Annotated in this window: 46 protein-coding genes and 1 pseudogene (1 of these 47 only partly in view); 22 read left to right on the top strand and 25 right to left on the bottom strand. The window is 59.3% G+C overall.

The window, feature by feature from the left end; translation table 11 throughout:
• Window positions 1-206: 206 nt before the first annotated feature.
• The gene (locus KGB23_RS15350; RefSeq protein ID WP_033054220.1) at window positions 207-1,127 is read right to left on the bottom strand and encodes a histone deacetylase; all 921 of its coding nucleotides are present in this window, start codon (window positions 1,125-1,127) and stop codon (window positions 207-209) included.
• Between the two features lie 85 nt (window positions 1,128-1,212).
• Here KGB23_RS15350 and KGB23_RS15345 point away from each other — a divergent pair, with 85 nt between their 5' ends.
• The 3 genes from KGB23_RS15345 (at window position 1,213) to KGB23_RS15335 (ending at window position 3,345) form a co-directional block, all read left to right on the top strand.
• Complete coding sequence (locus KGB23_RS15345) at window positions 1,213-1,782, top strand: GNAT family N-acetyltransferase (protein WP_223431690.1); 570 nt, start codon at window positions 1,213-1,215, stop codon at window positions 1,780-1,782.
• 103 nt (window positions 1,783-1,885) lie between these two features.
• Entirely contained in the window at window positions 1,886-2,755 is an 870-nt protein-coding gene (tesB, locus tag KGB23_RS15340) for an acyl-CoA thioesterase II (RefSeq protein ID WP_129441008.1), read from the top strand.
• Window positions 2,752-3,345, top strand: coding sequence for an HAD family hydrolase (locus KGB23_RS15335; protein WP_223431688.1), 594 nt, complete (start codon window positions 2,752-2,754; stop codon window positions 3,343-3,345). Before tesB ends, KGB23_RS15335 begins: the two co-directional genes overlap by 4 nt.
• Before the next feature lie 130 nt (window positions 3,346-3,475).
• On the opposite strand, the gene KGB23_RS15330 is transcribed toward KGB23_RS15335, so the two are convergent.
• The 4 genes from KGB23_RS15330 to KGB23_RS15315 all read right to left on the bottom strand — a co-directional run bounded on the left by KGB23_RS15330 (window position 3,476) and on the right by KGB23_RS15315 (window position 8,114).
• Entirely contained in the window at window positions 3,476-4,435 is a 960-nt protein-coding gene (locus tag KGB23_RS15330; RefSeq protein ID WP_223431687.1) for an alpha/beta fold hydrolase, read from the bottom strand.
• Entirely contained in the window at window positions 4,436-5,332 is an 897-nt protein-coding gene (locus tag KGB23_RS15325) for a neutral zinc metallopeptidase (protein ID WP_223431686.1), read from the bottom strand.
• A gap of 216 nt (window positions 5,333-5,548) precedes the next feature.
• Window positions 5,549-6,382 carry an aldo/keto reductase gene (locus tag KGB23_RS15320; RefSeq protein ID WP_223431685.1) on the bottom strand — a complete coding sequence of 278 codons (834 nt, stop codon included), beginning with the start codon at window positions 6,380-6,382 and terminating at the stop codon, window positions 5,549-5,551.
• Entirely contained in the window at window positions 6,366-8,114 is a 1,749-nt protein-coding gene (locus tag KGB23_RS15315; RefSeq protein WP_223431684.1) for an FAD-dependent oxidoreductase, read from the bottom strand. Before KGB23_RS15315 ends, KGB23_RS15320 begins: the two co-directional genes overlap by 17 nt.
• Before the next feature lie 177 nt (window positions 8,115-8,291).
• On the opposite strand from KGB23_RS15315, the gene KGB23_RS15310 reads away from it, so the two are divergent.
• The 4 genes from KGB23_RS15310 to KGB23_RS15295 all read left to right on the top strand — a co-directional run bounded on the left by KGB23_RS15310 (window position 8,292) and on the right by KGB23_RS15295 (window position 11,983).
• Entirely contained in the window at window positions 8,292-9,068 is a 777-nt protein-coding gene (locus KGB23_RS15310; RefSeq protein WP_223431683.1) for an IclR family transcriptional regulator, read from the top strand.
• 113 nt (window positions 9,069-9,181) lie between these two features.
• The gene (locus tag KGB23_RS15305) at window positions 9,182-10,237 is read left to right on the top strand and encodes a Gfo/Idh/MocA family protein (RefSeq protein ID WP_223431682.1); all 1,056 of its coding nucleotides are present in this window, start codon (window positions 9,182-9,184) and stop codon (window positions 10,235-10,237) included.
• Window positions 10,238-10,239: 2 nt separating this feature from the next.
• Window positions 10,240-11,061 carry a sugar phosphate isomerase/epimerase family protein gene (locus tag KGB23_RS15300; protein WP_223431681.1) on the top strand — a complete coding sequence of 274 codons (822 nt, stop codon included), beginning with the start codon at window positions 10,240-10,242 and terminating at the stop codon, window positions 11,059-11,061.
• Window positions 11,062-11,104: 43 nt separating this feature from the next.
• On the top strand, window positions 11,105-11,983 hold the full coding sequence (locus KGB23_RS15295) for a DMT family transporter (protein WP_223431680.1): 879 nt from the start codon (window positions 11,105-11,107) through the stop codon (window positions 11,981-11,983).
• A 6-nt stretch (window positions 11,984-11,989) separates the two neighbouring features.
• On the opposite strand, the gene KGB23_RS30445 is transcribed toward KGB23_RS15295, so the two are convergent.
• From KGB23_RS30445 to KGB23_RS15285, 3 genes and pseudogenes are all read right to left on the bottom strand, one after another.
• Window positions 11,990-12,778 carry a methyl-accepting chemotaxis protein gene (locus KGB23_RS30445; protein WP_411741502.1) on the bottom strand — a complete coding sequence of 263 codons (789 nt, stop codon included), beginning with the start codon at window positions 12,776-12,778 and terminating at the stop codon, window positions 11,990-11,992.
• A 66-nt stretch (window positions 12,779-12,844) separates the two neighbouring features.
• Window positions 12,845-13,612: pseudogene (locus KGB23_RS30440) on the bottom strand (MCP four helix bundle domain-containing protein); the annotation flags it as partial.
• Between the two features lie 98 nt (window positions 13,613-13,710).
• Window positions 13,711-15,012 (bottom strand): MFS transporter, encoded by a 1,302-nt coding sequence (locus KGB23_RS15285; RefSeq protein WP_223431678.1) that lies wholly within the window; start codon window positions 15,010-15,012, stop codon window positions 13,711-13,713.
• Window positions 15,013-15,441: 429 nt separating this feature from the next.
• Between KGB23_RS15285 and quiC the strand changes: the two genes are divergently transcribed.
• Both quiC and KGB23_RS15275 read left to right on the top strand, forming a co-directional pair.
• Window positions 15,442-17,343 (top strand): 3-dehydroshikimate dehydratase QuiC, encoded by a 1,902-nt coding sequence (quiC, locus tag KGB23_RS15280; protein WP_223431677.1) that lies wholly within the window; start codon window positions 15,442-15,444, stop codon window positions 17,341-17,343.
• A 102-nt stretch (window positions 17,344-17,445) separates the two neighbouring features.
• Window positions 17,446-18,123: a TetR/AcrR family transcriptional regulator gene (locus tag KGB23_RS15275; protein ID WP_223431676.1), complete on the top strand. Its 678-nt coding sequence runs from the start codon at window positions 17,446-17,448 to the stop codon at window positions 18,121-18,123.
• 36 nt (window positions 18,124-18,159) lie between these two features.
• On the opposite strand, the gene KGB23_RS15270 is transcribed toward KGB23_RS15275, so the two are convergent.
• The 3 genes from KGB23_RS15270 to KGB23_RS15260 all read right to left on the bottom strand — a co-directional run bounded on the left by KGB23_RS15270 (window position 18,160) and on the right by KGB23_RS15260 (window position 20,513).
• Window positions 18,160-19,014, bottom strand: coding sequence for a shikimate dehydrogenase (locus KGB23_RS15270; protein ID WP_223431675.1), 855 nt, complete (start codon window positions 19,012-19,014; stop codon window positions 18,160-18,162).
• Between the two features lie 5 nt (window positions 19,015-19,019).
• Window positions 19,020-19,460: a type II 3-dehydroquinate dehydratase gene (gene aroQ, locus KGB23_RS15265; protein WP_008084592.1), complete on the bottom strand. Its 441-nt coding sequence runs from the start codon at window positions 19,458-19,460 to the stop codon at window positions 19,020-19,022.
• 141 nt (window positions 19,461-19,601) lie between these two features.
• Window positions 19,602-20,513: a LysR family transcriptional regulator gene (locus KGB23_RS15260; protein ID WP_223431674.1), complete on the bottom strand. Its 912-nt coding sequence runs from the start codon at window positions 20,511-20,513 to the stop codon at window positions 19,602-19,604.
• Window positions 20,514-20,735: 222 nt separating this feature from the next.
• Between KGB23_RS15260 and KGB23_RS15255 the strand changes: the two genes are divergently transcribed.
• Both KGB23_RS15255 and KGB23_RS15250 read left to right on the top strand, forming a co-directional pair.
• Window positions 20,736-21,164 carry a DUF4160 domain-containing protein gene (locus KGB23_RS15255; protein WP_223431673.1) on the top strand — a complete coding sequence of 143 codons (429 nt, stop codon included), beginning with the start codon at window positions 20,736-20,738 and terminating at the stop codon, window positions 21,162-21,164.
• Window positions 21,161-21,607: a DUF2442 domain-containing protein gene (locus tag KGB23_RS15250; protein WP_223431672.1), complete on the top strand. Its 447-nt coding sequence runs from the start codon at window positions 21,161-21,163 to the stop codon at window positions 21,605-21,607. Before KGB23_RS15255 ends, KGB23_RS15250 begins: the two co-directional genes overlap by 4 nt.
• Window positions 21,608-21,661: 54 nt before the next feature.
• Here KGB23_RS15250 and trmA read toward each other — a convergent pair whose 3' ends face one another.
• Together trmA and KGB23_RS15240 are read right to left on the bottom strand one after the other, a co-directional pair.
• On the bottom strand, window positions 21,662-22,741 hold the full coding sequence (gene trmA, locus KGB23_RS15245; RefSeq protein ID WP_046048756.1) for a tRNA (uridine(54)-C5)-methyltransferase TrmA: 1,080 nt from the start codon (window positions 22,739-22,741) through the stop codon (window positions 21,662-21,664).
• Complete coding sequence (locus KGB23_RS15240) at window positions 22,738-24,033, bottom strand: NCS2 family permease (RefSeq protein ID WP_150658226.1); 1,296 nt, start codon at window positions 24,031-24,033, stop codon at window positions 22,738-22,740. Before KGB23_RS15240 ends, trmA begins: the two co-directional genes overlap by 4 nt.
• A gap of 214 nt (window positions 24,034-24,247) precedes the next feature.
• Between KGB23_RS15240 and KGB23_RS15235 the strand changes: the two genes are divergently transcribed.
• Both KGB23_RS15235 and KGB23_RS15230 read left to right on the top strand, forming a co-directional pair.
• Window positions 24,248-24,703, top strand: a complete 456-nt coding sequence (locus KGB23_RS15235; protein ID WP_223431689.1) for a DUF4879 domain-containing protein — start codon at window positions 24,248-24,250, stop codon at window positions 24,701-24,703.
• Window positions 24,704-24,769: 66 nt separating this feature from the next.
• Window positions 24,770-25,321 (top strand): DJ-1 family glyoxalase III, encoded by a 552-nt coding sequence (locus KGB23_RS15230; protein WP_223431671.1) that lies wholly within the window; start codon window positions 24,770-24,772, stop codon window positions 25,319-25,321.
• Window positions 25,322-25,327: 6 nt separating this feature from the next.
• Here the strand turns inward: KGB23_RS15230 and KGB23_RS15225 are convergent, their stop codons facing one another.
• The 3 genes from KGB23_RS15225 to KGB23_RS15215 all read right to left on the bottom strand — a co-directional run bounded on the left by KGB23_RS15225 (window position 25,328) and on the right by KGB23_RS15215 (window position 27,230).
• A complete protein-coding gene (locus KGB23_RS15225; protein ID WP_223431670.1) occupies window positions 25,328-25,615 on the bottom strand; it encodes a HigA family addiction module antitoxin in 288 nt (95 codons plus the stop codon).
• A 13-nt stretch (window positions 25,616-25,628) separates the two neighbouring features.
• The gene (locus tag KGB23_RS15220) at window positions 25,629-25,907 is read right to left on the bottom strand and encodes a type II toxin-antitoxin system RelE/ParE family toxin (RefSeq protein WP_046054192.1); all 279 of its coding nucleotides are present in this window, start codon (window positions 25,905-25,907) and stop codon (window positions 25,629-25,631) included.
• A gap of 84 nt (window positions 25,908-25,991) precedes the next feature.
• Window positions 25,992-27,230: an MFS transporter gene (locus KGB23_RS15215; RefSeq protein WP_223431669.1), complete on the bottom strand. Its 1,239-nt coding sequence runs from the start codon at window positions 27,228-27,230 to the stop codon at window positions 25,992-25,994.
• Window positions 27,231-27,715: 485 nt separating this feature from the next.
• Between KGB23_RS15215 and KGB23_RS15210 the strand changes: the two genes are divergently transcribed.
• From KGB23_RS15210 to KGB23_RS15200, 3 genes are read left to right on the top strand one after another with little or no spacing between them, the layout of a single operon-like run.
• Window positions 27,716-29,155: a cytochrome ubiquinol oxidase subunit I gene (locus tag KGB23_RS15210; protein ID WP_223431668.1), complete on the top strand. Its 1,440-nt coding sequence runs from the start codon at window positions 27,716-27,718 to the stop codon at window positions 29,153-29,155.
• Between the two features lie 3 nt (window positions 29,156-29,158).
• Window positions 29,159-30,166: a cytochrome d ubiquinol oxidase subunit II gene (gene cydB, locus KGB23_RS15205; RefSeq protein WP_046048761.1), complete on the top strand. Its 1,008-nt coding sequence runs from the start codon at window positions 29,159-29,161 to the stop codon at window positions 30,164-30,166.
• Between the two features lie 57 nt (window positions 30,167-30,223).
• Complete coding sequence (locus KGB23_RS15200) at window positions 30,224-30,394, top strand: DUF2474 domain-containing protein (RefSeq protein ID WP_082555883.1); 171 nt, start codon at window positions 30,224-30,226, stop codon at window positions 30,392-30,394.
• Window positions 30,395-30,476: 82 nt separating this feature from the next.
• On the opposite strand, the gene KGB23_RS15195 is transcribed toward KGB23_RS15200, so the two are convergent.
• Window positions 30,477-31,601: a methyltransferase gene (locus KGB23_RS15195; RefSeq protein WP_046048762.1), complete on the bottom strand. Its 1,125-nt coding sequence runs from the start codon at window positions 31,599-31,601 to the stop codon at window positions 30,477-30,479.
• 175 nt (window positions 31,602-31,776) lie between these two features.
• Entirely contained in the window at window positions 31,777-32,508 is a 732-nt protein-coding gene (locus KGB23_RS15190; RefSeq protein ID WP_223431667.1) for a helix-turn-helix transcriptional regulator, read from the bottom strand.
• 345 nt (window positions 32,509-32,853) lie between these two features.
• Between KGB23_RS15190 and KGB23_RS15185 the strand changes: the two genes are divergently transcribed.
• Window positions 32,854-33,630 (top strand): ferredoxin--NADP reductase, encoded by a 777-nt coding sequence (locus tag KGB23_RS15185; protein WP_223431666.1) that lies wholly within the window; start codon window positions 32,854-32,856, stop codon window positions 33,628-33,630.
• A 45-nt stretch (window positions 33,631-33,675) separates the two neighbouring features.
• Here KGB23_RS15185 and mscL read toward each other — a convergent pair whose 3' ends face one another.
• Window positions 33,676-34,089, bottom strand: coding sequence for a large-conductance mechanosensitive channel protein MscL (gene mscL / locus KGB23_RS15180; RefSeq protein ID WP_150658220.1), 414 nt, complete (start codon window positions 34,087-34,089; stop codon window positions 33,676-33,678).
• Between the two features lie 657 nt (window positions 34,090-34,746).
• Here mscL and radA point away from each other — a divergent pair.
• The gene (gene radA / locus KGB23_RS15175; protein WP_008149143.1) at window positions 34,747-36,114 is read left to right on the top strand and encodes a DNA repair protein RadA; all 1,368 of its coding nucleotides are present in this window, start codon (window positions 34,747-34,749) and stop codon (window positions 36,112-36,114) included.
• 63 nt (window positions 36,115-36,177) lie between these two features.
• Here radA and KGB23_RS15170 read toward each other — a convergent pair whose 3' ends face one another.
• Entirely contained in the window at window positions 36,178-36,546 is a 369-nt protein-coding gene (locus KGB23_RS15170) for a PilZ domain-containing protein (protein ID WP_223431665.1), read from the bottom strand.
• A 158-nt stretch (window positions 36,547-36,704) separates the two neighbouring features.
• On the opposite strand from KGB23_RS15170, the gene KGB23_RS15165 reads away from it, so the two are divergent.
• The 3 genes from KGB23_RS15165 to yjiA all read left to right on the top strand — a co-directional run bounded on the left by KGB23_RS15165 (window position 36,705) and on the right by yjiA (window position 40,131).
• Window positions 36,705-38,771: a carbon starvation CstA family protein gene (locus KGB23_RS15165; protein ID WP_223431664.1), complete on the top strand. Its 2,067-nt coding sequence runs from the start codon at window positions 36,705-36,707 to the stop codon at window positions 38,769-38,771.
• A 14-nt stretch (window positions 38,772-38,785) separates the two neighbouring features.
• Window positions 38,786-38,983, top strand: coding sequence for a YbdD/YjiX family protein (locus KGB23_RS15160; RefSeq protein ID WP_007895266.1), 198 nt, complete (start codon window positions 38,786-38,788; stop codon window positions 38,981-38,983).
• Window positions 38,984-39,159: 176 nt separating this feature from the next.
• Entirely contained in the window at window positions 39,160-40,131 is a 972-nt protein-coding gene (gene yjiA, locus KGB23_RS15155; protein ID WP_008154234.1) for a GTPase, read from the top strand.
• Between the two features lie 121 nt (window positions 40,132-40,252).
• On the opposite strand, the gene KGB23_RS15150 is transcribed toward yjiA, so the two are convergent.
• The 5 genes from KGB23_RS15150 to KGB23_RS15130 all read right to left on the bottom strand — a co-directional run bounded on the left by KGB23_RS15150 (window position 40,253) and on the right by KGB23_RS15130 (window position 48,683).
• Complete coding sequence (locus KGB23_RS15150) at window positions 40,253-40,969, bottom strand: GntR family transcriptional regulator (protein WP_223431663.1); 717 nt, start codon at window positions 40,967-40,969, stop codon at window positions 40,253-40,255.
• A 25-nt stretch (window positions 40,970-40,994) separates the two neighbouring features.
• Window positions 40,995-41,699 (bottom strand): FadR/GntR family transcriptional regulator, encoded by a 705-nt coding sequence (locus KGB23_RS15145; protein WP_223431662.1) that lies wholly within the window; start codon window positions 41,697-41,699, stop codon window positions 40,995-40,997.
• 67 nt (window positions 41,700-41,766) lie between these two features.
• Window positions 41,767-43,080, bottom strand: coding sequence for a C4-dicarboxylate transporter DctA (locus KGB23_RS15140; protein WP_046048772.1), 1,314 nt, complete (start codon window positions 43,078-43,080; stop codon window positions 41,767-41,769).
• A gap of 277 nt (window positions 43,081-43,357) precedes the next feature.
• Complete coding sequence (gene glyA, locus KGB23_RS15135; RefSeq protein WP_223431661.1) at window positions 43,358-44,611, bottom strand: serine hydroxymethyltransferase; 1,254 nt, start codon at window positions 44,609-44,611, stop codon at window positions 43,358-43,360.
• Window positions 44,612-44,834: 223 nt separating this feature from the next.
• Window positions 44,835-48,683, bottom strand: coding sequence for a bifunctional diguanylate cyclase/phosphodiesterase (locus KGB23_RS15130; protein WP_223431660.1), 3,849 nt, complete (start codon window positions 48,681-48,683; stop codon window positions 44,835-44,837).
• A gap of 285 nt (window positions 48,684-48,968) precedes the next feature.
• Between KGB23_RS15130 and ettA the strand changes: the two genes are divergently transcribed.
• On the top strand, window positions 48,969-48,985 hold the 5' end (the start) of the coding sequence (ettA, locus tag KGB23_RS15125; RefSeq protein ID WP_056742850.1) for an energy-dependent translational throttle protein EttA. The gene runs 1,648 nt beyond the window's last position; 17 of the gene's 1,665 nt are visible here — the first part of the coding sequence; the start codon lies at window positions 48,969-48,971; its stop codon lies beyond the right edge, outside the window.

Genomic DNA, 48,985 nt, shown 5'->3' with positions numbered 1-48,985 from the left:
GTGTATCAGTCGACATCAATGTTGAATGTTGAATGTTAAATCGCTTTCGCGAGCAAGCCCGCTCCCACATTGGAACTGTGTCGTTTCAAATGGCTGATCAAAAAACAACCACCACTTTGCAGGCTATATGCAGCATGGCCTGTAGGACCTTTCACTCAGGTTATCCACAGGCAGTTCCACAGGCATTGTGGGTAAAGACTCACACCTCAATGACAACCTGATGACTGCCAGACCCGTTGCGCACTGTGATGCAGGATTCCATGACGGCGTGCCAACGCCTTGCGGTCCTTGCTGTAACCGCCGCCTATCACGCCGACCACCGGAATATCCCGGCCCAGGCAATGGCGCATCACGCTTTCATCGCGAGCGGCGACGCCTTCGTCTGTCAGCTTCAGGTAGCCGAGCGCGTCATCTTTATGCACATCGACGCCGGCGTCGTACAACACCAGGTCAGGTTGGTAGAGCGGCAGCAAATAATTGAGCGCATCGTCCACCACCTTCAGGTAATCGGCATCGCCCATGCCTTTGGGCAGTGGAATGTCCCAGTCACTTTCGGCTTTGCGTGCAGGAAAGTTCTTCTCGCAGTGCAGGGAAACGGTCACCGCTTCCGGGGTGTTGTGCAGAATCCGTGCAGTCCCGTCGCCCTGATGCACATCGCAGTCGAAGATCAGCACCCGATTCACCCGACCACTTTCCAGCAGAAAATGGCTGATCACCGCCAGGTCATTGAAGATGCAGAACCCGGCAGGATGGTCGTAATGCGCGTGATGGGTGCCGCCGGCCAAGTGACAGGCCAAACCATGCTCCAGCGCCTGCTCGGCCGCCAGCAGCGAGCCGCCAACCGCACGTACTGTACGCCGGGCCAGGGCTTCGCTCCACGGCAGGCCGAGGCGCCGTTGGTCTTCGCGGGACAACTCGCCGCCCATGTAGCGTTCGATATACGCAGGGTCATGTGCGAGCGCGAGAATCTCTGGCGGGCAGAGGTCGGGGCGCAGCAGGTCAGCGTCCCGGGTCAGTCCGCTGTCCACCAGGTGATCGCGCAGCAGGCGAAACTTGTCCATGGGGAAGCGGTGATCCGCCGGGAACTCGGGACTGTAGTCTTCGTGGTAGATCAGGGGCAGGGGCATGGCTGATTTATACAGGACGGTAGGTAGGGATGAGTGAAGGATCCTACCAGCGATGTAGACTTGCGGCATGGGAACGGGGGGCATGATGGAACCGATACTGGAACTCGAGAGCGCGCGACTGCTGTTGCGGCAGTGGCGCGATGAGGATTTGCCGGAGTTTGCGGCGATGTGCGCCGATCCACAGGTGATGCGATATTTCCCGGCGCCTTTAAGTCGTCTGGAAAGTGCCTCGCTGATCGGACGGATTCGTGGCCATTTCGCCGAGCATGGCTTCGGTCTCTGGGCGCTGGAACGCAAGGACACCGGGGCATTTATCGGTTTTACCGGGCTCCTAGTGGTCGGCTTCGAAGCGCGTTTTACCCCGGCCACCGAAATCGGCTGGCGTCTGGCCCGAGAGCACTGGGGCCTTGGCTACGCCAGTGAAGCGGCGTGGACCGCTCTGCGCTGCGGGTTTGACCGGTTGGCGCTGAAAGAGGTCGTGTCCTTCACCACCGAAACCAACACGCCGTCACAGAAAGTCATGCAGGCAATCGGCATGCACCATGATTCAGCCGATGATTTCGACCACCCGATGCTCGCGACCGATCATCCCCTGCGTCACCATGCGCTGTACCGCATCACCCGTGAACAATGGCTGCAAACCTTGCATGGATAAGCCGGCACGGACGTTTACAATGGCTCCCATGGGCCCTGGCCAGAAATTGAATCGACCGTCGCAGCCAAGACTGCGCGGCATGCGTTGTGTGAGGAGAGTCTGAATGAGCCAAGTGTTGGATGATCTGGTTGACCTGCTGACCCTGGAACCGATTGAAGAAAACCTGTTCCGTGGCCGCAGCCAGGACCTGGGTTTTCGTCAGCTGTTCGGTGGTCAGGTGATCGGTCAGTCCCTGTCGGCGGCCAGTCAGACCGTCGAAGAGGCGCGCCATGTGCATTCGATGCACGGCTATTTCCTGCGTCCCGGCGATTCCGCGTTGCCTGTGGTTTATCAGGTTGACCGGGTGCGCGACGGTGGCAGTTTCAGCACGCGGCGGGTGACGGCGATCCAGAAGGGCAACCCGATTTTCACCTGCAGTGCGTCGTTCCAGTACGACGAAGAAGGCTTCCAGCATCAGTCCGAGATGCCAACCGTGGTCGGCCCGGAAAACCTGCCCTCGGAGCTGGAGCTTGCTCAGCAGCGTGCGCACCTGATTCCTGAGCACATGCGCGAAAAACTGCTGTGCCCGAAACCGATCGAGTTCCGCCCGATCACCGAGAAAGATCCCTACAACCCGCAGCCGTCCGATCCGATCAAGTACGTCTGGTTTCGCGCCGACGGTGCCTTGGCCGATTCGCCGGCGCTGCATAAATACCTGCTGGCCTACGCCTCGGATTTCGGTCTGTTGACCACGTCGATGCAGCCCCATGGCAAATCGGTCTGGCAGAAAGACATGCAGGTCGCCAGCCTCGATCACGCGCTGTGGTTCCATCAGGATCTACGTGCCGATGATTGGTTGCTGTATGCGATGGACAGTCCTTGGGCGGGTAATTCCCGTGGTTTCTCCCGTGGTAGCGTGTTCAATCGTGCCGGGCAACTGGTGGCTTCGGTCACTCAGGAAGGTTTGATTCGTCACCGCAAGGATTGGGCATGAGCCTGGCCGAGGTGCGGCACTGGGTGTTCGACATGGACGGCACCCTGACGGTGGCCGTGCATGACTTCGCGGCGATCCGCGTGGCGTTGGCGATTCCTGCCGAAGACGACATCCTGACCCACCTCGCCGCGCTGCCGGCCGATGAAGCCGCCGCCAAACATGCGTGGTTGCTGGAACATGAACGAGACCTGGCGCTCGGTTCGAAAGCGGCACCGGGCGCCGTAGAACTGGTGCGTGAGCTGGCCGGGCGCGGTTATCGCCTGGGCATTCTCACGCGCAATGCTCGCGAACTGGCGCACGTCACGCTGGAGGCGATCGGCCTGGCCGACTGCTTCGCGGTGGAGGATGTGTTGGGCCGTGATGAAGCACCGCCAAAACCGCATCCCGGTGGGTTGTTGAAGTTGGCCCAGGCCTGGAATGTCCCGGCCAGTGAGATGGTGATGGTCGGTGATTACCGTTTTGATCTGGATTGCGGTCGGGCGGCAGGGGCGCGGACGGTGTTGGTGAACCTGCCGGATAATCCCTGGCCGGAGCTGGCGGATTGGCATGCGGCGGATTGCGTGGCGTTGCGGGAAATGTTGTCGGCTTGAGGGGTTGGTTGTCTGGTTAATCGCTTTCGCGAGCAAGCCCGCTCCCACATTGGAATACGGTCAAATGTGGGAGCGGCGGTGCGACGATTCGACTTGCTCGCGAAGGGGCCTTGCTAGCCACCACAAAAACTCACTGACCGAACAACGCCTTCTGCCCCTGCGGCGAGTTAAACATCCCATCCCCGTCATGCCCGACCCCGGGCACTTCAATCAGTTGCTGACTCAATCCTTGAGGATGCAGCCGCTTCAGATAAGCAAAATAATTGCGCCCTCGAGCCAATCGATTGGCTCCCTGGGCTTGGGCCTCACAGCTTTTATCCAACGCCGGCTGCTTCGGGTCGCTGTCCTGCTGCCCGAGCAGATAAACGACATCGCGTTTGACGTAGTTTTCCTCCAACTGCTTGGCTGTTTGCCCTCCTGCGTAGGCGGGTAAATCCTTCAGCCCATATTTCCAGCGATTGAAATTCGGGCAACCGGCGTGGCTGAACGCCACTGGCCGTCGTTCATCGAAGTACGCATAAGACGACGGGTTGGCAATGACGTAACGCACCTGTATGTCGGCCGCCTTGAGCGCTGGCTGATCGTGGCCCAGCAACGCGTATCGCTGCACCACCTGAGCGCCCCCGGAGTGACCGGCGATGACAATTTGCTTCACGTCTGGAAACTGTTTTCGATCACCGATTCGGGCGATGATTTCGTCGAGCGCCGCGTAGGAGCTCAGGGAAAACGGAGCGGTAGATAAACCGCCCGCCATCCAGTCATTGCCCTGCCAGCGCAATACGCTGTCAGCCACGGGATGGGCCGCGACGTCGGTGTCATTGAGGAATTGCGGGGCGAGCACCAAGGTGCTCGCGCTTTGCCCGGCCTGTTCGGCCGCATGCACGGCGCTCTGGCGATAGGTGTCGGCATTGCGCAATCGACCATGGACGATGATCAGCACACGTTCGATTTTTTTCGGCGCCGGGCCGATGCCCACCGCGATTTCACCTGCAGTCAGCAGCAGGCGTCCGGGGCTGACTTCCTTGACCGCATGCTCGGCAGCCTGGGCGTTTGCGCAGGTGATCAGTAGAGCTAACAGCCACTTGTTCATTTATAGGTTTTTCGCTGCAAAGGTATCGCACTGGCCGACCTGGCCTTGCGCGAATCCGGTTTTGAACCAGCGCACCCTTTGCGCCGACGTACCATGAGTAAACGAATCCGGGACCACGCGCCCCTGACCTTGCTGTTGCAAGCGGTCATCGCCGATGGCATTGGCGGCGTTCAAGGCTTCTTCGATGTCACCGGGTTCCAGCCAGTTCAGCCGTTTCTGCGCATTGTTGGCCCAGACTCCGGCCAGGCAATCGGCCTGCAGTTCCTGGCGTACCAGCAAACCACCGTCGCCTTCCATCTGCCGGCCCTGTTGGCGGGCGGTCTGAATCTTCGCCGAAACACCGAGCAAGGTCTGCACATGGTGTCCGATTTCGTGAGCGATCACGTAGGCCTGAGCGAAGTCGCCAGCGGCGGAAAAACGTTGGGACATTTCCTGGAAGAAACTCATGTCCAGGTAGACCTTCTGGTCTGCCGGGCAATAGAACGGGCCGGTCGCCGATGTCGCCAGGCCACAGGCCGAATTGACGCGGTTGCTGAACAGCACCAAGGTCGGCTCCTTATATTGACGACCAGCCTGCTGGAAAATTTGACCCCAGGTGTCTTCGGTATCGCCGAGGATCGAACGCACGAACTCGGCTCCTTCGTCAGTGGCCGGCGGTGCCTTGCGGGTTTGAGTCGGCGCCGGTGCCGATTGCTCGGTCATCTGCCCGGTCAGTTGTCCGAGGATTTGCAGCGGGTCCTGGCCGGTGATCCAGCCGATCCCGACGATCAAGATAATCGCCGTCAGGCTCAGACCTTTGCCGCCACCAAAGCGCATCCCGCCACCACCGCCGCCGCCGACATCATCTCCACGGGCATCGACCACGTTGTCGCTGCGTCGGCCTTTTTTCCATAGCATGTGGGAATCCTCTGATTGTCCGTGGGGATGAGTGTTGCTGCTGAGTGGGAGCGGCGCCAGTCCGGTCGTCCATCTTTTGTTGCGCACAGCAGCCTTCCCGGCAACCTGTGGTGGGTGGCCGGGAGTCTTCCAGACTCGTATTGAACACGGACAACCCATCTAATTCCTTCAGACGACGGGTTTTTATCGAGCAGGCGACCGACTGCTTCGAGGGAATCACTGGTCGAACGCATCCCACACTGGCGCAAAGTCCGGATTGACCTGGCGTTCGCGTTTGGACAAACCAGCGATCAACGCACGGTCTTCGTCATCCAGATTCACCTCGAGCGCCGCCAGGTTGGCCAGTTGATTGGCCTGGCTGCTGGCTTTTGGAATGGCGGCCACGTTCGGTTGATCAAGCAACCACTTGAGTGCCACTTGCGTTGGCAGGACTCCGTGTTTGGCGGCGATCTGCTGAATGTGCGGGATGTCCGAGACCTTGTTGCGGGCCAGTGGCGTGTAGGCCGTCAGCGCCAGGTCATGTTGACGGGCGTAGTCCAGCAGAGCGTTTTGTCCGAGCAGTACGTGGTACTCGACCTGGATGGCTGACAGCGGCGTACCCAGTTCCTCGACGACATTGCGCAACAACGGCAGTGGAAAATTCGCCACACCGATGTTGCGCGCCAGTCCTTGTTCCTTGAACGACACCAGGGTCTCGATCATGCGCGGCAGGTCCCAATCGGTGGTCGGCCAGTGGATCATGAACAGGTCAACGTAATCGCTGTGCAAGGCCTTGAGGCTGCGGTCCATGGAATGGCGCATGGCATCGGGTTGAAGCTGATCCCACCAGACTTTGGTGGTGACGTGGATGTGATTGCGAGGGGTAGGACTGTTCATCAGCGCTTGGCCGACGGCGTCTTCATTGTTGTAGGCCGCGGCGGTGTCAATGTGCCGATAACCCAATGCCAAGGCCTGTTCCACGGCGCGTGTGCATTCTTCGCCGAGCATCGGCCAGGTGCCGAGGCCGAGTTTGGGCATGTTCAAACCCTGTGCATTAACGATGCGCTGCATAGTCGATCTCCTGTTCGTAATCGGTAATTCCTGCGATATGTCGCGCGGCGATGTAGCCGAAGGTCAACGCCGGGCCCAGATTGATGCCGCCGGCGGGGTAGTGGCCGCCCATGATGCTGGCCATGTCGCCGCCCGCCGTGTACAGCCCGGCGATGGCCTCGCCCGATTCGCCGAGAACCTGGGCGTGTTCATTGACCTTGAGGCCGGCGAAGGTGCCGAAGCAGCCGGGCTGAACCTTCACGGCATAGAACGGACCTTGTTCGATCGGGGCGACGCAAGGGTTGGGTTGCTGCAACGCATCACCCTGTTTGCGGTTGTAAGGCGTCAAACCGCGACCGAACAGCGGGTCTTCACCATTGCGCGCGTGCCGGTTGTATTCGGACACAGTGCTGCGCAAACCGTTCGGGTCGATGCCACAGGCCTCGGCCAATTCCTCGATCGTGTTACCGGTTTTCAGATAGCCGCTGCGGATAAAGGATGACAGCGGCAGCGGAAACGGCCGAGAGATACCCAAGCCATAACGCCGCTGAAAGCCATGCGTGCAGACCAGCCAGGAGGCGACCGCTTCGCCCTTCGGAGCGGCGGCGACCATGGCAGTCACATAGTCGTAGTAGCCGTTGGCTTCGTTGACGAAGCGCTGGCCGTTGCTCAACACGCCGATGATCCCCGGTTTGCCGCGCTCGATGATGTGCGGGAAGTGGCCGATGCTGCCGTCCTTATGTGGCACTTGCGAAACCGGCGCCCAGGCCACGGGGGAGGTCATGTCGGTGTTGACTCGGGCGCCAGCGCTTTCGCCCAGTCGCAGGCCATCGCCGCAGACGCCGAGGGGTGGCAACGCCAAGTGTTCGTGCCCGGTTGGCGTACGGGGAAACAATGCCTTGCGCCGCTCGATGTCATTGGCAAAACCGCCGGCCGCCAGCACCACGGCCTTGCGTGTACGGATGCGGATTTTGCCTTTGGCGGTGCTGACCACCGCGCCTCGAACCTGATCGTTTTCGCGCAGCAGCTCGGTAACGCGCGCCGACTCCCAGAGCAATACGCCGAGGTCTTCGGCGGATTTTGCCAACCGAGCCACCAGCGCGACACCGTTGACCAGTTGCATCGCCCGACCATGCACCGCGAGGTCAAGCAAGTGTCGCGAAAAGCGCCGGGTCACATGCCAGGCCGCCGACAGCGAGTGCGTCAGATTGAGAAATGCCGAGAGGTCCGCGCCTGCCATGATGGGCATGCCCATGAACGACGTTTCCCGCAGGGTCTTGCGAAGACGCTTAAGCAGCTTGCCGACTTTTCGCCCGTCATAAGGCGCCGCGATGACCGAGCGCCCACCGGTGCCGGCGCCCGGTGTATCGCCATGAATATCGGCAATGGCGTTGCCGTCGGCAAACTGCAGCGAGGTGTGCTGCTCAAAGAACGCCACCATCCGCGGCCCGGCTTCGAGGAAAGCGTCGATCATGGCCGGCTCGTAACGCTCGCCCAATTCGTGTTTCAGGTAAGTGCGCGGTTGCTCAACGTCTTCGACGATCCCGGCGCGCCGGGCCAAGGGGTTGCACGGCACCCAGGCCCAGCCACCGGACCATGCCGTGGCGCCGCCGAACACCGGATCTTTTTCGACCACGATGACTTTCAAGCCGTGCCACGCCGCGGTGACTGCAGTCGATAGCCCGGCCGCACCGGAGCCGACGATCAGCACGTCGCAATCGATATCCGGGAGATTTTTTGATTCGGCAGGCATCGTCTGAAGCTCCGGCGGTTTGTATTTTTTAGAATTTGATTCCAGAAAATATAGGAGCGTAATCGAGCTCGGCAACCGTTCAACGGGTAAAGCGGGCGGTAATCGGACAGTGGGTTCCAGATTTCGCATTCGGCCGGTTGTCTTCTAGAATCGGACAAATTTTGTGTGGAACCTCCCATGGCCGGCAGTCAGATCGAACGTGTTTTCAGCGTGCTTGAAAGCCTCACCAGTGACCCTCGTGGGCTGCCGATGCAGACACTGGCGGAGCAACTGGATATTCCCAAAAGTGCGACTCACCGGTTGCTTGCCGAGCTGATTCGGCTGGGTTATGTGCGGCAGAATCCGGAGAACCTGCGGTATCACCTGTCGACCAAACTGGTGGCCATGGGTTTCCGTTACCTGTCGGGCAGCGGCGCCGATATTGTTCAGCCGGTGCTTGATCGCCTCGCCCAGGAAACCGGCGAACTGGTGCGGCTTGGGGTGATTGAAGGTGAGCGGCAGATCTGGATCGCCAAATCCCAGGGCGCCCGTTCCGGCTTGCGCTACGACCCGGACATGGGCCGCGATGCGCCCTTGTTTTACACCGCGTCGGGGCATGCGTGGCTGGCGTGTATGAGCGATGCCGAGGCGCTGTCTCTGGTCGAACGGCAGGGTGGCGAGCGGCCGAGGGACCTTGGGCCAAATGCTCCGCGTTCCAACATCGAGCTGCTGGAACGCCTGCGTATGGCGCGGGAGCAGGGTTATGCCTGGGTCGAGGAAAGTTCGGCGGTGGGCACCTCGGCGATTGCTGCGGTGGTGCGACATCCGAGTGATGGTCGAGTCATCGGTGTGCTGAGCATCGCCGGGCCCAGCGCGCGGATGCCGGGAGCGCGACTGCATGAGTTGGCGCCGCTGTTGTTGAAGTTTACCGAGGAGCTGTCCGCTGCGAGCCTGGCTTCAGAGTTGTTCAGCTGATTGATGTGTGCGTTGTTCGCACACTTTTTCGGTTTGCTTGTGTAAGAATCTGGAACCAGGTTCTAAATTATTGGAATTCGCTCTTCCAACAATAATCACAAGAGGACCGCACCATGAGTTCACCCCTGCATATTGCCCTGATCGGGGCTGGCAACATGGGCCAGCAGCACTACCAGCATCTGAAGTCGCTGACGGAAGCGACCTTGTGCGCAGTGGCCGATCCGGGTCCGCAAACAGCGGGCCTGGCGGCGGAATGGGGCGTGGCGTATTTCGCGGATCACCGTCAGATGTTGGAGCATGTGAAGCCAGACGCGGTGATCGTCGCCAACCCGAATACGCTGCATGTCAGCACCGCCCTCGATTGCCTCGCTGTCGGCGTGCCGGTCCTGCTGGAAAAACCGGTGGGCGTGCACAGGGATGAAGTCCGCGAGCTGGTCGCCGCTTCGAAAGCCACGGGCGTTCCCGTGCTGGTCGGTCATCATCGCCGGTACAATCCGTTGATCGTTCGCGCCCATGAACTGGTGCAAAGCGGCGCACTGGGCCGGCTGACGACGGTGACGGCGCTCTGGCAATTGCGCAAACCCGACAGCTATTTCGAGACGCCCTGGCGCCGCGAACCCGGCGCGGGAATGTTGCTGACCAACCTGATTCACGACCTCGATCTGCTTCGGCATTTGTGCGGCGAAGTGCGGCAGGTTCAGGCGATCACCAGCAATGCGGTGCGCGGGTTCGCCAACGAAGATTGCGCGGCGGTGTTGCTGCAATTCGACAGCGGCGCGCTGGGTAGCCTGACCGGTTCGGATGCGGTCGCGGCGCCCTGGAGCTGGGAGCTGGATTCCGGCGAGAACCCGGTGTACCCACATCAGGCCGATCAGCCGTGTTATCTGCTGGCCGGGACTGGCGGTGCGTTGAGCATTCCGCAACTCAAGCGTTGGCACTACGCCGACACCGATGGGGGATGGCATCAACCGTTGCTGTCGGTGCAGGAACACTTCAGCGCCGATGAAGCGCTGCGTTTGCAGTTGCAGCATTTCGTGCGCGTGGTGCGTCGGGAAGTCGAGCCGATGGTGAGCGTCGCCGATGCCGCCCGTACCTTGGCGCTGATTGAAGCGATTCGTGAGGCTGCCGAAACCGGCCGTGCCTGCGCCCCGACCTTGATCGAGGGTTGAACATGAACAGGAACGATCGGATCTTTTCCCTGGCCAGCCTGACAGTGCTGGAATTGTCACCGCCCGAGATGGTCGAAGTGGCAGCACAGGCTGGTTACAGTCATGTCGGATTACGGTTAGAGCCTGCGACGCCTGAAGAACACCACTTTGCGCTGGTCGCCGATGTCGGGTTACGGCGCAGGACGTTGGCGCGACTGCGCGATACTGGCATTCGTGTGTTGGATGTCGAAATCCTGCGTCTTAAACCGGAAACCATCGTCGCCGATTTCGAGAAGATTCTGGCGGTCGGTGCCGAATTCGGTGCCAGCGAATTGCTGGTGGCCGGTAACGATTCTGACGAACAGCGGCTCACCGATAACTTCGCTCGGCTGTGTGATCTGGCGGCATCGTACGGGCTTCATCCGCATCTGGAGTTCATGCCGTGGACCGATGCGCGCAATCTTGAGCAAGCGGTGCGCATCGTCGAAAACGCGGGGCGTGAAAACGGCGCGGTGTTGGTGGATGCCTTTCACTTCGACCGTTCGGGTTCACGGCTGGAAGCTCTGGCCACAGTTGCCCCGTCACGGTTACGGTATGCCCAGCTGTGCGACGTTGGCGGGCCACGGCCAAAGGACATGGCCGAGATTCTGCGCCAGGCCCGTAACGAGCGACGTTTCCCGGGTGATGGCGATTGTGATCTGGCGGGGTTGTTGCAGTGTTTACCGGCCGATATTCCGTTGAGCCTGGAGATCCCCACCGTGAAATTGCTTGAGCAGGGCGTGAGTGGATTGCAGCGGGCGCGGATGGCGTTGAGTAAAACCCATGAGTTGTTAGCTCGGCTGTAAGGGATGCTTTTAAATAGTTGCTGCAAAACACAAGGGATATCGAATGACCGTCAGCACTCCGCTCTCCGGCGTAAACCAACCCTTCAAAGGGATTCTGCTGATCGTCGTTGCGACCTTCCTGTTTTCCAGTCACGACGCCTTGTCGAAATACCTCTCGGGCTTCTACCCGATCGTCATGGTGGTCTGGGCCCGTTATCTGGTTCACACCTTACTGATGGCCGGGATTTTTCTGCCGCAATCCGGGCTGGGTGTCCTACGAACCAAACGGCCGTTACTTCAGCTGTTGCGGGCGTTGTGCTTGTTGGGCACCAGTCTGTTTTTCACCACCGGCTTGCAGTACATCCCCTTGGCCGAAGCCACGGCGGTCAACTTTCTTGCACCGGTTCTGGTGACTGCGCTGTCGGTGCCACTGCTGCGCGAACACGTCACGCGTGGCCAGTGGATTGCGGTGATTTGCGGATTCATCGGCGTGTTGATCATCGTCCATCCCGGCGGAGAACTCTTTACCCCGGCGGTGTTGCTGCCGCTCTGCTCGGCGCTGTTTTTCTGCTTCTATCAGTTGCTCACCCGCAAGCTCAGTGAAATCGACAGCCCGACCACCAGCAACTTTTTCGCTGGGCTATGCAACACATTGGTGATGAGTGCGCTGGTGCCATTCTTCTGGCAAGTTCCCAGCCTGGGGCATGGATTCATGATGGTGGCGCTGGGCGCCTGCGGGATGACGGCTCACCTGTTTCTGACACAAGCCTTCCGCCACGCCGCCCCTGCGTTGTTGGCGCCGTTCGGTTATTGCCAGATTGTCTTTGCCGGTTTGCTGGGCTGGTTGCTGTTTGCTCACACGCCGACCCTGACCACGGTGGTCGGGATCGCGGTGATTTGTTGCAGCGGGTTGGCAGCAGCCTGGCAGCAGAGTCGTCGGTGAGGCCGTTCAAAACCTGAAGCGCACGACCAGGTTTTGCAGGCCTGCCGCCAGTTGCGATAACGCCTGGCTGGTGGCGCGGGTCCGGGTCGAGGCATCGGCGCTTTCAAGCGACAAGTCGCGAATGTTCAGCAGATTGCGATCCACCTCTCGAGCCACTTGCGCCTGTTCTTCCGAGGCACTGGCGATCACCAGATTGCGTTCGTGTATCTGCTCCATCGCTTGGGTAATCTGCGCCAGCGCCAGGCCCGCCTGTTCGGCAATCGACAGGGTTTGGGCCACGCGCTGACTGTTACCGTGCATCGACAGCACCACGCTGTCGGTATCGCCCTGAACCCGGCCGATCATCTGTTCGATTTCCCGGGTCGATTGCTGGGTGCGATGGGCCAGCGCCCGGACTTCATCGGCCACCACCGCAAAGCCGCGCCCGGCTTCTCCGGCACGGGCGGCTTCGATTGCGGCATTGAGTGCCAACAGATTGGTCTGTTCGGCGATGGCGCGGATCACGTCCAGCACCTTGCCGATTTCCCGGGATTGCTCGGCCAAGGTCTGAACCTGTTGCAGTGCGATGCCGGCATCGGCACTCATCGCCTGAATCGAGTTCAGTGTTTCGATCACCCGCGCCTGGCCCTGGCTGGCTTGCTGAGTGGACTGGCGCGTGCTGTCGGAGGTCGAGACTGCATTGCGTGCGACTTCTTCCACCGCGACGGTCATTTCATTGACTGCCGTGGCGGCTTGCTCGATTTCATTGTGTTGCTGCTGCAGGCGACTGGAATCCTGCTGAGTGCTCTGATTCATCTGCCCGGCGGCTGCGGCCAGTTGGGTCGAGGTGGCGCTAATCAGTTGCAGGGTTTCGCGCAGGCTGGTTTGCATGACCGACAAGGCCTTGAGCAAGCGCGCCGTTTCATCGGAACCGTGGCTCTGGATCGGTGTGCTCAGGTCACCGGTGGCCACTTGCTCGGCCACTTTCACCGCCTGACGGATCGGCACAACGATGCTGTGAATCAACAGCCAGGCCAGGCACAGGGTCAGGACCGAGACAGCAATAAGGGCCCCGATCACGGTGGTCTTGACCTGGCTGTATAGCGAATCGGCGTGCTGGCTCGACTGGCTGACTTCGTTGGCGGTGAGAGCCATCAGTTCGGCGAACTGGTCGCCAGTCCGGGTCGAGTAATCCTGGATTTTGCCATTGAGCAACGCAGTCATTTCTTCGCTGCGGTTTTCCCGCGACAACGTTTCGTATTGCGTCAGTGCCTGGCGGTAAAGGGTGACGGTGGCGACGAACTTTTCGAACGGGCCCCGGTTGTAGTCGCCGACCAGGGGCGTGAATTTGTCCAGGCTCTGCTCAAGCCAACCCTGCACCTGATGCAGACGGGCGACGGTTGCGTCGAGCACCTTGGGCTCGCGGTTGAGCGCCATGCGCAGGCTGAGCACGCGAATACTCAGTATGTAATCACGGGTTTCACCCAGGTAGCGGGTGCTGGGCAGGGAGATGTTTTCAGTGTGCTGACCGGTGGCGCGCACTTCGGCGACCTGCTTGAGGGCAAACAACCCCTGCAACAAGACCAGCAGGGCAATGACGCCGAAGCTGATCGCGGCGCGTTTGGCGATGCTCAGGTGACCTGGCGACATGGGTTGACCTCTGTGGAATCGAGAGAGAAAAACGTGAATGCAGGAACGGCGGGCATAAAAAAGCGCAGGCCTGAAATCAGGCCTGCGCCGAGGGAGCATCAGACTTCTACGGTCGGAATCTTGCGCGGTGCCATGAAGTACATCCAGATCAGCGCGATGAAGTACATCGCCGGAATCATGGTGAACAGCACGGTGTAGTTGTTGTTGGTGATCGTCAGAATGTGGCCGACCAACTGGGTCATGAACATCCCGCCGATGGCCGCGCACATGCCACCGAAGCCGAACACCGTACTCATCATGTGTTTAGGCGTGTAGTCCATTACCAGGCTCCAGATGTTCGCGGTCCAGGCCTGGTGCGCACCGATGGCCAGGGAGATGGCGAACACGGCGACCCACAGACTGCTCGACCCCGCCGCCATGATCACGCCGATGATGCAGCAGGCGAACAGGAACATCGACATCAGGCGCGCCTTGATCGGGTTGACCCCGCGGCCGATCAGGAACGAGGAGAGGATCCCGCCGCCGACGCTGCCGAAATCGGCAGTGAGGTAGATGATGATCAGCGGGATACCCATCTGGGTCACGTTGATCCCCAGGTTGTATTGCTGATTGAGGAACGGCGGCAGCCAGTAGAGGTAGAACCAGAACACCGGCGCGGTGATCGCGTAAGCCAGGGCGAAGGCCCAGGTGCCACGCATGCGCAGGATTTTCGAGAACGGTACGCGGGATTGTTCCGGCTCTACTTCCTTCTGGATGTAATCCAGTTCCGATTGTTTAACGCTTGGGTGATCTTCCGGGTTGAAGTACTTCAAGCCCCAGAACAGCAACCAGATCCCGCCCAGTGACGACATGCACAGGAACGCGGCCTGCCAGCCCCAGACATGCAGGATCAGCGGCAACAACATGGGGGTGAACATCGCACCGACGTTGGTCCCGGCGTTGAAGATGCCGGTGGCCACGGCGCGTTCGCCGGCCGGGAACCACAACCGGGTGGTCTTCACGCACGCCGGGTAGTTGGCGGCTTCCGTCAGACCCAGAATGAATCGGCAGACCATGAAGCCGACGGCCGACGTGGCCAGGCCATGGGCGCCGGTCGCCAGGCTCCAGAGCAGCACGGCGAAGAAGAACACGCGCTTGACGCCGACCCGATCGATCAACCGGCCTTGCAGCACGAAACCGATGGCGTAGCCGACCTGGAACCAGAAGTTGATGTTGGCGTAGTCCATCGCCGTCCAGCTCATTTCCTTGGCGAGGATTGGCTGCATCACGCCCAGTGCGGCGCGGTCAATGTAGTTCAGGGTGGTGGCGAAGAACACCAGCGCCAGCATGCCCCAACGGGTTTTGCCGACCGCCATGGCGCCGCGGATTTTATCGCCGATGCCGCCAGTGGCAGGAGTCATGGAGGAACGCTCCACGGGAGAGCTTTGAGAAGGAGTCATGTAGGCCACCGATTATTTTTATGTGGTGTTCTGGGTCTTTGGTAACCGGGTCCTGTTGTTCACGGCCGGACCCAATGTGGTGTTGATGTTGCGCAGTGGACGAAAAATCGTCAATTCGCCAAGGGCCATTGTGTTCGATAATCGAACACAAAACTAACCGGGTAGTACACTTTGAATTGCTGTGTCGATTCGACCGGCCAATAATTCGTTCACAGATCAACGCGATCCCTGATCCCTGTAGGAGCTGTCGAGTGAAACGAGGCTGCGATCTTTTGATCTTAAAAACCGACATCAAAAGATCGCAGCCTCGTTTCACTCGACAGCTCCTACGTAAAAGCGAAAGCGTGCGATATCGATAAAAAGATTGTCTCCACCACCGGGAGTCGAAGTATGCAGCGTTCCATTGCCACCGTGTCCTTGAGCGGTACCCTGCCGGAAAAACTCGAAGCCATTGCCGCCGCCGGTTTTGACGGGGTGGAGATTTTCGAGAACGACCTTCTCTACTACGACGGCAGTCCGCGGGAAATTAAACAGATGTGCGCCGATCTCGGGATCGCGATCACGCTGTTTCAACCCTTCCGGGATTTTGAGGGCTGCCGCCGCGACCGCCTGCCGCGCAACCTGGAGCGGGCCGAGCGCAAGTTCGACCTGATGCAGGAACTGGGCACGGACCTGGTGCTGGTGTGCAGCAACGCTTCGGCCGACTCTATCGGTGACGAACAGATTTTAGTCGACGACTTGCGCCTGCTGGCCGAACACGCCGGTGCCCGTGGTTTGCGGATCGGCTACGAAGCGCTGGCCTGGGGCCGCCACGTGAACACTTATCAACAGGTGTGGAACATCGTCCGTCAGGCCGATCATCCAAACCTCGGCGTGTTGCTGGACAGTTTCCACACGCTGTCGCTCAAGGGTGATCCGAGCGCGATTGCCGAAATTCCCGGCGACAAGATTTTCTTCGTGCAAATGGCCGACGCGCCGATCCTGGCCATGGACGTGCTGGAGTGGAGCCGGCACTTCCGCTGTTTCCCGGGCCAGGGCGAATTCGATCTGCCGGGTTTCCTCGCGCCGATCATCAAGAGCGGTTACACCGGGCCGTTGTCGCTGGAGATCTTCAACGACGGCTTCCGCGCTGCACCACCGAGGGCCAATGCCGCCGACGGTTTGCGCTCGTTGCTCTATCTGGAAGAGAAAACCCGCGAGCGTCTGGCGCAGGAAGCCACGCCACCGGCCACTGTAGACATTCTGTTCGAGACGCCCCAGGCCAGCGAGTACAACGGCATCGAATTTCTTGAGTTCGCCGTGGACGAGCGCCTTGGCGCCAAGCTGTCCCATTGGCTGGAGCGGCTGGGTTTCGTCAAGACAGGGCAACACCGCTCCAAGAGCGTGAGCCTGCTGCGTCAGGGTGATATCAACCTGATCCTCAACTCCGAGCCTTACTCGTTCGCCCACAGTTTTTTCGAAGCTCACGGTCCATCACTGTGCGCCACTGCCGTGCGGGTCAAGGACAGCGCCAGTGCGCTGGCCCGGGCCGTGGCTTATAAAGGCCAGCCGTATCGCGGGCTGGTTGGCCCCAATGAACTGGAACTCGCCGCGGTGCGCGCGCCGGATGGCAGCCTGATTTATCTGGTGGACCAGGATGCCGACGTCTACGGCACCGACTTCAACCTGCAACCCACCGCCGTGACCAGCGGCGGCCTCAAGCGCATCGACCACATGGCTATGGCGCTGCCGGCCGACAGCCTCGACAGTTGGGTGCTGTTCTATAAAAGCCTGCTGGATTTCGAAGCCGACGACGAAGTGGTGCTGCCTGACCCGTACGGTCTGGTAAAGAGTCGGGCGCTGCGCAGCCGGGACAGTTCGATCCGTTTGCCGCTGAATATTTCCGAGAACCGCAACACCGCAATCTCACACGCGCTGTCGAGTTATCGCGGCTCTGGCGTGCATCACATCGCCTTCGATTGCGACGACATCTTTGCCGAAGTCAGCCGGGCCAAAGAGGCGGGCGTACCGCTGCTGGATATCCCGCTCAATTACTACGATGACCTCGCCGCGCGGTTCGATTTCGACGACGAGTTCCTCAGCGAACTGGCCTATTACAACGTGCTCTACGACCGCGATGCCCAGGGCGGCGAGCTGTTTCATGTGTACACCGAGCCGTTTGAAGGACGGTTCTTCTTTGAAATTATCCAGCGCAAGAACGGTTACGCAGGTTACGGCGCCGCCAACGTCGCGGTGCGACTGGCGGCCATGGCCAAGTCTCGAAGCGGCGCCGTACGTCAGGCAAAGTTGTAGGAAAATCGTAAACACGGGTACAAACCGCCGCCGCACGGCTTCCTTCACTGTGCGGCGCGGCCCATAATCGCCAACCTGTGCAGTGATGGCCGTGAGCCCGCAATGACGATAACTTCAGACCTCTCCGCAGCGCCCGACGAGCCGATTGTCGAGCCGCGCAAGAGTCGCAAGAACAACCCGGAAAAGACCCGCGAGAACATCCTTCAAGAGGCGATTGTCGAGTTCGTCCAGCAGGGGCTTTCCGGCGCTCGCGTCGATGCGATTGCCGAGCGCATCCACACCTCAAAACGCATGATCTATTACTACTTCGGCAGTAAGGAACAGCTCTACATCGAGGTGCTGGAGAAACTCTACGGCGATATCCGCAGCACCGAAAACCGTCTGCACCTGACCGAACTGGCTCCGGTGGAAGCGATTCGGCGGCTGGTGGAATTCACTTTCGACCACCATGATCACAATGTCGATTTCGTGCGTATCGTCAGCATCGAGAATATTCACAACGCTGAATACGTGAAACGTTCCGATGCGATCAAGGCGATGAACAACACCATCCTCGATTCACTGGGCGAGATTTTGCGTCGAGGTGCTGAGGAAGGAGTGTTCCGTGCGGGGCTCGAGCCGTTGGATGTGCATCTGCTGATCAGCTCGTTCTGCTTCTATCGCGTGTCGAACCGCCATACCTTCGGTGAGATCTTTCAGATCGACTTGCCGGACGAAAGCATCAAGCAGCGTCATCGAGAGATGATTTGCGAGTCGGTTTTGCGCTATCTGCAAGCCTGATGTGGGGTGAGGGGATTGCCCCCTCGCCACATTCGTTCAGCCATTCATGCTCTGAAAATGTTCCAGCATCCGCTGCGCATCCGGCACCACGCCGCTGAACAACTCAAATGCCTTCACCGCCTGAAACACCGCCATGTTGCCGCCATCCAGCGTGCGGCAACCCAACGCGCGGGCGTTGCGCAGCAGTTCGGTTTCCAGCGGGAAGTAAACAATCTCCGCCACCCACAACTCACCTCGAAGCAATTCCACTGGCACTGGCATGCCCGGCAGTTTTTTCATGCCCATGGGGGTGGTGTTCACCAGACCGTCAGCCTGGGCCAGGGTGCTCGGCAAGTCATGTCCCGCCACAGCCCGGCCGACGCCGAAATGTTGATTGAGATTGTCCGCCAGGCTCTGCGCACGGCTGATCTCCACGTCAAAAATGTTCAGCAGCTGTACGCCTTCACTCAAGAGTGCATGGGCCACTGCCGCACCGGCGCCACCGGCGCCCATTTGCACGACGCGCTCAAGGGCAACGCCCTTCAAGCCTCGACGAAACCCCTCGGCGAACCCAAGGCAATCGGTGTTGTGGCCGATGCGTTTGCCGTCCTTCAACACCACCGTATTCACCGCCCCAATGCCGCGGGCTTCTGGTGACAATTCGTCGAGCAGCGGGATGATCGTCTGCTTGCAGGGGAAGGTGATATTCAGGCCGGTGAAGTTCATCCGCTCGGCGGCCATCAACAGGTCGGGCAGGGCGCCGCTGTCGAGTTTCAACTGGTCCAGATCGATCAGGCGATAGAGGTAACGCAAGCCCTGGGCATCGCCTTCATGCTCGTGCAATGCCGGGGTGCGAGAAGCCTGGATGCCGGCGCCGATCAGTCCGGCCAGTACCGCGTTGGTCTGAGTCACGGCGTTCACCCCTTCAAACGTTGGCTGAAATGCTCCAGCGCCAGGCGATAGCCGTGGCTGCCGAAACCGGCCATCACCGCCGTGGCAATGGCCGAAACAAAAGAGTGGTGGCGGAAGGGCTCGCGGGCATGAACGTTGGACAGGTGGACTTCGATCACCGGCAATTCGCTGGCGACCAACGCATCGCGGATCGCGACCGAGGTGTGGGTCCAGGCGGCCGGGTTGATGACGATCCCGGCGCAGCGGCCGCGCGCGGCGTGAATCCAGTCGAGCAGTTCGCCTTCATGATTGGTCTGGCGGAACTCCACCGCCAGGCCGAACTCTTCGGCGGCACGACCGCATAACGCTGAGATGTCGGCCAGGGTTTCGTGGCCGTAAGTCGCCGGTTCACGGGTGCCGAGCAGGTTTAGATTCGGGCCGTTGAGCACCAGAACGATAGGGGGCATCGGGGTCTCTCCACTTATTGTTTTTGGCATTGGCCGAGGGTTTCAGCCTGTGGAGATAAATTGTACTATCTGGTTAATTTGGTCAATTGAAGAGGCGGTTCTCAGGGCTAATGTGTGCGGTGATCGGACAGTTTCGGCTTTTCAGCGGGGCAGATGCTCCACCAGAAAATCGATAAACGCCCTCAAACGCAACGGCATATGGCGAGTTTGCGGGTAGAGCAGGGTGAACGGTCGCGAGCGCCCACCATAAGGCTTGAGCACCTCCACCAGCGAACCATCGGCCAATTCGTTTTCGACAATGAAACGATAGGTCTGAAACAGTCCCGCCCCGTGTTTGGCCAGGGTCACGCCGCCCAGTACGTCGTCGGAGCAACTGAGATTGCCCTCGGCCAGAATTTCCCGGTGCACACCATTGTCGTTGAACAGCCAGGCAATCCGCCGACCGCTGCTGGGCAATTCGTACTGGATGCACTCGTGTTGTTTGAGATCGTCCAGCGTGTGTGGAATGCCCGCATGCTTCAGGTAGTCAGGACTGGCAATCATCACCAGCGCGGCGTCTTCCAACTGTCGGGCGATCAGACCGGAATCCGGAATCGCCCGCACGCGGATCGCCATGTCATAGCCTTCACCGACGAAATCGATGTTGCGATTACTGATATGCGACTCGACCTTCACCGCCGGAAAGCGAGCCCGAAATGCCGGCAACAGCGGCAGAATCCGGTGATGGGCATAGGTGGTGGGAATGCTGATGCGCAAGGTGCCGGAAGGCTGTTGCTGCTGGCCCATGACCTCGCGTTGGGCCTCGACCAGTTGCGCCAGCGCCTGACGACATTCCTCGTAATACCGCCGACCACTGTCGCTCAGTTTGACGCTGCGGGTGGTGCGGGCGAACAACTGCACGCCCAAGCGTTCCTCCATGCGGGACACCGAGCGGCTCACGGCTGCCGGCGTCACGCCAGCCACCAGCGCGGCGGCGGTAAAACTGCCGGCTTCGGCCGCCAGACAAAACAGTTCGATGCTGCCCAGCTGAAGATCGTCGAATTGTCGCTGCATGATTGATTACACCGGGGATCAAATGAAGGACTGAATTTCACCACCATTTTTGTGGAGGCGGTGAAAGGATTGCTTACCAATTTTCGCCGTTATCCGCCGGCCTGATAAGAGCCTGAGCGCTAGGCTCAATGGAGGATGGCTGATCGAATGCTCAGCGCCAGTTATCGGATTTTCCAGGGAATGTCGGGTCTTCGGGCTCATTAACCTAACGGATGGGTTAGCATGAGATTATTCAGCTACAAAGGGTTTTCAATGGTGATCATGTTGCGCGATGAGCACTGCCCGCCGCATGCACATGTGGATGCCGGAACCTGGAGTGCGCGCTTCAAATTCAGCTTCTGGCACAACAGTGTCGAGCTGTGGGACGTGGTTCCTATTTCTCGCAGGCCATCTGTGGCGGTGCTGGAAGGGTTGCGTCACGCGCTCGGACAACCCGCTCATTTGCGCCGCGCTCGGTGTATCTGGTGGGACAAGCTGCACACGGTCTGCCTCGATCATCAGATATGGGACTGGCAAACCAGCGAAGTCGTGGTGGTAAAAAAGGTCGCCAGTACGACCTGCATGATTGGCTCGGCTTGCTATGAGCCCGAGACGAACAAGACCCTACTGGCGCTGATGGGCGTTCCGGAGGGCGTGGAGATCGAACTATGAAAACGATAACAGCAAAAATGTTGGTGGATCGGCCCGTTACCGAAGCCGTGCTGGATGAAGCTATCCAGCGTGGCCAGGTGCGCCACAAAGGCGGTCTGCGGGCGACTTCGGTGACCTTTGTGGAACCGTGCCTGGCGGTCAATTTCATTGATGGCAGTGGCGTGCTGTTGCCCGTGCAGCACTATCCGGAGTTCGATGATTTCGACGTCGAAGATTTCGCAGACCTGGAAGTCGGCTTTTCCGGGACAGCCCTTTGCCACGAGGGCAAGGATCTGCAGGTCTCCATCGCCGGGATGGTTTCGGCCAGCAAGCCGCTGATGGATATGGCCGCGTCGGTCATCGCCTCGCGTAATGGTCGCCAAAGCAGTGCCGCCAAGGCTGAGGCTGCGCGGTCGAATGGCCGAAAGGGCGGGCGCCCCCGCAAGACAGATATCACCCTTTAAGCACGCACAAAAAAGCCGTCGTGATGACGGCTGATTTGTTTCTGCCAACGGCAATCAACGACGGGTCAACAACACCCCGGATTCCATGTGATGGGTCCACGGGAACTGGTCGAACATTGCGCATCGGGTGATGCGATGGGTGTCGTGCAACTGGGCGATGTTGGCCGCCAGGGTTTCCGGGTTGCAGGAAATGTAGAGGATGTTGTCGAAGCGACGGGTCAGCTCGCAGGTGTCCGGGTCCATGCCGGCGCGAGGAGGATCGACGAAGACGCTACCGAACTCGTAGCTCTTCAGATCGATACCGTGCAGACGACGGAAAGGACGAACTTCGTTCAGGGCTTCGGTCAGCTCCTCGGCGGACAAGCGCACCAGGGTGACGTTATCCACAGCGTTTTCGCTGAGATTGCTCAACGCGGCATTGACCGACGCCTTGCTGATTTCGGTGGCCAGCACTTTGCGCACGCGCGTCGCGAGCGGCAAGGTGAAGTTGCCATTGCCGCAATACAGCTCCAGCAAATCGTCGGAGCGATCACCGAGTGAGTCGTAAGCCCAGTTGAGCATCTTCTGGTTCACGGTGCCGTTGGGCTGGGTGAACGCGCCTTCCGGCTGGCGATAGCTGAAGGTGCGACCGCCGACGTCCATCTGCTCGACCACGTAATCGAGGCCGATCACTTCGCGTTTGCCCTTGGAGCGGCCGATGATGCTGACGTTCAGATCGGCTGCCAGTTTCGACGCTGCCGCGTGCCAGTGCTCGTCCAGCGGGCGGTGATAGCACAGCGTGATCATCGCATCGCCGGCCAGCGTGGTCAGGAACTCCACCTGAAACAGCTTGTGGCTCAGGGCCGCACTGGCTTGCCACGCCGCCTTCAGCTGCGGCATCAACTCGTTGATGCGCAGGCTGGCGATCGGGAACTCTTCGATCAGGATCGGCGTGCGTTTGTCTTCCTGGGAAAACATCGCGTAGTGACGCTCACCGGCTTCGCGCCACAAGCGGAATTCGGCGCGCAGGCGGAAGTTCTGCAGCGGCGAGTCGAACACCGCAGGTTCTGGCGCACCGAACGGGGCCAACAGGTCACGCAGGCGCGTGACCTTTTCTTCGAGTTGAACGGCGTAAGCTTGGGAATCAAAAGTCATGCGTTGAACCAACCCAACTTGATCACGAACAGAATCGACAGAATCACCAGTGCCGAGTTCAGCTCACGGCCGCGACCGGACAGCAACTTGATTGCGGTCCAGGAGATGAAACCAAAGGCGATGCCGTTGGCGATGGAATAAGTGAACGGCATGGCCAGAGCAGTGACCACGACCGGTGCGGCGACGGTGATGTCGTCCCAGTCTATTTCGGCTAGGCCGGATGTCATCAATACTGCGACGAACAGCAGTGCAGGCGCGGTCGCAAAGGCTGGAACGCTGGCCGCCAATGGCGAGAAAAACAGCGCCAACAGGAACAGAATCGCCACGACAACAGCGGTCAGGCCGGTGCGGCCACCGGCACTCACTCCGGCTGCGGATTCGATGTAACTGGTGGTGGTCGAGGTGCCCAGCAGCGAACCGGCCATGGCCGCGGTGCTGTCGGCGATCAGGGCGCGACCCATTTTCGGCATGTGGCCATCCTTGCCCATCAGGCCCGCGCGCTTGGCGACGCCGATCAGGGTGCCGGAATTGTCGAACAGGTCGACGAACAGGAAAGCGAAGATCACGCTGACCAGACCAATGTCCAGGGCGCCCTTGATGTCCAGTTGCAGGAAGGTCGGGGCCAGGGACGGTGGGATCGACATTACGCCGCCGAACGGGGTGAAGCCCATCACGATCGAAACGATGGTCACCGTCAGAATGCCGATCAGTACCGCGCCGCGCACTTTAAGCGCTTCGAGCGCCACGATCAGGGCAAAGCCGAGGGTCGCGAGGATCGGGGCCGGTTGTTTCAAATCGCCGAGGCCGACCATGGTTGCCGGGTTGCTGACCACGATGCCGGCGTTGTGCAGGGCAATCAGCGCCAGGAACAGACCGATACCAGCGGCAATCGCCGAGCGCAGCGCCAGTGGGATGCTGTTGATGATCCATTCGCGGATGCGGAAGATCGACAACAGGAAAAACATCACTGCCGAAATGAACACCGCGCCCAGCGCTACTTGCCAGGTGTGGCCCATGTGCAGGACCACGGTGTAGGTAAAGAAGGCGTTCAGGCCCATGCCCGGCGCGAGAGCGATCGGGTAGTTGGCGATCAGGCCCATCACCGTGGAGCCGATGGCAGCTGCCAGACACGTGGCGACGAACACCGCACCCTTGTCCATGCCGGTCTCGCCGAGGATGCTCGGGTTGACGAACAGAATGTAGGCCATGGCCAAAAAGGTCGTGAAGCCCGCCAGAATCTCGGTCCGCACGTTGGTGTTATGTGCCTTGAGTTGAAACAGCCTTTCCAGCATGTCTGCTCCCCGTGGCGCGCCAGGCGCCGTGAATGTATCGACCTCAACAGCAAAGCACAGACCGCTGCAGGCGCCTGGTAATTTTCTATGGGTCGGAAAAAGCCGCGCATCATACCAGCAGCGTGGGGCTATGGCTGCTTATGGCTGCGATCGTCGTCGATGTTTTGCGGTAAAGCCAAGTGCGCCATACTGCGCGCTGGTTTTGGGGGTACTTATGTATTGCATGAATAAACGTCTGATTGCCGTGTTCGGAGTGTCGATCGCCATGTTCCTGGGGGCACACACCGCCTCGGCCGCATCGGCGGCGCCGCTGAGTCAGGTGAAGGTACTCAAGGTCGAGTCGCCGGCCTGCGGCTTTGAAGACATCGCGCAGGGGCAAGAACAAACCCGCTGCAATCACAGCGGACCGAACATCAAGGTCTACGTGCTGGAAGTCGGTTACGGTCGTAGCGCGCATGTCGGGCTGGATGGTTTTGAGGTGAACGGCACCCGGACCCCTATCTGTGCTTTCGATAATGGCAATCTGACCGATTGCACCGTCGGGAGAAAAACCGTCGGCAATTTGTATGTCTTCGATCTGGCAGGCAAGCAGGAAGGCACGTTCACCTTCAGCAACACGTCGATCAACGCGCCCGGCAATACGCTGTCGACGCAGCTTTACATCAAGTAACGGCCGGTTCGAACAAGGGGCAGGAAAGCTGACTACGCTTTAAAGATTATCCTGTGGACTGCGCCCATGACCTTTAGAGCTCTGATTACCCTCGCCGAGGGCATCGATGACCTGCAAGCAGTGACCCTGATCGATGTGCTGCGCCGTGCCAAGGTTGAATTGGTGGTGGCCAGCATTGAGGGGCGGCGCATGCTCACCTGCGCGCGCGGCACCCGAGTGACGTCCGATGCGATGCTGGTGGACGTGCTGGCACAGCCGTTCGACCTGATCGTCCTGCCCGGCGGTGCCGTAGGGGCGCAACATCTGGCGGCGCATCAACCCCTGCAACAATTGATCAAGGATCAGGTGGCGGCCGGGCGTCTGTTCGCCGGCATCGCCGAGGCCCCGGCGCTGGCGCTGCAAGCCTTTGGCGTACTGCGTCAGCGGCGCATGACCTGCCTGCCATCGGCCAGCCATCAACTGTTGGGGTGCAACTTCGTCGATCAACCGGTGGTGGTCGATGGCAACTGCATCACTGCCCAAGGTTCAGGGGCGGCGTTGCAATTCGCCTTGACGCTGGTGGAACAACTCTGCGGCAAAGCCAGGCGAGCGGCGGTGGCGGGGGAGTTGGTGGTCTAGAGAGTGTCAGGCGTGGACGGCAATGAGTTCGATGACCGGTTGCTCACGATGCTCCGCTTGCCAAAGATCGTAGTCGGTCTGAATACCTAGCCACATTCTGGCCTTGCCAATTCCAGCCCGCTCCAGGCGTACCGCCAAATCAGGACTGATCGGCGCGTGGCCATGCAGCACTCGCGATAGATGCGGGCGCGCAAATCGCAGGTGCCGGGCCAGCTCTGTGACGCTGATACCAAGTTCGGGCAATACATCCATCAAAAGGGTTTCGCCAGGGTGTGGCGGGTTGTGCATGGGCATGTCCTGCCTCCTGTCAGTGGTAGTCCAGATAGTCGACCAGTTCGATGTCTGAATCGATAAAACGAAAAATAATCGCCAGTTCCCCCGAAACGCTCAGTGACCAATATTCGGTCAACTCTCCTTTGAGTGGGTGTAATCGCCATCCCGGAAGGTCCAGATCGCCAGGTAGCGTTGCGCGGTCCATGAACTGAAGCATTCGAGACAGACGCTTCGCATGGTCTGCGCGGATCCCACGAGTCGAACCTGTTTCATAGAAGCCACGAAGGCCTTTGTGCTGAAAGGATTTGATCATGGGACAAGTGTAAGGCGATACATTACACCTGATGCACTATCTATGTATTGCACCTGCTCGGCAAAAGTGTGATCGGCAACTGCTTCAAGCCTTCACTTCTTCCACCGGCACATGCATGCGGTCGCGCTCGGCCAGGGTCGGGAACAGTTTGATCCACGCCCCGGTCACCACCAATGTGCCAATACCGCCCATGACCACCGCTGGCACGGTGCCGAACCAGTGGGCGGTCAAGCCGGATTCAAACTCGCCCAACTGGTTCGAAGCGCCGATGAACAGACCGTTCACGGCACTGACCCGGCCGCGCATTTCATCCGGTGTTTCCAGTTGCACGAAGGAGGCGCGGATCACCATGCTGATCATGTCCGCCGCGCCCAACACCACCAACACCGCCAGGGAAAACCAGAACGAGGTCGACAGGCCGAACGCAATGGTCGCGACACCGAATACACCGACTGCGGTGAACATGACCCGTCCGACTTTGCGTTCCACGGCAAATCTCGCCAGGTACAGCGACATCAGCAGCGCACCGACTGCCGGCGCTGAACGCAGCAGGCCCAGGCCCCAAGGGCCGGTCAGTAGAATGTCCTTGGCGAACACCGGCAGCAACGCCGTCGCACCACCGAGCAATACCGCGAACAGATCCAGAGAAATCGCCCCGAGAATGTCCGGACGACTGCGAATGAAGCGGATGCCCGCCAGCAGCGAATCCAGGGTTGCCTTGCCTTTGTTCAGCGGTGTCTGCCGTGCAGGCAGGTTGAGCATCAGCATGCAGGCGATGATGTAGAGGATCACCGTCGGGCCATAGACCCAGACGCTGCCGAAGGCGTAAAGCAACCCACCGAGGGCCGGGGCAACGATAGTCGCCGATTGCTGTGCGGATTGGGCGGCGGCGACGGCGCGGGGAAACAGCGCGCTGGGCACGATGCTCGGCAACAAGGCCTGAGTGGTCGGCATCTCGAAGGAGCGGGCGGCACCGAGCAGGAACGCGAGGATGAAGATCATCTCCCGGGTGACATTGTCGGTCGCGCTGCCGATGGCCAGCGACAGGGCGATCAATGCTTGCAGGGACTGACAGATAGCCGCGACCTTGCGCCGGTCATAGCGGTCCGCGACATGCCCGGTGTGCAGCATGAACAGGACCCGCGGGGCGAATTCCACCAGACCGACCAAACCCAGGTCGAGCACATTGCCGGTCAGTTGGTAGAGGTTCCAGCCAATGGCCACCGTGAGCATCTGGAAACCGCTGGCGGTAAACACCCGAGCCAGCCAAAACGCGATAAATGGGCGGTGATGACGTAACAGCAAGGGCGCTTGGCTGGGCATCTGAGGGCCGGTCTTGAGCGAGGGGAGGGGCGAGATTATCACCAAGCTGTAACCAAAAGTTGCAGGGTTGGGAAATTTCGTTAGCTAGACACCGATTTCGAAAACGCGGAAATCCCCCTGTGGGAGCGGGCTTGCTCGCGAAGACGTCGGCACATCCAACAAAAAGGTGCCAGACCGATCGCTTTCGCGAGCAAGCCCGCTCCCACAGGGAATGTGTTTCTGCCTATGACCGTAGCGATGAGGCAACCTGTCACGCGGCAAAAGACCACACCGTCCATCGTCAAAAATGGGACTACTCTTTTAACGTTGCTTGATCCAGATCAAGACCGCTCGTGGAATTGATTCGGCGGCCAGATGGCCAGACTCCCTACGTTGTGATGTTTGTAAAAAAAGAACGAATTCAAATTCGCCACACTCCATATCCGTGGGGGCAGTGGGTGTAGGCCACAAGCCTTCAGCCGGTATTACCTGACAGAGGAAGACTTATGTTCGGTTTGGAGGCACTTGATCTCGCCCGGATGCAGTTCGCGTTCACCATTTCGTTTCACATTCTATTTCCCGCCATCACCATTGGCCTGGCGAGTTACCTGGCGGTGCTCGAAGGCCTTTGGCTGAAAACCCATAACGACACGTACCGCGATCTGTACCACTTCTGGTCGAAGATCTTTGCCGTCAACTTCGGTATGGGCGTGGTTTCCGGGCTGGTCATGGCCTATCAGTTCGGCACCAACTGGAGCCGCTTCTCGGACTTCGCCGGCTCGGTGACCGGGCCGCTGCTGACGTACGAAGTACTCACCGCTTTCTTCCTCGAAGCCGGTTTCCTCGGTGTCATGCTGTTCGGCTGGAACAAGGTCGGGCGCAATCTGCACTTCTTCGCTACGGTCATGGTCGCCATCGGCACGTTGATCTCGACCTTCTGGATTCTCGCTTCCAACAGCTGGATGCAGACACCGCAAGGCTATGAAATCGTCAACGGCCAGGTCATTCCGGTGGACTGGCTGGCGGTAATCTTCAACCCGTCGTTCCCGTACCGCCTGATGCACATGGCGACGGCGGCGTTCGTTGCGACTGCCTTCTTCGTCGGTTCCTCGGCGGCCTGGCATTTGCTGCGTGGCAAGGACAACCCGGCGATCCGCACCATGCTCTCGATGGCCATGTGGATGGCCTTGATCGTGGCGCCGATTCAAGCAGTCATCGGTGACTTCCACGGTCTCAATACGCTCAAGCATCAGCCGGCGAAAATCGCCGCGATCGAAGGTCACTGGGAAAACCACGGCGATGAGCCGACCCCGCTGATCCTGTTCGGCTGGCCGGACATGAAAGAAGAACGGACCAAATTCGCGGTGGAGATCCCGTATCTGGGCAGCCTGATCCTCACGCACTCGCTGGACAAACAGGTCCCGGCGCTCAAGGAATTCCCGCCTGAAGACCGGCCGAATTCGACCATCGTGTTCTGGTCGTTCCGGATCATGGTGGGTCTGGGCATGCTAATGATCTTCACCGGTTTGTGGAGTTTGTGGCTGCGTAAACGCGACAAGCTCTATACCTCGCGGCCGTTCCTGTACCTGGCGTTGTGGATGGGGCCGTCCGGCCTGATCGCGATCCTCGCCGGTTGGTTCACCACTGAAATCGGCCGTCAGCCGTGGGTGGTCTATGGCCTGATGCGCACGGCGGATGCGTCCTCCAATCACAGCTTCATGCAGATGAGCATCACGTTGATCATGTTCGTCGTGGTCTATTTCGCGCTGTTCGGTGCCGGTCTGGGCTACATGATGCGCCTGGTGCGCAAAGGGCCGAAGATCGACGAAGGCAAGGAAACCAATGAGGGTGGTCCTGGCCAGAAACGTACGCCGGCCCGTCCGCTGTCCGCCGCCGATGACAACGGTGACGGCGACCGCAGCCCCAGCCTGACCAAGGAGATTTGACTCATGGGTATTGATCTTCCGCTGATCTGGGCCGTGATCATCATCTTCGGCATCATGATGTACGTAGTCATGGACGGTTTTGATTTGGGGATCGGGATTCTCTTCCCGTTCATTCCGGGCAAGACCGATCGTGACGTGATGATGAACACCGTCGCGCCGGTCTGGGACGGTAACGAAACCTGGCTGGTGCTGGGCGGCGCAGCGTTGTTCGGTGCCTTTCCGCTGGCCTATTCGGTGGTGCTTTCGGCGTTGTACCTGCCGTTGATTTTTATGCTGATCGGGCTGATCTTCCGCGGCGTGGCGTTCGAGTTCCGCTTCAAGGCCCGGGACGACAAGCGCCATCTCTGGGACAAGGCGTTCATCGGGGGCTCGGTCGCCGCCACCTTTTTCCAGGGCGTGGCGTTGGGTGCGTTCATTGATGGGTTGCCGGTGGTCAATCGCCAATTTGCCGGTGGCTCACTGGACTGGTTGACGCCGTTCACCCTGTTCTGCGGCCTGGCGCTGGTGGTGGCTTATGCGCTGCTCGGATGCACCTGGCTGATCATGAAGACCGAAGGCAAGTTGCAGGAGCAGATGCATGACCTGGCTCGACCGCTGGCTTTCGTGGTGTTGGCAGTGATCGGTATCGTCAGCATCTGGACCCCGCTGGCCCACGCCGAGATTGCCGCTCGCTGGTTCACCCTGCCGAACCTGTTCTGGTTCCTGCCGGTGCCGATTCTGGTGCTGGTGACCATGTACGGTCTGATCCGTGCGGTGGCTCGCAATGCGCACTACACGCCATTCCTGCTGACCTTGGTGCTGATCTTCCTCGGCTACAGCGGTCTGGGCATCAGCCTGTGGCCGAACATCGTGCCGCCGTCGATCTCGATCTGGGACGCCGCCGCACCGCCGCAAAGCCAGGGCTTCATGCTGGTGGGCACGCTGTTCATCATCCCGTTCATCCTGGGTTACACCTTCTGGAGCTATTACGTGTTCCGCGGCAAGGTCACCCACGAAGATGGTTACCACTAGAGCACGCGACAGTGGCACAGGGCTGAGACCTGTGTCATTTCGTCAGAGGAGATTGCGATGAAGGCGGGTAAACATTCCTTGCAGGAAATCGAAGCAGCAGAGAAAAAGCCGCTCTGGCAGCGACTCGGCTGGCTGGCGATGATCTGGACCGGCAGCGTTGTGGCGCTGTTCATCGTGGCCAGCCTGATGCGCATGTTCATGAATGCCGCGGGCCTGACGACCCACTGATTTTTTGCACCAGATCCCATCCCGTTGCCTTGCGGCACGGATTTACAACCCTCCTTTGCTGGAGGGTTTTTTTTGCCTTGGATTATTTGCGGGCTTTAAGGATCACGAACTTGGGTGTGGCCGCCACTTGCTCGACACCGCGGAACAACCGCGCGAGCTTGCTGTGATAACCCAGATGACGGTTGCCGACGATGTACAACGCGCCACCCACCACCAGAGCCTCTCGGGCCTGCTGGAACATGCGCCAGGCCAGGAAGTCGCCGACGACTTGTTGTTGGTGAAACGGTGGGTTGCACAACACCACGTCCAGAGACTGAGGTTCCTGACCCGCCAAACCATCGTCGGCACGTACAACCACTTCCCGGTCACCGAGCGCCGCGCGCCAGTTTTCGGCTGCCGATTGCACGGCCATGAACGATTCGTCCACGAGCGTGTAGTGGGCCTCGGGGTTTTGCAGGGCGCTGGCGATGGCCAAAACCCCGTTGCCACATCCCAGGTCGGCAACCCGCGCTGAACCGAGGTTCTTTGGCAGGTGCGGTAAAAAAGCTCGCGTGCCGATGTCCAGGCCTTCGCGGCAGAACACATTGGCGTGATTCAGCAGTTCGATCTCAGGGGCGTCGAGTCGATAACGGGTCGGGTAGGGGGACACGACAGGCGCTTTGACTTCAGCAGTCGCGATCAATAGCCGAGCCTTCTTCACCGCCAACGAGGCCTGCACCGGGCCGATGTAGCGTTCCAGCAGATCGCCCGCGGCGCGGGGCAAATGCTTGATCATCGCCGCAGCAATCACCTGAGCCCCCGGCGCCAGTTGACCCTGCAAACGAATCAATTGCTCTTCCAGCAAGGCAAGGGTTTTCGGTACCCGGATCAGTACCCGGTCAAAGGGGCCTGAAAAGGCTTCACTGGCAGGTACGCTTGGCACCGCATCAAATGCCTGGCCGTTACGGATCAGATTTTTTTCCAGTCCCTGAAAGGCCAGGAACGAGTCACCGCTGCTGGTCACTTGAACCTTGCCCGCCAGGCTGGCGGCCAATGCGCCAAAGCTGTCGTTGAGTACCAAAACCCGAGTGTCGGCCGAGGGCTGTTGGTCAGCCAGATGGGTGAGCAGGTATTCGTCTGCGGCATCAAATGCCTGCAGCGGTTCGTTCTGCTGTTCGGGCTGGCGGATCAGGTCGAGTCGGGCGAAGGGTGTTTCGAGCAAGGGCATGAGGCGGGGCTCTGGGTAATCAACGGGGTCATCAATAGGTGTCCCGCGGCCCAAGGGCGTTGTAGCGGGCGTGACCGTCCGAGTGCACTGCGTCGTGAAGGTTCACACGTCAACACTCAAGAAGGACCGCAAATGGTACGTTTTTTTCTTTTGGATTACTTGCAGGTTTTTTGGGTCAACGCATCGCGCTGCTATTTAGAAAACCGTCCTTGGTGGCGGCGATGACTGCCGAAATCTTGTTATTGACCCCCAGTTTCAGAATCGCGCTTTGCACATGAAAATTGACCGTGCGTGCGCTGAGATTGAGGATTCTGGCACTCTCATATGCAGTCTTGCCATCAGCCGCCAGTTTTAATACATCGATCTCGCGGGGGGACAAATGCGGCACGGGTGGCTTGGTCGATTTCCTGGGCAGTGTCTGTGCGATCAACGCATGCAGGTGGCGCCCGATGAATACTGAAAAACCGAGATTTTCATACAGCTCAAACGCAGTGATCGGGCAATGGCTTCTGGCCAGGCTCAGAATGCTGCAAACACCACTGTCCTCGTCATGGACCGATTGGGACCAGCCATGCTGCAATCCTTGTTTCTCAAGCGAGTCCCACAACCATGGGGTCTTGGAAAAAAGTTCTTCGCTCCAAAGGACAGGCAGCCTGGAATGAGTGCAGTGAGCCACTACCGGGTCTATTGCGCTGAAATTTTTTTGTTCATATTCAATGTTCCAGTCCGTAGGGTAATTGTTGAGCTGGACTGTATTGAAGTGGTCAGTTTTTATTGGGTATGTTGTTGAAAAGGCGAAAAATTTAAAGCCTATATTTTTCGCGAAACCCAGTGAAATCCGGTAGGCGATATCAATCTCCGTTGTTCGCGATAATTGGTTGAGCTGTGATTCCTTCCACCTCTCCATTGTGTATCTCCAGGTGTGATGTTACTTGGGAGTGCCTTTTTTGGATCCAATGATCTGGCACGAGCCGAGTGTAGGATGTTTCCTATGTTCGTGTGAGATTTTTTGGCTTGGTTTGCGATTTTTAAACAAGTATCTGGTTCTAACGTTAGGGCGTGCTGGTATAGATAACGAAATGTCTGGCTTACTTTAATCAGCCTTGGATTTGTGCGTTAACTGGGTGGTTAATGTTAAGTCGTATCATGAAGTTAATGTGAATGAATCCCTGGCTAAAGCCACTACAAATCATCGGTGTTTAAGCCCTCCGCTTTGCGGGACACTGTGGCTATCTGTTGAATGGAGCACCCCATGACCGCCAGTGCAGAAAAGTTCACTCGTCAGACCTTGCTCGACGTCCAGTCGCTGACCCCCAGTCTGTTTACCCTGCGGACCACCCGGGATCCGGGTTTTCGTTTTCGTGCAGGGCAATTCGCCCGGCTGGGCGTTACCAAGGCTGACGGCAGCACCGTATGGCGCGCCTATTCCATGGTGTCGTCGCCCTATGACGAGTTCCTCGAATTCTTTTCCATTGTGGTGCCGGGGGGGGAGTTCACCAGTGAGCTGAGTCGGCTCGGAGTCGGCGATACGCTGCTGGTAGAGCGGCAGGCCTTTGGTTACCTGACGCTGGATCGCTTTGTCGACGGCCGTGATCTCTGGCTGTTATCCACAGGCACCGGCCTGGCGCCGTTTCTGTCGATCCTGCAGGACTTCGAGGTCTGGGAGAAATTCGAACGAATCATCCTGGTCTACAGTGTGCGCGAAGCCCGGGAACTGGCTTATCAGGACCTCGTCAGCGGGTTGGCCCAGCGCGACTATTTAGCGGAGTTTGCGCACAAACTGCAGTTCATCACCACGGTCACACGCGAGCAGCATCATGGCGCTTTGAGCGGCCGGATCACTGCGCTGATCGAAAATGGCGAGCTGGAGCAGGCGGCAGGCCTGGCGCTGACGGCCGAGCACTCGAGGGTCATGCTCTGCGGCAATCCGCAGATGATCGATGACACGCGCAAATTGCTCAAACAGCGCCACATGCACTTGAGCCTCAGTCGCCGACCCGGGCAAGTGGCGGTGGAAAACTACTGGTAAAAAAACGGCGCCTCAAGGGCGCCGCTTCTTGTTTGACTAACGCGTTCAGGGCCGGTTGTTCTGAGCCTTGAGCAGATCGCGGATCTCTTCCAGCAACTCTTCTTCCTTGGTCGGAACCGGTGGCAGCGTTGGCGCAACGGCTTCTTCGCGTTTCAGGCGGTTGATGGCTTTGACGCCCATGAAGATCGCGAAGGCGACGATGATGAAGTCAATCAGGCTCTGGATGAATTTGCCGTACGCCAGCACTACCGCCGGGATATCGCCGTTGGCTGCTTTGAGTGTGATGGCCAGGTCACTGAAGTCCACCCCCCCGATCAGCAGGCCAATGGGTGGCATCACCACGTCGCCGACAAACGATGAAACGATCTTGCCGAAGGCGGCACCGATGATGATACCGACGGCCATGTCGACCACGTTACCTTTGACCGCGAAGGCCTTGAACTCACTTATCACGCCCATAGGTTATTTCCTTGTTACAGATGAGGTTGGTGAACGCAGTGTAAATCAGCATGGCGCATCCTGCTCGAAGCAACTGCTTATAGAGCGTGCCTGCTACCGCCCTTCTCGGCGGTAAAAAGTTTGAAAATACCATCACTCTTGCTTGGGGTAGCTGCTTTGGACTGGGGCCACCAGCGCGCCCGCTGAACATTTTATCCCTCTACCGAGTGGCGGGAGGTGCAGGATAGAACTATAGAAAGTAGGGGCATTCGCACTGGGTTGATGCAAGACAACGTGCGGTATATGAAGTTTTTATATAAATGGTCTGCAAGGTATAAAGGCTCGCGCCTCAAACAAATTACCTGTGCTAAATATCAGAACGCCATTATATTTCCATTGGCTTGGTTGTTCCTATTATAAGGTTGGTTTAATAGTTGGGTTGTACGTTCAGGTTTTAAATGACTAAGATTTGTACAGGTTCCGATTTTTGTTTCATTGGGTAAGACTAGTATTTTATTGGGTATGTCGGGGTGGGAAGTTGTACAAGTTTTTATGATTAGTAATGCGCTTAATATATTCCAGGGGCTGAGCAAGTTGCTACCGAAGAGCCGCTGGGTAACTTCGCTGCGCTGATCCGCACCAGCTGAGCTATCATCGCGGTTTTTGCCGGGAGTTCAGATGGCCAAGGCCAAGCGCATGTACGGCTGCACCGAGTGCGGCTCAACCTTCCCCAAGTGGGCTGGCCAGTGCGGTGAGTGCGGGGCCTGGAACACCCTGACCGAAACCATGGTGGAGAGCGGTGGCGCCGCAGCCCCCAGCGGTCGCACCGGCTGGACCGGCCAACAGGCACAGATCAAGACCCTGGCCGAAGTTAGCGTCGAAGAAATCCCGCGTTTTTCCACAGCGTCCAGCGAGCTCGATCGGGTGTTGGGTGGCGGCCTGGTGGATGGCTCGGTGGTGTTGATCGGCGGTGATCCGGGCATCGGCAAATCGACCATTCTGCTGCAAACCTTGTGCAACCTCGCCAAAGTCATGCCGGCGCTGTACGTCACCGGCGAAGAATCCCAGCAGCAAGTGGCCATGCGCGCCCGCCGTCTCGGCTTGCCTCAGGATCAACTGCGGGTGATGACCGAAACCTGCATCGAGACCATCATCGCCACCGCACGGCAGGAAAAACCCAAGGTGATGGTGATCGACTCGATTCAGACGATCTTCACCGAGCAACTGCAATCGGCACCGGGCGGCGTGTCCCAGGTCAGGGAAAGCGCGGCGTTGTTGGTGCGCTATGCCAAGCAGAGCGGCACGGCCATTTTCCTGGTCGGTCACGTGACGAAAGAAGGTGCATTGGCCGGGCCGCGAGTGCTGGAACACATGGTCGACACGGTGCTGTATTTCGAAGGCGAATCCGATGGGCGTTTGCGTTTGCTGCGAGCGGTGAAAAACCGTTTCGGCGCCGTCAACGAACTGGGCGTGTTCGGTATGACCGACAAGGGCTTGAAGGAAGTCTCCAACCCTTCGGCGATTTTTCTCACCCGTGCGCAGGAAGAAGTGCCGGGCAGTGTGGTCATGGCGACGTGGGAAGGGACGCGGCCGATGCTGGTGGAAGTCCAGGCGCTGGTGGACGACAGTCACCTGGCCAATCCACGTCGGGTAACGCTGGGGCTGGACCAGAATCGACTGGCGATGTTGTTGGCGGTGCTGCACCGTCACGGCGGCATTCCGACCCACGATCAGGATGTGTTTCTCAACGTGGTGGGCGGGGTGAAGGTGCTGGAAACGGCATCGGATCTGGCGCTGATGGCGGCGGTCATGTCCAGTTTGCGCAACCGGCCACTGCCCCATGATCTGCTGGTGTTCGGCGAGGTCGGGCTTTCCGGCGAAGTACGCCCGGTACCGAGCGGCCAGGAACGCTTGAAAGAAGCCGCCAAACACGGCTTCAAGCGCGCCATCGTGCCCAAGGGCAATGCGCCGAAAGAGGCGCCGCCGGGGTTGCAGATTATCGCCGTGACGCGTCTGGAACAGGCGTTGGACGCCCTCTTCGAATAACCTTCCAGATAGAACACAAACCCTGTGGGAGCAAGCTCGCTCCCACAGGGTTTGTATTGGTCTTCAAATACTGATCAAGGCGCCCAATTCGCGCTCCAGTTCCTGCGGATCCCCCAGGTTGAGTTCAACCAACCGCCGCAAGCGTTCGATGGATTCCAGGCTGATATGTCGGCAGACGAACCCGAGCTGACCATGATCATCGTGGGTCAGTTGCACATCCATCTTGATGGCGACGTCCTCGTTGAGATGAATATCGACCAGGAAATGCCACTCCCGATTCCCCAGCCACGGTTCGGGCTTTTCGATCAACAGTCCCTTAAGGGACAGGTCGATCAACTTCACCGGCCAGATGAATTCCCCCTGGCTCAGCTCGGTTCGGGCATCGAACGCAATACGTTTGAAGCGGCGGCGATCGGCAGGGTGCTCGCTCATGGCGCAATCCTCGTAAATGTTCGCTGACTATAGACCCGCATTGTCAAAGGCTGCCAGCAAAGTGATGGCTCAACCCATGTCGGGGGATGGCCTTTGCGGCCGTTAGCGCTAAACTCGGGATGGCTGTCTTTCTTGTCCACCCTGGCTGGAATCATAAAATGAAAAATAATAATAGCCTGCTACGCCACCTACCCTGGCTGCTGCTGGCAATCGTAGGGGCGTGCGCCCTTGGTGTAGTGGCATTGCGCCGAGGCGAGGCGATCAATGCCTTGTGGATTGTGGTCGCCGCTGTGGCCATCTATCTGGTTGCGTATCGTTACTACAGTCTGTTCATCGCTAACAACGTGATGCAACTCGACCCGCGACGGGCCACCCCCGCCGTGCTCAATAATGACGGTCTGGACTACGTGCCGACCAACAAACACATTCTCTTCGGTCACCACTTCGCGGCGATCGCTGGTGCGGGGCCGCTGGTCGGTCCGGTCCTGGCGGCGCAGATGGGCTACCTGCCCGGTACGCTGTGGCTGATCGCCGGCGTGGTGCTGGCCGGTGCCGTTCAGGACTTCATGGTCCTGTTCATGTCCACTCGCCGCAACGGCCGTTCCCTCGGCGATATGGTCCGTGAAGAAATGGGCCGCATCCCCGGGACCATCGCGCTGTTTGGCTGCTTCCTGATCATGATCATCATCCTCGCGGTGCTGGCACTGATCGTTGTGAAAGCCCTGGCCGAGAGCCCGTGGGGTATTTTCACGGTGATGGCGACCATCCCGATCGCGATGTTCATGGGCATTTACATGCGCTACATCCGTCCGGGTCGCATCGGTGAAATCTCCGTTGTCGGCGTGTTGCTGCTGCTCGGTTCTATCTGGCTGGGCGGGCAGATTGCCGCTGATCCGGTCTGGGCCAAGGCGTTCAGCTTCACTGGCGTGCAGATTACGTGGATGCTGGTCGGTTACGGTTTCGTGGCCGCCTCGTTACCGGTGTGGCTGATTCTGGCGCCGCGGGACTACCTGTCGACCTTCCTGAAAATCGGCACCATCGTGGCGTTGGCAATCGGCATCCTGATCACCATGCCCGAGCTGAAAATGCCGGCGCTGACCCAGTTCATCGATGGCACCGGCCCGGTATGGAAAGGCGGTCTGTTCCCGTTCCTGTTCATCACCATCGCCTGTGGCGCGGTCTCCGGTTTCCACGCGCTGATCTCCTCCGGCACCACACCGAAGTTGCTGGATAACGAAGTCAACGCCCGTTACATCGGTTACGGCGGCATGCTGATGGAGTCCTTCGTCGCCATCATGGCCATGGTTGCTGCTTCGGTGATCGAGCCAGGCGTGTACTTCGCCATGAACAGTCCGGCGGCAGTCGTCGGCGGTGATGTGGTGGCCGTGGCACAAACCGTCAGCAGCTGGGGCTTTGCAATCACCCCGGAAGCGCTGCAAGCGGTGGCCCATGACATTGGTGAAACCACCATCCTGGCCCGTGCCGGCGGTGCGCCGACCCTGGCGGTCGGTATTGCGCAGATCCTGCACAGCGTGTTGCCGGGTGAAAACACCATGGCATTCTGGTACCACTTCGCGATCCTGTTCGAAGCGCTGTTCATCCTGACCGCCGTCGACGCCGGTACCCGTGCCGGACGCTTCATGCTCCAGGACTTGCTCGGCTCCTTCGTGCCGGCGCTGCGGCGCACGGAATCCTGGACCGCCAACCTGATCGCCACCGCCGGTTGTGTGGCGATGTGGGGATGGTTGCTGTACCAGGGCGTGATCGACCCATTGGGCGGGATCAACACCTTGTGGCCGCTGTTCGGCATCTCCAACCAGATGCTCGCCGGTATCGCGCTGATGCTGGCGACCGTTGTGCTGATCAAAATGAAACGCCAGCGCTACGTCTGGGTGACCATGCTGCCCGCCGTGTGGCTGCTGATCTGCACCACCACCGCCGGCTTCATCAAGCTGTTCGACGCCAACCCGGCGATCGGCTTCCTGTCGCTGGCCAAGAAATACAGCGATGCGCTGGCCAACGGTCAGATCCTCGCCCCGGCCAAGGACATCACGCAGATGCAGCACGTGATCTTCAACGCCTACACCAACGCAACGCTGACCGCGCTGTTCCTGTTCGTGGTATTCAGTATCCTGTTCTATGCGCTCAAGGTCGGTATTTCCGCCTGGGGCAGCAAGGAACGTACGGATAAAGAAGCGCCATTCCAGGCTCTGCCGGATGCGTAATCGAGGATTGCAGCATGTTCAATGACCTGAGTCGCCTCGGTAAATACCTCGGTCAGGCTGCGCGCCTGATGGTCGGCATGCCCGACTACGACAATTACGTCGAGCACATGCAAACCAAACACCCGGACAAACCGGTGATGAGCTATGAGATGTTCTTCCGGGAACGTCAGGAAGCTCGTTACGGTGGCAAGGGTGGGCCGAAGTGCTGTTGAAGCAACAGCCTGGCTGATGCAATCCCTGTGGGAGCGGCGGTGCGGCGATCCGACTTGCTCGCGAAAGCGGTGTGTCATTCAACGTTAATGTCGACTGACACGACCTCTTCGCGAGCAAGCCCGCTCCCACATTTGTTTTGTGTTGTTTTTTAACTTTGTGAAACAGGAGAACCCGTTTGTCCTCTCCCATCCCGGTAACAATCCTCAGTGGCTTTCTCGGCGCGGGAAAAACCACGCTATTGCGCTACCTGCTCAAAGCCGAACACGGCCTGAAAATCGCCGTGATCGAGAACGAATTCAGCGACGCCGGTATCGACACCCAGCTGTTGGGCGACGAACCGGTGCAAGTGATGACGCTGTCCAACGGCTGCGTCTGCTGCACCATCCACACCGACCTGACCAAGGCTTTGTACCTGCTGCTCGAACGCCTGGACAGCGGCGAAATCGCCTTCGACCGTCTGGTGATCGAATGCACCGGCCTGGCCGACCCGGCACCTGTGGCCCAAACCTTTTTCATCGATGAAGAGCTGCGCGAGCGCTACATCCTCGACGGCATCATCACCCTGGTCGATGCGGCGCACGCTGACACTCACCTGACTCAAACCATCGCCCAGGCGCAGATCGGTTTCGCCGACCGCTTGCTGGTGAGCAAACGCGATCTGGTGGACGAGGCGACCTTTACCGCGCTGAGCGAGCGCCTGACCCGCATCAACCGTCGCGCACCGATCCGCGTGGTCGAGCACGGCAAGATCGATCTGGCCGAATTGCTCGACGTGCGCGGCTTCAATCTCAATGCCGACCTGGGTGGTGGCGTCAGCCTGCGCCCGGTGAGCAAAGCGCCGTCCATCGACCGCATTTCCAGCCTGGTGCTGCGCACCGACAAGCCGCTGGATATCGACAAGCTCAGCGAGTTCATGAACGAACTGCTGGAAGACCATGGCAAGCAACTGCTGCGCTACAAAGGCGTGTTGAACATCCTTGGCGAGCCGCGGCGCATGGTGTTTCAGGGGGTGTTGAAGTTGTACGGATTCGATTGGGACACCGAATGGGCAGACGATGAAACGCGTGAAAGCGTGATCGTGTTCATTGCCGATGATTTGCCGGAAGAGAAGATTCGTGAGGGGTTTGCGCGGGTAGCGGCGGAGTAAGGCTCGACATTATCAGCGCACTCAAGTGCGCTTTCGCGAGCAAGCCCGCTCCCACTTTTGACCGAGTGCTTCCAGTTGGAATGCGATCAACTGTAGGAGCGGGCTTGCTCGCGAAGGCGATCTAACCAGCAACACGATTCTGGCGGAATATTGGTTGTGAGTTCAGCAATACCGCCTCCAAATGATCCAGGTGTTGGCTGAGCAAAGTCTCTGCCATTACCGCATCCCTACTCTCAACCGCATCCAGAATCCTCTCATGCACCTGCCACACGCAATAACCCTCGGCCTGTGCATCAAACTGCGCAATCGCCAGTGAAGTAAGCGGCACCAGACTGCCAAGAAAATGCGCCAAAGGTGCATTCCCCGCCATTTCGGCCAACTGCAAGTGAAACTCCCCTGACAACCGAATCGCCGGGCCACGCTGATCGCGCTCCAGACACCGGCGCTCACTATCGATCAAGTCGCGCAGACGATTGAGGTCTTGCGGGCGAGGCTGCTGACAGGCCAGCCGCACCAGCGTGAGCTCGGTCAGTCGCCGGGCGTGAAGCGTCTGCCGAGTCTGCTCGACATCTGTCGCGGCGACCCGGGGACGATGATGGGTGCGAAGGATGATGATCTGCTGATGAGACAGGCGCGTCAGCACCTGGCGGATGCTGCTGCGGCTCACCCCGAACATATCTCCCAGGCTTTCTTCGGTGAAGCGACTGCCGGGGACGATGCGCTGTTCGAGAATGGCATCGAATATCCGTGAGTAGAGATCATCCGCTGACGGCTTCCCGGTGTTCGCTCGCGGGAAGGGCAGGGCAGTGAGGATTTGCGGTGAGGCGAAGCTGTTCATGGCTTGTCTCCAGTTCGAAGCGGACTCAAGTGACGAGGTTGTCGTCCGGAATATTCAATTCGATGCCCATCCGCTGGCCTTCCCGAAGGATGTGCCGACGCATTTCGGCGCTGGCCTGGGCGCTGTTTTTGCTGCGAATAGCGCGCACCACGGCTTCGTTCTCCTCAAGGCGCTCAGCCAAATGCTCCGGAGAGTTGCGCAGCACGTCGGCGCTTTGCTTGAGAGCGTTGCTGGTCTGTTGCACCACACTCTGGAAAATCGGGTTCGAGGTCAGTGTGAACAGCTCTTCGTGGAACGCGATGTAGGCGTTCACCCCGGCTTCGCTGTCGTTGGCTTCCAGCGCTTCGCGCATGTCCATCAGGGTCAGGCGCAGTTGCCCGACTTCCTTGCTGCTGATCGACTGCGCCACCAGGCCGACAATGAACGGTTCCAGCGTGTAGCGCAGTTGCAGCACGTCTTCCAGGCTCGCACCGGCGACTGCGCGGTCGTGGCTTTGACTGTCGCTGAGATTGGCCTCCAGCACCACCACGCCCTTACCCGGCATGGAGCGCACCAGCCCGAGGGTTTCCAGCACGATGACGGCTTCGCGCAGGCTCGGGCGGCTGATGCCCAGTTGTTCGGCCAGCTCACGCTGCCCCGGCAGCATCTCGCCGGAGCGCCACTGACCACGGGCCAAAGCGGCCCGGAGTTTCTCTACGACTGAATTGACGACGGTTGACGAGGTGATCACTGTTCGCTCCATGAGCATCCAAAACGATTGATGACCGTGCCTGCCCGTGGGCAGACACGGCGATTATTCAGAATTCCTGCTGATGTGCCGGGCCGACAGGTTTTCTCGGCTGGAAGGTATAACCCACCTGGCCAGAAAGTACTTTGTTCGCCCGTTGGATATCGATGTCTTTTTCCCAGCGCGCAATGGCCACCGTGGCGACGCAGTTGCCGATCAGGTTGGTCAGCGCCCGGCCGATGCCCATGAACCAGTCCACTGCCAACACCAGCACCAGGCCGACCACCGGAATCGCCGGGATCGCCGTCAGTGTCGCCGCGAGAATCACCAGCGCCGAGCCGGGAATCCCGTGGGCACCTTTGGAGGTGATCAACGACACTAGCAGAATCGTCAGCAGGTCGGTCATGGCCAGCGGCGTGCCGGTGGCATTGGCGATGAACACGATGGCCAGGGTCAGGTAGATCGAGAAACCGTCCAGATTGAACGAGTAACCGGTAGGAATCACCAACCCGACCGTCGAACTGCCGATGCCCAGATGCTCAAGCTTGCGCATGATTTGTGGCAGCACGGCGTCGGAAGAAGCGGTGCCCATGACGATCAGCAGTTCTTCGCGCAGGTACTTGAGCAATGGCCACATCCGCAGGCCGGACAGGCGCATCACCAGGCCGAGAATCACTGACACAAACGCGAAACAGGTCAGGTAAAACAGGCCGACCAGGCTGCCCAGGTGTTGCAACGAGTCCAAGCCATATTTGCTGGTCGTGAAGGCAATCGCCCCGAACACACCAATCGGCGCGAGGCGCACGATCATGCCCATGATGCGGAAAATCACGTGGCTGAGTTCGTTGATCAACCGGGAAATACCGGAGGCCGCTTCGCCCACCAGATTCAGCGCACTGCCGAACAGCACCGAAAACAGCAGGACTTGCAGAATGTTGTTCTCCGCGAAGGCGCCGATTACCGAGGTCGGGATCAGGTCCATCAGGAACTGCGTGGTGGTGTGCATGTGCTGACCGCGCTGGGCGATGTCGCCCATGTCGGCAGCAGAGAGCTGATCCAGATGAATGTTCGCGCCGCTGCCGATGCCGGTGCTGAAAGCGAACACCAGACCAATCACCAGGGCGATGGTGGTCAGGATTTCGAAGTAGATCACCGATTTCAGGCCGATGCGTCCGACCTTCTTCAGGTCGCCGGCACCGCTGATGCCGCTGACCACTACGCAGAACACGATCAGACCGATGAGCATCTTGATCAGTTTGATGAAGCCATCGCCGAGAGGTTTGAGCTGGGCGGAGTATTCAGGAAGGGTCAGCCCGCAGACGATGCCGAGCACCAGTCCGAGAACCACTTGGAGGAAGATTGAACGCGAGCACCATCTGAGCATGGGAGGAATCCTGGTCGGTGTCCTGGCTGCCGTGCGCTTCGCGCATCAGATTCAGGACTTAATTATTGTGGTCTTACCGGTATGTCCAGTGCAGGCGCAGTCTAGGCGCTGTTTTTGGGTGATCGCAAGCGATTTTTGAGTCATTGGCATGACCGGTCTTACCAGTTGGACGCAATGCCCCGACCTTGAGCCTTTTCGCGGTTTGAAAAAAATTGCGGACGAAAAAAAACCGGCCATCACTGGCCGGTTTTTTCATTGCTGCGGTTCTGCGGGCTGATTAGGCGCCGTATACCGGCAGCTTCTTGCAGATGGCCTTGACCTTCTCACGAACGGAGTCGATCACCGCTTCGTTGTTCAGGTCCGCCAGGATGTCGCAGATCCAGCCGGCCAGCTCTTTGCACTCTGCTTCCTTGAAGCCACGAGTGGTCACAGCCGGAGTACCGAAGCGCAGGCCGGAGGTGACGAACGGGGAGCGGGGATCGTTTGGCACGGAGTTCTTGTTCACGGTGATGAACGCTTTGCCCAGAGCGGCGTCGGCGTCTTTACCGGAGATTTCCTGCTTGATCAGCGACAGCAGGAACAGGTGGTTTTCAGTCCCGCCGGATACTACGTCGAAGCCGCGCTCGATGAACACACCGGCCATGGCCTGGGCGTTTTTCACCACTTGTTGCTGGTAGGTCTTGAACTCAGGTTGCAGTGCTTCCTTGAAGCAGATCGCTTTGGCGGCGATCACGTGCTCCAGCGGGCCACCCTGGGCACCCGGGAACACCGCGGAGTTCAGTTTCTTCTCGATGTCGGCGTTGGCGCGAGCCAGGATCAGACCGCCACGTGGACCGCGCAGGGTCTTGTGCGTGGTGGTGGTCACGACGTCAGCGAAAGGCACCGGGTTCGGGTAGACGCCAGCGGCGACCAGACCGGCCACGTGGGCCATGTCGACGAACAGGTAGGCGCCAACCTTGTCAGCGATTTCACGGAAACGCGGGAAGTCGAGGATCTGCGAGTAGGCAGAGAAACCGGCCACGATCATTTTCGGCTTGTGTTCAACCGCCAGACGCTCGACTTCGTCGTAGTCGATCAGGCCGTTGCCGTCGATGCCGTATTGAACGGCGTTGTACAGCTTGCCGGAGGAAGAAACGCTGGCACCGTGGGTCAGGTGACCACCGTGCGCCAGGCTCATGCCCAGGATGGTGTCGCCCGCTTGCAGCAGAGCCAGGTAAACGGCGCTGTTGGCTTGCGAACCGGCGTGCGGTTGAACGTTGGCGTAATCAGCGCCGAACAGTTCTTTTGCACGGTCGATGGCCAGTTGCTCGACCACGTCGACGAACTCGCAACCACCGTAGTAGCGCTTGCCCGGGTAGCCTTCGGCGTACTTGTTGGTCAGTACCGAGCCTTGAGCTTCCATGACCGCAGGGCTGGTGTAGTTTTCCGAAGCGATCAACTCGATGTGTTCTTCCTGGCGCTGAGCTTCTTGCTCCATGGCGGCAAAGAGATCGGCGTCGTACTTGGCAATAGTCAAATCACGGCTGAACATGGCGGTCCTCAAGGATCGGGGCAGAAAAGGGGAGCATTCTAACCCAATGGGTTTTAGATGGCATATGAAAGGACATCATGTCGCAGACAAGTGGGCTTCATGACCAGATATGCGGTGCGTCGGAGGGCCTCTTCGCGAGCAAGCCCGCTCCCACATTTTGAAATGCGTTCCCCTGTGGGAGCTGGCTTGCTCGCGAAGAGGCCGCCCGCAACACCACAAGGCCTCAGTCGAACATGAACAACGCATCATTGCTGAACTGCGCTTCAAACCGGTTCGCCGGCATCGGACGGCCGAACAGATAGCCCTGAACCTCGTCGCAACCATGCTCACGCAGGAAGTCGAGTTGCTCGTGGGTTTCCACGCCCTCGGCGATAACCGCCAGATTGAGGCTGTGGGCCATGGCGATGATCGCGCGGGCAATCTGCGCATCCTGCTCACCCGACGGCAGGCCGTCGACGAAGGTGCGGTCGATTTTCAGCACGTCGATCGGGAACTGCTTGAGGTAGTTGAGCGATGAGTAACCGGTGCCGAAGTCATCGACCGCAATGCTCAGGCCGAGATTTTTCAGCCCGGCGAGAATCTGCATCGCTTCGCTGACTTCGCGCATCAGAATACTTTCGGTCAGTTCCAGCTCCAGGCATGCCGGCGGCAGGCCGGTTTCCCTGAGGATGGTGGCGATCCGCGTCCCGAGTTGGCCGTCGGAGAATTGCCGGGCCGAAATGTTCACCGACACCTTCGGCACCCGAACCTTGGCCTGATGCCAGGTCTTGAGTTGACGGCAGGCCTCGCTGATCACCCAGTCGCCGACATCCACCACCAGACCGAGCTCTTCGAGCACCGGAATGAAATCTCCCGGCGGCACCAGACCGCGTCGCGGATGGCGCCAGCGCAGCAAGGCTTCAGCGCCGGTCAGGCGTTTGCCATCGCCGCTGAACTGCGGTTGGTAGTAGAGGACGAATTCGTTCTGCTCCAGGGCGTGACGCAAGTCGCTTTCCAGTTCCAGACGCTCCAGGGCGCTGGCGTTCATATCGGCCTGATAGAACTGGAAGTTGTTCTTGCCACGCTCCTTGGCGTGATACATCGCGGTGTCGGCGTTTTTCATCAGCTGGCTGAGTTCGTTACCGTCCTGAGGGCTCAGGGCGATGCCGATACTGGCGGTGACGAAGAACTCGCGGCCTTCAAGCACGAACGGTTTCACCAGGCTGGCAAGAATCTGTTCGGCCACATGAATCGCACGGTTCAAGGCAATTTCACGGTTGGCCCGCGGTTGCAGCAGCAAGGTGAATTCATCGCCGCCCATGCGCGCCACGGTGTCGTCTTCATCGACACAGCCGAGCAGGCGCGTGGCCATTTCCTTGAGCATGCGATCGCCGGCGGCGTGGCCCAGGGAGTCGTTGATCGGTTTGAAGCGGTCCAGGTCGAGGAACATCAGCACCACCCAGGACTTCTGCCGCTCGGCTGATTGCAGTGCCGTGTGCAGGCGATCCTGGAACAGTGTGCGGTTGGGCAGGTGGGTCAGGGCGTCGTAATAGGCGAGGCGGTGAATCCGCTGCTCACTGGCCTTGCGCTCGCTGATGTCGCTGAAGAAGCACACGTAGCTGGCCAGATCGCCTTCGTCATCCAGCACCGCCGTGATCCCGACCCAGGCCGGGTAATGCTCGCCATTGCGTCGTTTGAGCCAGACTTCGCCTTCCCACGTGCTGTGCTGATGCAATTGCTTGAGCACGTAACGCAGATGGGCTTCCTGCTGATCGTCGACGGTCAGCATGTTCGGCAATTGGTCGAGCACCTGCTCCACCGCATAACCGCTGACACGGCTGAAGGCTTCGTTGGCCTGGACGATGTAGCCGGCCGGGTCGGTGATCAGGATCGCCGAGGTCGAGTGCTCAAATACGGTCGCGGCCATGCGCAGGTCTTTTTCGGCCCGGCGTTGCTGGCTGATGTCGCGACCGACGCCCAGCACGCCTTCGAATGCACCGTGTTCGTCCCAGACCAGCACCAGCCGCAGTTCGATAGGAATTTTTCGCCCGTCGGCCCGCAGGCAGTCGAACAAAAACAGTTGGGTCTGCACCTGGCTGCGCAACAGCGCCAGTTGGTCGGGTTTATTCAGCGCTTTGCTGACCCGGTCCATCAGGCTGTAAATGCCGGTCAGCTGTTGCGGGTTGGCGATGGTCGATTGCCAGCCGTTCTGGAAAATCCAGTCGGCGTCGTAGCCCAGCACGGCTTGCACCGACGGGCTGACGTAGTTGAGCGCCAACTTGCTGTCGGTTGAGAAAATCACGTCGCTGATGCTTTCGGCGAGCATCCGGTAACGCTGCTCGCTGTCGCGCAGGGACTCACTGGCTTCGATCTGCTCGGTGATGTCCTTGGCCACGCCGATGATCCGTGTGACCTGATCGTGCTTGTCCCGCGCCAGCGCCTGTTCACGGATGTCGAAACGCCGCCATTTACCATCCCGGTGGCGGAAGCGCAGCTGGCATTGCATCAATTGTCTGTAACCGGTCTGCCGCTGGGTTTGGCGCGAGCGGTGGTAGAAGTCGGCATCTTCGGGGTGCAGCAGGATTTCCCAGAAGTACTCGCCCATCTGGTGCAGCTCGGTGCGGTTGTAACCGAGTGTCTGGCCCAGGTGGTGGTTGCTGAAAATCATTCGCTGGCTGATCACGTCCTGCACGTACAGATGATCCGGCACGGTGCGTACCACGTCGGACCAGAATCCTTCACGCTCCAACAGCGACAGTTCGACGAGCTTGCGGCTGGTGATGTCGGTAATGCTCAGGATCACCGCTTTATAGTCGTCCTGGTCTTCCGGCAGACGCAGGACCAGCCACAAGTGCTGGTCGCGGCCATTGGCATCTTGCAGTTTGATTTCCAGTTCAAGCTGTTTCTGCTGGTTGAGCACCGCGTCGAGCACTTGATTGCCGATGGCGGTGCCGTCCTGCGGGTTACCGTCGATCAGCAGTTTCCAGGCTTGATCGCAGGTGTTGACGTTGAGCAGTTGCAGGGCGACCAGGTTGACTTCGGTGATGCGCAGTTCTTGCAGCAGTTGCTGGCGCTGTTCCGGTGTATCGAGCCAGGCTTTCAGTTGTTCGCTGCTGTGCAGCTGAGCCTTGTCAAAGAAGCTTTTGAGCCCGAATACGTCGAGTACACACAGTGCGACACCGGTGCCTTCGAAAATATCCTGGTAGCGTCGACGGCCTTCGTGCACCTGGCGCTGGCGGCGGCGCATGTTCAGCAGGGCGATGAACGGCAGCAGGGAGAAGGCCAGGCCCAGAAGGCATTTGCCGATGAACGCCGGCAGCAGCTGTTCGATCATCCGTTGCCGGTCGAACAACCCGCGCAGTTGCCAGTCGCTACTGCTCAGGGGCACGGTCAGCACGCTGTTGGCCACATCGTCCTCGGTCAGTTCGCCGGGCTTGGCCAAGGGTAGTGACTCATCGCGACTGATGACTTGGTGATTGAAGCGGTTTTCCACCAGCCACAGCGGGCGAATACCGGTTTCGTTTTGTTTGGTCAGCGATGAAAAAAATGTTGGCGTCAGGCGCAGAACCCAGTAGCCGCGGGTGTTACCGCTGGCTTGATGCAGCAACAGGTGCACCACCGAGCCGTCATTGGCATTGCTGAAATAATGGGCCTGGGCGTGACTGCGCCGGACCAGTTCGCTCAGGTAGTCGGCATCGTCGCTGTTGTCGGCGCTGTCGTTGAGGATTTTCCCGGAAGGGCTGAGCAACGCGAGGCTGCGCAGCTCGGGCAAGGATTTTTGCAGTTTGCGAAACAGCGCTTGCAGTTCGTCGGCGCTTTTTGGTTGTTCGACGATCGGTAGCAGGTTGAGGGCGATCTGGGCGTTGAGCGCCATGTTCAGGCTGACTTGCGAGGCCAGATCGGCGGTGTAGTTGATGGTGTACTGACGCTGGTGTTGTTGGGCATCGCGAAGCTGATCCAGCAACTGCCAGAACAGCAGCGCGAGCAACAACAGGACGAGCGTCGCCAGCGCGCCCTTCAAGGACCCACGCAGGGGTGAGCCGGTCGCAGGATTGAGTGCGCTCACGGAAGAAGGGGGAGTGACATTAGACAAACTGTAATCCTGCGGTTTGGCTGGACTGGCGCGACATGCACTATAAGCCGGACGCCCGAAGGGCGGCTAGCATGCCTTGAGTTGTGGCAAAGTGCCAGTCCCGCTCGGCTGGACTGCCTTCCGTCAATCAGGTAGCTTTGCCGGTTACGCGGGAGCGTTCCAGCTCCTAGAATCAGGCTTTTTCAGCGCGCACGCATTGATGACCATCAATCGGACGACGCGCACGGCCTGGCCGGGCATCGCCCGCGCGCCAATCATTCATCGTTCACTGACCCTAGGTTCTCCATGGCTCAATACGTATT

Origin of the sequence: Pseudomonas sp. GL-B-26 (assembly GCF_019947405.1) — a bacterium.
In the GTDB taxonomy this organism is placed as follows: Bacteria; Pseudomonadota; Gammaproteobacteria; order Pseudomonadales; family Pseudomonadaceae; genus Aquipseudomonas.
The sequence above is the reverse complement of the archived record's forward strand: the minus strand, read 5'-3'. Positions and strand labels throughout refer to the sequence as shown.

Coding starts and splice junctions, on each gene's coding strand:
- KGB23_RS15350 (WP_033054220.1), bottom strand. CDS start 1,127: ATGCCCCTGCCCCTGATCTACCACGAAGACTACAGTCCCGAGTTCCCG.
- KGB23_RS15195 (WP_046048762.1), bottom strand. CDS start 31,601: ATGCCCTTGCTCGAAACACCCTTCGCCCGACTCGACCTGATCCGCCAG.
- KGB23_RS15275 (WP_223431676.1), top strand. CDS start 17,446: ATGACGATAACTTCAGACCTCTCCGCAGCGCCCGACGAGCCGATTGTC.
- KGB23_RS15225 (WP_223431670.1), bottom strand. CDS start 25,615: ATGCCCATGCACAACCCGCCACACCCTGGCGAAACCCTTTTGATGGAT.
- KGB23_RS15240 (WP_150658226.1), bottom strand. CDS start 24,033: ATGCTGGAAAGGCTGTTTCAACTCAAGGCACATAACACCAACGTGCGG.
- KGB23_RS15320 (WP_223431685.1), bottom strand. CDS start 6,382: ATGCAGCGCATCGTTAATGCACAGGGTTTGAACATGCCCAAACTCGGC.
- mscL (WP_150658220.1), bottom strand. CDS start 34,089: ATGGGCGTGATAAGTGAGTTCAAGGCCTTCGCGGTCAAAGGTAACGTG.
- KGB23_RS15220 (WP_046054192.1), bottom strand. CDS start 25,907: ATGATCAAATCCTTTCAGCACAAAGGCCTTCGTGGCTTCTATGAAACA.
- KGB23_RS15160 (WP_007895266.1), top strand. CDS start 38,786: ATGTTCAATGACCTGAGTCGCCTCGGTAAATACCTCGGTCAGGCTGCG.
- KGB23_RS15305 (WP_223431682.1), top strand. CDS start 9,182: ATGAGTTCACCCCTGCATATTGCCCTGATCGGGGCTGGCAACATGGGC.
- KGB23_RS15330 (WP_223431687.1), bottom strand. CDS start 4,435: ATGAACAAGTGGCTGTTAGCTCTACTGATCACCTGCGCAAACGCCCAG.
- KGB23_RS15185 (WP_223431666.1), top strand. CDS start 32,854: ATGACCGCCAGTGCAGAAAAGTTCACTCGTCAGACCTTGCTCGACGTC.
- KGB23_RS15250 (WP_223431672.1), top strand. CDS start 21,161: ATGAAAACGATAACAGCAAAAATGTTGGTGGATCGGCCCGTTACCGAA.
- KGB23_RS15230 (WP_223431671.1), top strand. CDS start 24,770: ATGACCTTTAGAGCTCTGATTACCCTCGCCGAGGGCATCGATGACCTG.
- glyA (WP_223431661.1), bottom strand. CDS start 44,611: ATGTTCAGCCGTGATTTGACTATTGCCAAGTACGACGCCGATCTCTTT.
- tesB (WP_129441008.1), top strand. CDS start 1,886: ATGAGCCAAGTGTTGGATGATCTGGTTGACCTGCTGACCCTGGAACCG.
- KGB23_RS15300 (WP_223431681.1), top strand. CDS start 10,240: ATGAACAGGAACGATCGGATCTTTTCCCTGGCCAGCCTGACAGTGCTG.
- KGB23_RS15295 (WP_223431680.1), top strand. CDS start 11,105: ATGACCGTCAGCACTCCGCTCTCCGGCGTAAACCAACCCTTCAAAGGG.
- KGB23_RS15260 (WP_223431674.1), bottom strand. CDS start 20,513: ATGCAGCGACAATTCGACGATCTTCAGCTGGGCAGCATCGAACTGTTT.
- KGB23_RS15150 (WP_223431663.1), bottom strand. CDS start 40,969: ATGAACAGCTTCGCCTCACCGCAAATCCTCACTGCCCTGCCCTTCCCG.
- KGB23_RS15345 (WP_223431690.1), top strand. CDS start 1,213: ATGGAACCGATACTGGAACTCGAGAGCGCGCGACTGCTGTTGCGGCAG.
- KGB23_RS15255 (WP_223431673.1), top strand. CDS start 20,736: ATGAGATTATTCAGCTACAAAGGGTTTTCAATGGTGATCATGTTGCGC.
- cydB (WP_046048761.1), top strand. CDS start 29,159: ATGGGTATTGATCTTCCGCTGATCTGGGCCGTGATCATCATCTTCGGC.
- KGB23_RS15200 (WP_082555883.1), top strand. CDS start 30,224: ATGAAGGCGGGTAAACATTCCTTGCAGGAAATCGAAGCAGCAGAGAAA.
- radA (WP_008149143.1), top strand. CDS start 34,747: ATGGCCAAGGCCAAGCGCATGTACGGCTGCACCGAGTGCGGCTCAACC.
- KGB23_RS15215 (WP_223431669.1), bottom strand. CDS start 27,230: ATGCCCAGCCAAGCGCCCTTGCTGTTACGTCATCACCGCCCATTTATC.
- aroQ (WP_008084592.1), bottom strand. CDS start 19,460: ATGCCCCCTATCGTTCTGGTGCTCAACGGCCCGAATCTAAACCTGCTC.
- KGB23_RS15285 (WP_223431678.1), bottom strand. CDS start 15,012: ATGACTCCTGCCACTGGCGGCATCGGCGATAAAATCCGCGGCGCCATG.
- KGB23_RS15210 (WP_223431668.1), top strand. CDS start 27,716: ATGTTCGGTTTGGAGGCACTTGATCTCGCCCGGATGCAGTTCGCGTTC.
- KGB23_RS15190 (WP_223431667.1), bottom strand. CDS start 32,508: ATGGAGAGGTGGAAGGAATCACAGCTCAACCAATTATCGCGAACAACG.
- KGB23_RS15165 (WP_223431664.1), top strand. CDS start 36,705: ATGAAAAATAATAATAGCCTGCTACGCCACCTACCCTGGCTGCTGCTG.
- KGB23_RS15325 (WP_223431686.1), bottom strand. CDS start 5,332: ATGCTATGGAAAAAAGGCCGACGCAGCGACAACGTGGTCGATGCCCGT.
- KGB23_RS15315 (WP_223431684.1), bottom strand. CDS start 8,114: ATGCCTGCCGAATCAAAAAATCTCCCGGATATCGATTGCGACGTGCTG.
- KGB23_RS15235 (WP_223431689.1), top strand. CDS start 24,248: ATGTATTGCATGAATAAACGTCTGATTGCCGTGTTCGGAGTGTCGATC.
- KGB23_RS15140 (WP_046048772.1), bottom strand. CDS start 43,080: ATGCTCAGATGGTGCTCGCGTTCAATCTTCCTCCAAGTGGTTCTCGGA.
- quiC (WP_223431677.1), top strand. CDS start 15,442: ATGCAGCGTTCCATTGCCACCGTGTCCTTGAGCGGTACCCTGCCGGAA.
- KGB23_RS30445 (WP_411741502.1), bottom strand. CDS start 12,778: ATGAATCAGAGCACTCAGCAGGATTCCAGTCGCCTGCAGCAGCAACAC.
- KGB23_RS15310 (WP_223431683.1), top strand. CDS start 8,292: ATGGCCGGCAGTCAGATCGAACGTGTTTTCAGCGTGCTTGAAAGCCTC.
- trmA (WP_046048756.1), bottom strand. CDS start 22,741: ATGACTTTTGATTCCCAAGCTTACGCCGTTCAACTCGAAGAAAAGGTC.
- KGB23_RS15170 (WP_223431665.1), bottom strand. CDS start 36,546: ATGAGCGAGCACCCTGCCGATCGCCGCCGCTTCAAACGTATTGCGTTC.
- KGB23_RS15335 (WP_223431688.1), top strand. CDS start 2,752: ATGAGCCTGGCCGAGGTGCGGCACTGGGTGTTCGACATGGACGGCACC.